This is a genomic window from Micromonospora sp. DT47 (assembly GCF_049844475.1).
Lineage (GTDB): Bacteria > Actinomycetota > Actinomycetes > Mycobacteriales > Micromonosporaceae > Micromonospora.
This window is the reverse complement of the sequence record NZ_JBNCLC010000014.1, coordinates 1-56,744: the sequence shown is the minus strand read 5'-3', so window position 1 is coordinate 56,744 and position 56,744 is coordinate 1. Positions and strand designations below refer to the sequence as shown.

The window sequence follows — 56,744 nt, the reverse complement described above, 5'->3', positions numbered from 1 at the left end:
CCATCGGTTCGGGGGCGAGCGTCTCACCCTCGTAGTACCACTGCTCCTCGCGGACGAGCAGCGCCTCCTCCCCGCCGAAGCCGGTGCCCACGATGGCGAACCTGCGGGGAGGCGGAGCACCGGGTGCGGTCGCCGGTGTGGTCGTGCCGGCGCAGGTGCTCAGCACGTGGCGCACGTCGTCGAGCGCCCGTGGGCCCCACCCGGCCGCGTACCGGTGCAGGTGTTCGTAGACGTACCCGGCCGAGCCGTTGGCGTACCCGGTGAAGTCGAGGTCGGCCTGCCGCCGCAGCGACGGGTAGTCGGTGGTGCGGTAGGCCGCGCACAGGTCGGCCCAGCGCCAGGTGTCGCCGGAGAACGGCTCGCTCGGCATCTGCTTCCGCCATGGACCGGGCCCGAGATCCGCCGGCCGGAGCATGAGGGTGCTCAGGTCCGCCACGCCGGGGTCGGGCCTGCCGCTGCCGTTCGGGCTCGGCGGGGCGCTCGTTGCCGGGGTCGTCGGGCTCGGCGCCGCGCTCGGCGACCCGGTGCCGCTCGGCGCCACGGTCGTCCGGCTGGCGCCGGGGGTCGGCGAGTGGTCGCCCGGCCCGAGGTTCGCGGCCCAGCCGGCCCCTGCCCCCGCGACGGCGACGACGGCCAGGCCGGCGACCAGCGCCTGGCGCTGCGAGCGGTGCCGCCCGCGGCGGCGGACCGCTTCGGGGAATGCGAACGGCGCCGGCGGCTGCTGTCCCCGCAGCGGCGCGAACGTGCTCTCGAATCCGTCAGACATTGTGCGCCTCCGAAGATGTCACCTCGAGCAGGTTGGCGAGCGCTCGCCGCCCCCGGGACAGGCGGGCCTTCACGGTGCCCTCGGGCACGCCGGTCTCCCGCGCCACCTCCGCCACCGGCAGGCCGATCAGGTGGTGCAGCACCAGCGCGGTGCGCTGAGCTGGTGGCAACTGGGCGAGCGCGCCCACCAGCATCACGCTGTCCGGGTTGGGGCCGGGGACGTCCGGCGGCGGGCCGGCCCGACGGTAGGCATTCAGCGCCGAACGGGCTCGCCGCCAGCGACTCACCGCGACGCGGCGGGCGACCGTCCGTACCCAGGCCTCCGGATCGGCGTACTCGCCGACCGTCGACCACCGCTGCCAGGCCCGCGCGTACGCCTCGTGCACCGCGTCCTGCGCCTCGACGGCGTTGCCCGTGAGGGCGTACAGGCATTCGTAGAGCCGTTGCCTGCTACCTCGGTAGAACGCGTCGAAGGTCTCCGCGCCTGACATACGCCCCCTCCATCCCGCCCGGGCTTGTCGTACCCCTAGTCACGCCGCACCCCCGCCGGCGGTTGCCTGCCGGGGCGGGGTTTCGCTCCGATGCTGGCGGGGGGTTACGCAGTGTGCCGGAAGCGCGGCCACGGAGGTCGTCCGGGGGGGACTCGCCCACCCGAGATCCCACAGCTGGGCCGGCACCTCACGGGCGGGACCGACGCAGTTCATGCCGATGGTCTCCGGAGGCCATCGGTGGCAGTGATGATGAAACCGGCTTCCGGCCGACCTCCTGGCCGGGGCGTTACAGCGGCGACGGGGACGCGGCCGCCGGTGGGCGCGGCCCGCGACGTCGTGGCGACGCAGCTGAGCCCTGGCTCCCACCGGCATCTCTTCCCGAGGGTGCGTCACGTTGTCGCCGTCCCCTACGACGCCTTCCCGACTTGGGCGGAACCGACCCGGGGTAGCGGACACCACCACTAGCGTCGGGACCATGCCCGCCCGTCCGTCCCGCTGGTCGACGCCGCCCCGGGTACTGGAGGCACCGTCGTACCTGCAGGCGTTCGTGCTCTCCGGAGTGGTGACGGTGCTGGTCACCCGGGCCTTCCTCCAGGCGGCCGGCTACCCGCGGTTCGGCGGCGGTGGGCTCCACATCGCGCACGTGCTCTGGGGTGGCCTGCTGATGACCGCCGGTTTGGGTGTCGCGCTGGTCTTCCTCGGCAGCGCGGCGCGCGTCCTCGGCGCGGTCCTGGGCGGGATCGGGTTCGGGCTCTTCATCGACGAGGTAGGCAAGTTCGTCACCGCCGGGACCGACTACTTCTACGCCCCGGCCGCCGGCATCATCTACGGCGCCTTCGCGCTGCTGGTCGTGATCACCCAGGCAATACGGGGCCGGATCCGGCTCTCCGGCCCGGAGCGGACGGCGAACGCGCTGTACGCGGTGGTCGGTGGGCTCCGCACCGGCCTGACCGATGATCGCCGCGCGGCCGCGGCCCGGCTGGTCCGCGGTTGCGGGCCGGGCGTGGAGGAGGCGGTGGCCCGGCTGCTCGACGCCGTGCCCCGACGCGAGACACCCGGCCCCCGGTTCTGGCAGCCCTGGCTCAGCCGGGCCCGCCGGGCCGTGATCTGGGTGACCACCCACCGGTGGGTGGTCACGCTGGTGGTGCTCTACCTGGTCGGCGAGCCGTTCATCGTCGTGTTGAGCGTCGTGCAGGACACGGTTGCCGGCCAGCTGCACGACCAGCGGGAGTGGCGTGCGGTGCTCGGGGTCTCGGTCTCCGCGCTGATCACCGCGGTGCTCAGCATCCGCGGGGCGTCGCTGCTGCCTCGCGACCGGACGCGGGCCTTCCGGCTGTTCAAACTCGCGCTCCTGGTGGACCTGCTGTTCGGGCAGATCTTCAGCTTCACCGTCGACCAGTTCGGGGCGCTCTCCGCGCTCGGCGTGGACCTCTTCCTGCTCGGCGTGGTGACCGCCGAGTACCGCCGGCTCTGCCGGCAGGCTCCGGCGTCCGGTCGCTGAACTCCGCCGACCACGACGCCGGCCAGTCCCGCGCGTGAAGCCGTTCGCCCCAATCCCTCACCCCATCGATCGCATAACGCCTCAGGCACTCTGAAGTGTCGCTCGCACCGTGGGGTTGGGGTCGCTCAGTCGGTCGCCGACCGCACCTGCGCCGGTACCTGCAGCAGGTCCAGGCAGTTACGCCACAGCGCTTCGAGTTGGGCCGGATCATTGAGCAGCTTCGCGAGCAGTGCGCGTCCCTCGATCTGGGCGACGATGGACCGTGCGCTGTCGCGTGCGTCGACCGACCCGCCGGCCTGGCCGCGGTCCTTCGCCTCGACGACCACCTGCTCGATCAGGTCGATCTGGGCCTCGAAGATCTGCTGTAGCCGGCTACGGACCTTGTTGTCCTGGTTGCTGAGCTCGACGGCGAGGTTGCCGAACAGGCAACCGACGACCAGACCGGCCTTCTGCTGCCCGGCGCGCTGCACTTCCTCTGTGGCCTCGAACAGGTCTCGCAGGCGCCGCAACGGATCGTGATCACTGCTGAGCAGCTCGACCCACTGCCGTCGCTGGGCTGCCCAATGGTCGTCGATGACAGTAAGCGCGAGAGCCTGCTTGGACTCGAAGAAGTAGTAGAAGCTGCCCTTCGGCACGCCTGCCGTCGAGCAGATCTCGGCCACGCCCAGCGCCGAGTACCCGCGCTGCTCGATCAGCGTCGCGGCCGCGTCGAGGATCTTGCTCCGCGCGTCACTCGTCCGTCCCATGGTGTAGACGATACACGACCGGTCGGCTACCTTCCTAGTCGACCAGTCGCCTAGTGGTCATCCAGGCCTCGGCCAACCAAGGAGAAGTTCGTCATGGGCACCAATCAGGGACAGAAGGTCGTGGTGATCACCGGTGCGTCTCAGGGCATCGGAGCCGGCCTGGTCGACGCGTACCGCAAACTCGGCTACGGCGTCGTGGCGACCTCACGCTCGATCGCCGCTGCCGAGGACCCGGAGATCGTCACCGTTCGGGGCGACATCGCGGACGCCGACACCGCAGATCGGGTGATCAGGGGGGCGCTGGACCGCTTCGGCCGCATCGACACCCTGGTGAACAACGCCGGCGTCTTCATCGCCAAGCCGTTCACCGACTACACCGATGACGAATTCAGCCTGCTCATCGGGGTCAACCTCGCCGGGTTCTTCCAGCTCACCCGGCGCGTGCTGCCGCACATGCTCGCCGTCGGCGGGGGTCACATCGTCAACATCACGACGAGCTTCGTGGACCAGCCCAATTCGAACGTGCCGTCCGTGCTCGCGTCGCTGACCAAGGGCGGCCTCAGCTCCGCCACGAAGTCTCTGGCCATCGAGTACGCGACCCGAGGAGTACGGGTAAACGCCGTCTCCCCGGGCATCATCAAGACCCCGATGCACCCGGTCGAGTTCCACGAGACGTTCGCCGGTCTGCACCCGGTGGGCCGGATGGGTGAGACGAGCGACATCGTCGACGCCGTCGTCTATCTCGAGTCCGCCCCGTTCGTCACCGGCGAGATCCTGCACGTCGACGGCGGCCAGAACGCCGGTCACTGACAAAACCGCTACCCGTAGTAGGGACCAGAAGATGCCAATCGTCACGATCCAGATCACCCGCGTGGGAACCACCCCCGGTGAGTCCGCAGCGACCGCAGAGGAGAAGGCGGCGCTCATCCAGGGCGTGAGCAAAGTGCTGCTCGACGTCCTCCACAAGCCGATGGATTCCACCTACGTCGTCATCGACGAAGTCGAAACCGAGAACTGGGGCCGAGGCGGCCTTCCCCTGGAACAGTTCCGGAAGCAGCAGCGCTCGCACTCCCCGGAATAGCGGCGCCCGGGTACTCAGGCGACGTGATCCCGACGCGCTCAACAAGTGGGGATCACGTCGCCCTGAACCTGGAACGGAGCGGGGGCGCACCGAGCGCCGTTCAGAGCAACCCGCTGCGCCCAGCCCGCTCCCCCATTCACCGGCCGAGCCGCCCCTCCACGGAGCTCGAAGGTCCCGAAATCTCCTACAGCTCTCGCCTCTCGCCCGGCGCAGAGCTTCCGTTGGCTACCCCCTCCGGGCTTGTTGCTGTCGCGGTTGCTGTCGACAGCCATCGCGAACTCTGTGTCGTACTTGCGTGGGAGCATGACTTCATGGCGACATCGAAGCAGCCGGTGACGGTCCCGACCGACGCCAGAGTCGACGACTTCCTGGCCGCAGTCCCCGACGAACGCCGGCGCGCCGACGCGGAGCGCCTCTGCGCGATCCTGCGCGAGGTGACCGGCGAGTCCGCGGTGATGTGGGGCCCGAGCATCGTCGGCTTCGGCAGCTACCGCTACACCTACGGGAGCGGGCGCACGGGCGACTGGCCGCTGGCGGGCTTCTCGCCGCGCAAGCAGCAGCTCGTCGTCTACCTGGTCGGTGGGTTCGAGGAGCGGCACGCATCGGTGCTCGCCCGGCTCGGTCCACACAAGACCGGAAAGGGATGCCTCTACCTGAAACGGCTCGACGACGTCGACGAGAGCGCGCTGCGCGAGCTCATCGACCGCACGGTGCGGGTGCACAAGGGCGTCGACCGGGCCAGCAGGAGCCGACGGTAGCGGGGTAGCGGGAGGCGCCTACCTGCGGAGGCCGTCGTTGCTGCCACCGTTGCTGTCGATCCTCGCCACAACGGCCCGAGCGCGCCTTCACCGTTACTCCCCAGCCACGACAACGACGACAGACGCCGCCATCTTCATGGCGGCGTCTGTCGTCTCTTGAGTATCAGCGGCGGTTGTAGCGGTACATCGTCAGCGCGCCGAAGACCACCACGAGCCCGACGCTCCACAGCAGCGTCCACATCATGCTCGACGGGTCGGACGCCCCCGACATCACCGCGCGCACCGACGCTACCAGCTGCGTCACCGGGTTGACCTTGACGAACGCCTGGAGCCAACCCGGCATCGTGCCCGGCTCGACGAACACATTGCTCAGGAACGTCAGCGGGAACAGCACCATCATGCTGACACCCATCACGGACTTCTCGCTGCGCAGGACCAGACCGAAGAACGTCCAGACCCAGGAGAACGCGAACGAGAAGACCACCAGCAGGCCGATCCCGGCCAGCACGCCCAGCAGCCCGCCGCCGGGCCGGAATCCCAGCGCCAGCCCGACGCCGAGGATGACCAGGGCCGCGAGGATGTAGCGCAGCAGGTCTCCGATGATCATGCCGACCAGGGCCGCCGGCCGCCAGACGGGCAGCGTCCGAAAGCGGTCGAAGACGCCCTTCTCGATGTCGGTGTTGAGCCCGACGCCGGTGTACATGGTGATCATCACGACGCTGGTCACCATGATGCCTGGCAGGAAGAACTGCAGGTAGTCCCGCGGGCTGTCGGCCAGGGCGCCGCCGAACAGGTAGGTGAACATCAGCACCATGATGATCGGGAACGCCGTCACGTCGAACAGCTGCTCCGGCACGTGCTTGATCTTCAACATGGCGCGCCAGCCGAACGTGAGCGACGCCGACAGCGCACTCGGCCTGGGCGGTCGCGCCCCCGGCGCGAGCACAGTCCCCAGGGCCTCTGCGGACGGCACGTAGACGGACGGGGCGAGCCCGGTCGTGGTAGCGGCGTTGCTCATCGGGCTGCCTCCAGCTCGTCATCCCGCTCGTCGGTGGGAACCGCGGGGTGGTCGGTCAGGGCTAGGAAGACCTCGTCCAGGCTCGGCTGGCCGAGGGAGAAGTTGTCGACTGCGATGCCGGCGCGGGCCAGGTCGGACAGCGCACGGGCGGCCTGCTCGCTGGCGTCGAGGTCCGTGCCGTCTCCGCCGACACGGGCCGTCATCGCGACCGGATCGGGCTCGAGCTGCACCGGAACGCCGAGCGCCGCCTGCAGCACCTTCTCGGCCTCGGGCCGCTGCCCCGGGTCGCGCAGCCGCAGGTGAACGGTGCCGGAGCCGACCGACGACTTCAGCTCGCCCGGCGTGCCCTCCGCGATCACCCTGCCGTGGTCGACGACCGCGATGCGGCCGGCGAGCTGGTCGGCCTCGTCCAGGTACTGCGTGGTCAGCAACACCGTCGTGCCGTGGGCCACGACGGCCCGGACGATCTCCCACACCTGGTTGCGGCTGCGCGGGTCGAGACCGGTCGTCGGCTCGTCCAGGAACAGCAGGTCGGGGGTGTTGAGGATGCTCGCCGCGATGTCGATGCGCCGCCGCATGCCACCCGAGTACTTCTTGACCTGGCGGTCGCTCGCCTCGGTCAGGCCGAACGCCGCGAGCAGGGCTTCCGCACGCTCGCGGGCGGCCGGCTTCCTCAGCCCGAGCAGGCGACCGAGGAGCACCAGGTTCTCCGTCCCGGTCAGGTCCTCGTCCACCGAGGCGTATTGGCCGGTCAGGCTGACCCGGGCGCGAACAGCGTCGGCCTCGGAGACCACGTCGTGACCGAAGACCCGAGCCCGGCCGCCGTCGGGACGCAGCAGCGTCGCCAGCACCCGTACCGCCGTGGTCTTGCCTGCCCCGTTCGGACCGAGCAGGCCGTAGACGGTGCCGGCGGGGACCTGGAGGTCGATGCCGGCCAACGCGCGGGTGTCCCCGAACGATCGGGTGATGCCTTCGGCCTCGATGGCCAGGCCGGTGGTGCGTCTGCTCATGAGCTTTACCTTCCTCGCGCGCATTCAGAAGACGTAAGGGCGCGTTGCGCGGCCGTCGCGCAGCGCCAGGCCCGACCAGCAGAGCTGGTCGAGCAGGACGCTGGCCTCCTGGCACAGTTGGTCCGCGCCCAGTGGCGTCGGCTCGCCGCAGAGCAGGTCGACGCCGACGATGCGTCGCGCACCGTCACGGCGTGCAGCGCGGTGAAGACCGTACGGAGCTGGTCGACCGCGTGCATGCCTATTGAACAGCAGCCGTACGACACGAAGCCGACCCGCTTGGCCTGCCACTCGTCGTCCGCGTAGTCGATCGCCTGTTTCCGCACACCGCGCGGGTCGGGGTGCGTCTCATGGTCCACCCGTCACCGCCGTCGGGCGACATCACGGGCTGGGATGCCTGCGCCGAGGCGACGCTGTGGTCACCGGGTGAGGATTCGGGCTTCCGGACGTTGCGCGCTGACGACCTGCCAGCCTGCTGCTCCCAATCTGCTCCCCCGTGCCGGCACATCTACGCGCTTGGCGTTCGGGGATCACCGCTGTCTGGGTGCTCAAGTCAGGGCAGATCGGGGTCCCGGTGCTCCGTCACGAATCGCGTGGCCGTTTCGTCGTCGACGAGCGAGTTGTCGGCGAGCCATTCAACTGCCCGACGCTGGGCGCGGACATCGCGGAAGGTGTGCCACACCGGCAGCAGGTGCGGATACTCCTCGTGCAGCTCGTCCTTGAACCGGCGGAAGGCGCCCTTGCCCCGGATGGCTCGCGCCAGCCTCCGCCCGACTGCCTCGTCGCTGATCCTCTCGGCGAAGTCGGCCATGTCCTGGTACCAGACGTAGGACGGCAGCGGCTCGATACACACCAGATCCAGATCGTCGAGGTCGACCGGCGTCCGCCCATCGACTCCACCGTCCGCCGTCCAGAACACGATCTCGCCCGTCTGCGGGTTGATCAGCCATCGGTGCTCGTAGTCGGTCTGGTCCGCCAGCGCGGTGGCGATCTCCTCCAGACCCGCTCGTGATCGGGGGCCCGAGCATCGTCCGCGTACTCCCGGCAGCGCATCGCGGGCGAAGTGACACGACCGTGTCGAAAATTGCGAACAGCCCCTTACCGCCGCTCCGGCGTCTTCACGATGAGAAGAAGGTTGGGGTCGAGAGTCAGAGGGATGGTGCGGTATGAGGCGTCGACGTAGCAGGAGAGTGCCGCTGATGCAGGCGGCGGCGATGTCCCTGGCAGCGGTGGTGGCGGCGGCGGCCGTCGTACGAGCCAGCCGTCGCCGCTCGATGGGTGACACGACGGCTAGTGATCTTCCTGCTCGGCGGGCGTTCGCCGATGCGGGCCTGGACGCGTCGCAGCTCACCGGCGCCCCGGCCGTCCGGAACAAGGAAACGGCGTCATCGGCAGGCGCAGCGCCGTGAGGACGGCGAGCGCCGCCGCGCAAGCGTTCAGGCACGGCGCCGGCTCGGCGTGACGAGGCAGCGCCCGCTGGGCGGCATCCGGTTACCGCGCCCCGGCGCGGCCTGGTGCGAGGTGCTGAATCTGTCTTTGGAGGTGACGACCCATGGGTGACCCGCCCAGCCGAGACCGGGCGGCCGATGGGCTACAAGAGGAAGCCCTTCGCGGCAGCGTCACAAACAGTTCAGTGGCCCAGAGGGGGGGCCAGCCACTGGCCGTGCACGCCGCGGCCGGCTGGTCGGGATTCGATCGACAGCGCGCCGCCGCCCCGTCCTGATCGTCGCCGCCGCTGCCACCGTTGGCGCCGCCGTCGCCATGCGTCAGCACAACCTGGGCCAGCGCCTTGCCGCTCGCCGTCGATCCTGACGCAGGCCCGCTGTTCACCTCGCTTGTCCTGGAGGACCCCCTATCGACGACATCGATAGGCCGACAACGCCGGAACGCGCGGAGCGGTGACCATGAGCGATGCAACCCTCAATACCGAACGTCATGGCGGCAGTGAGTACGCGGACCTGTCCCGCCTGATCCGCCGAGCGGGCCTCCTGGATCGGCGACGCGGCTACTACGCGCTGCGCATCACTGCCCTCGGCGGGTGCTACGTCGGGGCGTGGACGCTGTTCGGGTGGCTCGGTGAGTCGTGGTGGCAGCTGGGCGTCGCGGCGGCCCTCGCGGTGGTCTTCGCGCAGGCCGGGTTCATTGGTCACGATGCCGGTCACCGCCAGATCTTCCGATCCCGTCGCGCCAACGACGTGGTCGGCCTTGCCCACGGCAATCTCCTGATCGGCCTCAGTTACGGCTGGTGGGTGGACAAGCACAACCGGCATCATGCGCACCCGAACACCGAGGGCCGGGACCCGGACATCGTCGTCAGACCGCTGTCGTTCACCCCCGGCCAGGCGCGAGAGCGACGTGGGTTCGGCGCGCTGGTGGTCCGGTACCAGGCGTACCTGTTCTTCCCGCTGCTGTTGTTGGAAGGTCTGCACCTGCACGCCAACAGCGTCAGGGCTGTCGTCGGCCGGAGCAGGATCAAAAGACGCCCCGCAGAGGCCGCGCTGCTTGCGCTACACGCCACCGGATACCTCGGTGCCGTGGTCCTTGTCCTGAGCCCGATGCAGGCCGTCGCATTCATCCTCGTCAACCAAGGCCTACTCGGCCTCTACCTCGGCTGTGCCTTCGCCCCCAACCACAAGGGGATGCCAATCCTCGCCACCGACGAGCGCCTCGACTACCTCCGACGCCAGGTTCTCACCTCACGCAACGTACACGGCGGCTGGTTCATCGACACCCTGCTCGGCGGTCTCAACTATCAGATCGAACATCACCTCTTCCCCAGCATGGCGCGACCCAACCTCCGCCGCGCTCGACCGCTGGTCCGCCGGTTCTGCGCCGAACACGGCATCACCTACCACGAAACCACCCTGATGCGTTCATGGGCCCAAGCGCTGAACCACCTACACGAGGTCGGGCCAGGTCAGCCAGCCGACGACGCCGGCGCAAGCTGAGGCATGGCCTGGTCCCCGGTTCTCGCTCCGCGACACGCTGCCGACGACGGACGGCGCCGCCGACGATGCGGGTCGCCGCTGCGTTTACCGAACTCGCCCAAGCGATCTGGCCGGGGACCCGGCGCAGGGTTCAACGTCCGTCGGTTCCACACGCAACGGCGTCTTGGTGACGCGTCCGGGATCTTGAGCCGGCACCGTCAAATCGACCGCTCGGCATCTGATTGGTCGGATTGCCACCTGACACCGAGGCTGCCCCGGTCCGAGCAGACGAGTGCCACCCACGTCGCCCCGCGTGTTCTCGCGTGGCCCGGTGCCGTTGCTGGCAAGTGCCTCAGCGTCGTAGATCGTCTCGGCTCTCGCGTGCCTGACCCTGGACGTGCTGGGCGGCGGCCGTGCCCTGGTGCCGTAGTGCGGATGCGCTCTCGCCCGCTCTCGACATCACCGATTGCGCGGCTTGTTGTGCTGGCTGGCGGAGGTTGTCCTGTACCTGGTGGGCCATCTGGCCTGCCTGCTGCTTTATCTGACCGGAGTGCTGCATCGCCTTGTGTTTCGCCTGCTGGGCCACTTGCTGTTCACCTTGGCTCGGTGGGATGAGTGACGAGGCGAGCAACCCGACGCCGAAGGCGATCAAGCCGACGCCGAGTGGGCTGCCCTCGGTCCGCTCCCGCGCCATCTGCGGCACCGCCTGAGCCTGATGGGCGACGGACGAGGCGGCATGGGATGTCCGGTCCGCGGCACCGGAGACAGCGCCGGAGGCCTGATGGGCGGTGTCGGACAGGCGGTGACGGGCCTCTGCGGCCGGGTGGCCGCCGTCGTGGCCGGCCTTCGTGGCCGTGCCCATCACCTTGTCCTTGATTTGGCCGAAGCGGCCGCGGGCGCGGTCCATCCGTTCGGTCGCGATCCGTCGCGGGTTGGCCTTGTAGGTCAGCGCGTCCACGTCGGTGCTCAGCTCGACCCTGGTGGTTTCGATCTCCTGGCGAATCTGTTCGGGATCGTTCGACATCACGTCTCCTCTCCTGCGGTTCAGCGGCCGCGAAGGGCGTTCGGTATCTCCCGAGCGGTCTGTTGCGTCCGTGGTAGCGGCCCCAACTGCCGCATCTGCTTGCGCGCTCGCGCGACGAGAACGGCTCCGATCACCGCCCATATCGCGCCGACGATCAGGGCGGCCCAGCCCTGGTCCATGACGTTGGACAGGCCCCACCACAGCGCGCACGACAGGAAGAACAGGGTCAGCAGGCCGGCGATCGCCGCCGCACCGAACATCCCGGCGACCTTGCCGGCCGTCTTCGCCTCCTGGCGAACTTCGGCCTTCGCCAGTTGCACCTCCTGTCGCACCAGCGTGGAGAAGTCCCGGGTGACCTCGCCGAGCAGGTCTCCGATCGAGGCCTGGGACCGCTCGGCGGTGGCGCTGGCACTGTGCGGCCTCGAATCGCTCACGGGGCCACCTCCCTGCGCTGTACGTGGGCCGTCCCCGCTGCTTCGCTGATGATCTGCCCAGAATCCGGCGATGCCTCGGACGGCATGCCAGTTCGCTGAGAGCCCTGACCGGTTCGTTGGCCGTCCCCTTGGCCGCCCTCCTCGTGGCCGCTAGCGGCGACGTTGCGGGTCAGCCGACCCACCAGCAGGCCGGCCACGACTGCGCCGGCGAGGAATGTGCCAGGATGCCGGCGTGCGTAGTCGCGCACCTCGTTGACAAGTTCGCCCGGTTCACGCCCCTCAAGCCATCCGGCAGCCTGCTCGGCGGTGCCCGAGGCGCGTCGCACCATATCGCTGGCCACACCGTCCTGCTCGCTCCTGCTGGCCATCGACTGCAGTTCCGCGCCGAGCGAACGCAGGCCGTCAGCAGCGCGTTTCTGCTGTGCTTCCGCCTGCTGCCGCAACTGTTCGGACGCCTCCCCGACCAGGTTCCGCGCCTGCCGGCCGGTCTCGGTCGCGACCTGCTTGCCCTGCCCGGCGGCCTGCCGCGCCACCTGACCGCCAGCCTGTGCCGCCTCATGACCAACCTTCGTGGCCTGTTCCTGAGCCTGTTGTGGCTTGCCACCCGCACCGGGCGATCCGGAGCCACTTTGCGTCGTCATCCGATCTCCCCTCTGGAACTCCCCGGCCTAGAAGGACGGGCACCCCGCTTACCCGGCCCTAGGGAGGGCATGCACCGGGACAGTCGAACCGGGCCGCGACGTCGACGATCAGCTGATCCGGCCACCGGTCGGCCGGCGATGACCCAAACTGGAGACGACCGAAGGCGGCATGCACGCCGCCGGTGAGCAGTGGGAGACGTGATGTCATCGGTTACCCAACGCATCAAGGGACTTCTCAACGCCCCACAGACGCGCAAGCTGATGCAAAGCGGGCGACGCCAGGCGGCGAAGCCGAGCACCCAGCAGAAGCTGCGGCAGATCGCGGAGCGAATGACCGGCCGGTCATCCCCCCGCCGCTGACTCCAGCAGCATCTGCAACCTGCACCCAAGACAACTCGCCGCCAGCACCTACTACAAGGCCAGAGCGATGCCGCTGTCAGCGCGGACTGTCCGCCGGCGAGGTCCTGGCGGAGATCCGGCGGTCCGCAACGGCCTGCGCTGAGCCGACCCCGACGGCCCCGGGAAGCAGGCATCCGGCTGCGGATCGGTGTTACCTCCTCGGGGCTTCGGGTAGACGCAGGGCGCCCCCGCCATCAACACGAACCGTGCCGTGGCCGAGAGCGGCAGCGGGGCGAGGGAGTGCAGGGAACGACTCATCGCACCCGAGGAGGAAAGATGAGCACGCAGGCTGCATCCACCAGGCAGATGAATCGGCCGCAGGAGGCGCCCAACCGGGCGGCGATGCAGGAAGCACCCACCGGCCCGATGCCGATGATGGACGGACAGCGACTGCCGGTGCAGGCGCCCGGAACGGAGACCAAGCCGTCGCTGCGGACCACCGAGTTCTGGGTGTACATCGCGGCCGTGATCGCCGTGCTGGCCGCTTCGCAGTTGGCCGGCAAGAACTCCGTCGGCGTGGACATTTTCCGCGCCAACCAGGCCTGGTTCTTCATCACACTGCTGACCCTCGGGTACCTGGGCAGCCGCGGTCTGGCCAAGGCCGGAAGCAACTGGCGCAGCGCCGAGGAGCGCAAGGCTCGGCACTGAGTGAGCGACACCTGAGAGCGACGGTGGCCGCCGGGAAGACTTCCGGCGGCCACCGTCGTGCCTACTCGAAGTCGCCGCCGAAATCGCCGAAGTCGCCATATTGGGGCCGCAGATCAGAAAGCACGGGCCCGCTTCGGTCTTCACTGGGAGGTCAAGCACGTCAGCTCGCCACATCGTTGCTGCTCAGCGCCCCGCCCCGGGCGAGGCCAGTTGAGCGCTTCGCTAGTGATGACCACTTCGGTGGCGTGCACTCAATCTGCTCCCAGCGCAAGGCCCAGCCCGCCGACTGAGGCGTTACCGCTCTGACCTGCGCACACTCCCTCACCAGGCGAGATAGAGCGCAGTTGAAGTCCGTTCAGCGCCGTTGAGCACTGCTGTGTGAAACCGGACGCCGCACCACCTCTGAGCAGGGAAAATGTGGGGCCGCAGGTTGCGACGGGTGCCGTTGGGTGCAGTTGAGCGCTGTTTCCCGCAGCGGGGATCAGGCCGGGCTCGGTCAGGATCCGCCGGATCCAGGCCTCGGCATACTCGGCGTCGTCCATCTCGGTCCAGGCAGATGGCGGTGGCTCGGCGAACCTTTCACTCCCGCCCGCATCCTGTCAACGGCATGAGCGTGCATCGGGCAGGCCCAGTCGTGGTTGGGCAGCGGCAGCCCGCCGACGTCGCTGGCGCCGCCCCCGTACGGGAGGGCCTTGCGCACTAACTCTATCTAGGTAGATAGTAGCGTCATGGCACGCGCACGACGTCCCTCCCCGCAGACCGCGGCCGTGCTCACCGCCCTCGCCGAGAAGGGCGCGGGCTGGAGCCACGGCTACGACCTGTGCCGCGCCCTCGGCCTGAAGGCAGGCACGGTATACCCGATCCTCATCCGCCTCACCGAGCGCGGGCAGGTGGAGACCTCCTGGGAGGCCGACCCGCCGCGCGGGCGGCCGGCCCGGCATCTGTACCGGCTCACCACCGCGGGCGCCGAGCTCGCGCGCACCGTTGCCGCGTCGGCGCGTGCCGGCGAAGGCGCACCCGCCCCACGCGCGGCCCGGCTCGCGCCCACGACCACCTGACCGCGACCGCTCGACCCGGCCGCCCTGCCGTTCGGAGGCCCTCGATGCCGGAATTCCTCCTCTTCCTGGTGGTGCTCGCACCGGCGCCCCTGCTCGCGATCGTGGTGCTCGCGGTCCGACTGCCTGACGCCCGGGGCGGTGCGGGCACGCTCGCCGCCCGCGCCCGCGCCGCGTGGCGGGATGGCACCGGACGCCCCGTGTGGCCGGGACTGATCGCTGTCGCCGCCGGGGCCGCGGTGCTCACCGTCGGCCTGGAGCGCTCGTACCTCGCCACCGTCACGAACGGCCCGCGCTGGGGCTTCGACATGGTGCTGCTAGCCATCGTGCTCGGACTGCTCGCGTCGGTCGTGTGCGCCGTGCTCGCCGGCCTGGCCGCGGCCGCCGTCTCCCGTGCCCGCGGATTCGGGGCCGGAACCGTCGCCGGGCTGCTGGCTCTCGTCGCCGTCGCCGCCGGCACCGTGTCCGCGCACCTGCCGCTGCGCGCCACCTACCTGGCGGAGCCCGAAAGGTTCCCCGTCGTCATGAACCTCGCCGACGGCGACCTGCTGGCACCATTCGAGGTCTTCCTCGCCGCGCTGATCTGGGCCCTGCCGTGGCCCGTCCTAGGAGCCGCGCTCGGCGCCCGCACCGAGACCGCGGGCCGTCGGCACGCGGTACGCGACGTCTGGCAGCTCCTGCTCGACCTGGCCACCACCGACCTGCCCGAGAACCGGTCCGCGTGGGGTGCCGCGCTGCAGGCCGAGCTCGCGGCGATCGAGCCGCCGGCCGAGCGGCGCAGGTTCGCCCTCGGCGGAGCGTGGGCCGTACTGCGGTCCGGGCCGCCGCACGGCGCGTGGGTGCTGGCCGCCGGGGTGGCAGTCGCCGTGGCGGGTGGGTCGTTCGCCGCCTCGCGCTGGTCACTGGCGCACGACCAGGGCGGTGTGCTCGGCTTCTGGATGGCCGTCCCGAGCGTCCTGTTGCTCGCCGTCGCGCTCGCCACGGCCTGGCGCACCCGATCCTTCGGCTCAGGGCTGCGCGCCGGAGCCCTGGCCGGGCTCGCCGCCCTGGTGGCGGTGCTCGCCGTCGGCATTCCCGAGGCCGCGGTCTGGGCGCACCAACAGGCCGGCTACCTGAGCACCGGCGACGCCGTGCCGCCGACGTGGCAGTCGGCGGTCCGCGACGTGCTGCGTCCGGAGTTCCTCGTCGGCATGATCGTCTTCTGGACTACGGGTGCGGCCGGCGGCGCGGCCCTCGGCGCGGCTTTCGGACGCCTGCGCAGCGGCGCCCCCGACGACCCCGCCACCGCCGCCGCAAGCTGACGCCGAGGCGCTGTTGGGTTGTGGGATCGACGGACACGTTGAACCGGGCGTCGGGTCCGAGGTCGGATCGCCAGGGCGAGGTCGGCGAACGCCCCAGACACCCGCGTCGCCGGCGGGACGTCGACGGCGAGTTCGTAGTGTCCGCGGCGCAGGTTCTGCATGAACACGTGCCCGGCGATGATCACCTGTGCTGTCTTGTCCGTTCGTAGGCCGCGCATCGCGGCCGCGTCGGTGACGACCTCGCTGGGTGTCACCTTCAACGTCGACAGCGCTCGTCGGAAGAACCTGTTGGGCTCGAGAATTGGGCTAAATCCGCTGACCTGCGGTTCGGCACATGCTCGCCGCCGGCGTGGCCGACACGATGGAGGCCATGACCGCGTCCCTTCTGTACCTGCTGCTTCGCCAGGTCCTGCAGATGTTGACCCAGATCGCCCGCGATGGCGGGGCCAAGGATGTCGAGATACTTGTCCTCCGCCACCAGGTGGCGGTGCTACGCCGACAGGTGCATCGCCCCGATCTCGAACCGGCCGACCGGGTGGTCCTGGCCGCCTTGTCGCGGCTGCTGCCCCGCCCGCGCTGGGCGGCGTTCTTCGTCACCCCAGCGACCCTGCCCCGCTGGCACCGACAGCTGATCGCCCGGCACTGGACCTACCCGCACGCCCGGCCCGGCCGACCAGCAACTGCCGGACCTGGTGCTGCGACTCGCCGCGGAAAACCCGACCTGGGGACACCGCCGGATTCAGGGTGAGCTGGTCGGCTTGGGCTACCGGGTGGCGGCCAGCACCGTATGGAAAATCCTCAACCGGGCCGGTATCGACCCCGCGCCGCGGCGTGGCGGGCCGACCTGGAGACAGTTTCTGACCGCCCAGGCGCACACGATCCTGTCCTGCGATTTCTTCACCGCCGATACCGTGTTCCTCCAGCGGATCTACGTGCTGTTCTTCGTGGAGATCGCCACCCGCCAGGTCCACGTCGTCGGGGCGACGGCGCATCCAACCGGCGCCTGGGTGGCCAAGCAGGCGCGGAACCTGCTGACGGACCTCGCCCAGCGGGTGACCAGCTTGCGGTTCCTGCTTCGCGACCGCGACACGAAATTCACCGCGGCCTTCGACGCGGTGTTCGCCGACGCCGGCATCCAGGTGATCAAGACCCCGCCGCGGGCGCCCCGGGCGAACGCGTTCGCGGAACGCTGGGTGGGCACCGTACGCCGGGAGTGCACGGACAGGATGCTTATCGTCGGCGAGCGTCATCTGGCGGCGGTCCTCAACAAGTACACGTCGCACTACAACGGCCACCGTCCACATCGTTCGCTCGGCCAGCAGCCACCGAATCCTGCGCCGCACGTTGTTGACCTGAACGCCCCCCGGGTTCAACGGCGACCGATCCTGGGCGGCCTGATCAACGAGTATTCGCAGGCAGGTAGCCGAACCGGCTTTACGAGCCCCACAGGCTCCCCTCGCGAACCGAGCTCGCGCATCGACTTGCCGCTTCGTCCGGAGCATGACACGGGATTTCCCCGATGCCGCCTCATGAAGGGGCGCCCTACCGTCCCAGGTATACAGGCGACCGGCGTCGTGGCCGCGAGGAGGAACCCATGAGACGGCTAGGCATCAGAACAATTTTCACCTGCGCGCTTGTGCTGATCTTGACCACGGCGTGCGGTTCAGATCCGGTACCTGACCCCGACCCAACCGTGTCGCCGACCCCTTATCCTGTCTATTCTCACAACGACGCCGACCTCTCCCCCACTCCCAACTCTCCGCCCGTCGAACCCCCCGGGTCAAGCATCCCTCAGCAGCTCGTAGGCTTCTGGTACACAGAAAACTTCCTGGCTGCAGGCATGAAGGGCACCCGCTCCTACACCTTCTACGCCTCCGCAGAATACCTATTCGAACAATCTCTGTGCGTCCAGAACAGCTGCGAAATAACGCAGCGCGAGAGCGGACTGGCATCCGTCGAGCAGGATGTTCTGGCGTTCCATCCGATCGGTGGCGACGTCCGCCAGACGCGTTTTTCCGTACAGCGCGAATACGCGACAGATGCCATTCAACTGTGGCTGCACGACGCACTCGGCCCCGGTGCGGCCGACATCTACTACCTGCGGAGTTAGCCGCTCCCCGGCTGAGCGCAGCAACCGTCAAGGAGCCGCCTGTCTGTCGCGTGGCCGACACCGTGCGTGAGGCTCGGAGGCAAAGCTGTATAGCAGGTCATCGCCGACGTCATGACCGTCATCACACCCCACCTACCCGCTCAGCCCTCCTAAGGCTTCCTCGATCGCCCGTCCGCGGCCGTTGGGGCCGCAGGTGAAAGGGGGCATTCATGTGCGCTGCGATCCCCCGCCCGGCCAGCAGTCATCCCGGCCTGGTGCGACCCCGTCTGCTCGATGAGCTGGCCGGGATCACAAAGGCACGGTTGGGGCTGGTGGTGGCGCCCGCGGGCGCGGGGAAGACGACCCTGCTCGCGCAGTACGCGGCCACCTGGTCCGGTCCGGTCCGCTGGTGGCAGATCGAACGCGCGAGCACTGCGGCGAACCCGCTGGTCGATGCCTTCGTGAGTTGTATCCCGGGGCCACGGTTGCGGGGGCCGCTGCCGGACACCGATGCACTCCTGGATACCTTCCGGTCGGTGCGTACAGCGGCCGCCACCCTGCTGGTGATCGACGACATCCACCTGCTGTCCGGGAGGGATGCGTGGGCAGTGCTGGAGAAGGTGGTGTCCGGCGCTCCGGCGTGGCTCCATGTGCTCTGCGCGGGCCGGCGGATGCCGGACGTCAATCTGTCGCGATTCGAACTGGCGGACACCTGTCTGGTCGACGCCGAGCAGTTGCGGTTCCGTTCGTGGGAGGTAGAGGATCTTCTTCGCGACGTCTACCGCGAGCCGCTGCCGCCTGATGATGCCGCCGCGCTCACCCGACGGATCAGAGGATGGGCCGCGGGCCTGCATCTGTTTCACCTCTCTACCAGGGGGCAGCCCTTGGCGGAGCGAAGGCAGACCGTTGCCGCCCTAGATGGTCGATCTGCGCTGACCCGTGCTTACCTGGCCCGCACCGTCCTTGCCGAACTGCCGGTCGAACTGCGGCAGTTCCTGGTGCGGACCTGCGTCTTCGAAGTGTTGACGCCACATCGGTGCGAGGGTCTGCTCGGTAACCCGGGCACCAGCCGGCTGCATCTCGAGGAGCTGGAGCGCCGGCGAGCGTTCACGTGCAGCCCGGACGGCGGCCGCACGTACCGTTACCACGAGGTGCTGCGGGCACATCTGACGGTGACGCTGGCCGAGGAGATCGGCGATGACGGGGCCCGGGCGTGGCATGCGCGGGCCGCCGCGCTGTTGGCCGCCGAAGGGGCCGAGCTGGAGGCAGCTCGGGCGTACGCGCGTGCTGAGGACTGGACGGCGGTGCGCGGCCTGCTGGCGAAATTGGGTACCCGGGCCGCCGACGAGGGCGTGGAACCGTGGCGAGACGTGCTGCCCGACTGGCTGGTGGCGGAGGACCCGTGGTTGATGCTCGCGGAGGGGCGTCACCTGCTAGGGCGGGGCCAACTGCTCGCGGCGGTACGGCATTTGCGGGCCGCCGAGGACAGCTTCTCCGATGAGCGGGCCCGCAGCCGCTGCAGATTCACCCGCCGGCTCGCGGCGACCTGGTTGCCGGGGCGGGTCGCCGTCACCGGGCACTACTCGGCGTCACTGCGGGAGGCCACGCGCCACCATCCCACCCTGGTCGCGGCGGGCACCGCTGGGGAGCCGCTGGTGCAGGCGGTGGGCTATCTCCTGGCGGGCAACGTCGCGGAGGCGTACCGCTCGCTGCCACTCGAGGCCGCCGAGGACGCGGAGGCCGCCGGGCTCGGCGTACGACTGCTGCAGGCCTGCTGGGGCCTGGCCGCCGGTTCGCACGATGGACGCCAGCAGCTGGGCGAGGTGATGGCGGCCGCCGAACGGGCCGGGCTGCCGTGGTTGACCCGGATGGCACGGGCGGCGGCCGCCCTCGACGGCAGCGCACGGGGATCGGCTGAGGCGCGTGCGGTGGTGCGGGAATGCGACCGCGAGGGTGACCGGTGGGGTGCGGCGCTGGCCCGTGCGGTGTTGTGTCTGGTCCATTCCGCGGGGCGGACCGTCGAGACGGCCGACGTGACGGAGGCCGGCGAGCTGCTCGGGCACTGCCGTGACCTTGATGCCGGAGTGTTGGAGGTGTGGGCTCAGGCGCTCGTCGCGCTCACCTCGGCGGCTGCGGGACTGCCCGACGCCGAACTGGAGGTGCGCCGGACCGAGGGCATGGCCCGGTCGGCAGGGGTGCCGGGTGCCCGGGTGGCGGCTGCTGCGGCGGCGGTGCGCTGCGGGTTGGCCGACACCGACCCCCGGCCGTTGGCGGCGCAGTTTGGGATGCCACTGGGCCTGGTCGCCGGGTGGGCGGGCATCGACGGCGGGAAACGGGCGCGGGTGACGGAGCCGGTGCCGGTGCCGGTGGAGGTGCACTGCTTCGGCGGCTTCCGGATGCGGTTGCGGGATCGGGTGCTGGACCTCTCAGCGGTCAAGCCGCGCACCCGCACGGCGCTGCGGCTGCTGGCGATGTACGCGGGCCGGCCGGTGCACCGGGAGACAATGATCGAGGCGCTCTGGGGTGACCTGAATCCGACCGCTGCCACACACAACCTGCACGTGACACTCTCGAGCCTGCGGGGCTTCCTGGAGCCCGGCGGTCGGCGGGGCGAGTCCGGCCTGGTGACGCGTAGCGGGGACGCATACCGACTGGCGCTCCCCGACGGCGGCTACAGCGACATCGCGGACTTCGCCTCGGCGCTGACTGAAGCACGGCGGGCCCGGTTGGGGGACGACGTGACGGCGGCGCTCGATCCACTGCGCCGGGCAGTGCTCGCCTACGCCGGTGACCTGCTGCCCGAAGACGGACCGGCGGAGTGGGTGGTGCACGAGCGGGAAGCCCTGCGCCTTCAGGCGGCGGAGGCAGCCGTCGGGCTCGCCACCATGGCCCTGGCCTGCGGCAGGGTGGAGGAGGCCGTGACGGCCGCCGAGCGCTGCGTACAGATCGACCGCTACTGCGATCCCGGCTGGCGGCTGTTGGCGGACGCTTTCGATATGCTCGGCAATCCGGCCACAGCGGCACGTGCCCGCCGGGACTACGCTGACGTGCTCGCCTCGCTGGACCGGCTCGCCCCGCGGCCGGAACTTCCACGTCCACGCTCACCGGCACCGGTGGCGCACCGGGCGACGCGATCATCCGCCTGAGGCCGGGCCGTTCGCGCTGCTCACCACCTCCACGGTCAGTCGCACGTGAGCCGGCACGATCTCCACGATCGCTTCGCGCAAACGCCGTTGATCGAGCCGCTCGATGTTGTCGACCCGGACCCGCACGACCACTTGCGGCGGGCCGTCCCCCGGCATCGGTCCACCGGCCCGGTCCGACCAGGCGCACAGCCCGCTGTCGGCTATGTCGACCTCGCCGCCGGTCAGCAGGCGTACGTGCTCAACGAGCCCACGTTTCGTGCCTCGCCAACGGTGCAGCTCCACCGCGTGCGCGACGAGTTCGCGGGTCTGCTCGGTGGTCCATCTCTCGTCAACCGCGAAGGCCACCCAGTCGGCCAGCCAGGTCAGGAAGTCCTCGGGCGCAAGTCGCGGGTCGACGTAGTCGGCGAAACAGTCGAGCGTGAGGATTATCGGCGCCAGCACGTCGTCGAGGGCACCCGTGAGGCGGGTGGTGAAATCGTCGTCGAGGTAGACGGCCGGTAGCCGCTCCCGGATCGGCACCGGGGTGGGCAGGCCGGGTACGCCACTTCGCATGGCTCACCCCCGGGAAACCCTGATCTGGTGACCGTAGGAGAGGATCAGCGCGTTGCGCGGCAGGTCGAGACGCTGCAGCGGGCTCTTGCGGTCTTCTCCGAACAGACGGACGTCGTCGACGAGTTCCACGCCCGGGAGGCGCTGCAGGACGGCGAATATCTCGCCCGCCTGCACGGGGCGGCCGAAGGGCCAGCCGTTGCCGTCCGGGCCTCCGCGCAGTGGATCGAGGTACGCGTACAGCGCGCGGACAGCCCGCTCGCGTAGAGCCTCCGCCGAGGCGCGGCCCCGGGCCTGCACCTGCGCGACCACCGTCACCCGCTGGTAGAAGGGGGGCTCGACGGAGATGCGGGCGCCGAGGCAGCGCCGCTCCTCGAGGTAGCGGGCGATCCGGCTGAGTGTCTCGGGTTTCGGCTTCAGGTCGCTCGGTGCCAGTTCGACGGTCTCCGGGCAGGCCGGCACGATCAGCACCCGGACGCCCTCGGATGTTTCGTCGACCGGGACGCACCGGACCCGCGCCACCTCCGGTGCGGCTTCGCGCGCCAGCTGCTCGTAATCCTCGACGGTGACGGCCCGCTCTCGGGTGCGAAGCATGAGTGGACCTCGGATGGCCGCGTCGCGCACCGACTCCCCGTCCACTCCGCCACTGATAGGGCGCCGGTTGGCGACCGTGCTGACGAACGCCACCGGATTGCGGAGGACCTCCAGCACGTTACGGGCCACATTGCCGCGCAGGCCGCCGCCCGTGCGGTACTCAGGCACCCGGATCGGTGCGCCCTTGGGCGGGACGCCGCCGTAGTACCCGAGGGTGCCGTCGGGCCGGCGGATCGCGGGGCCGAACACCACCTCTCCCGCAACCCGGTCCAGGACCACGTGCCGGTCGTGCTCGCCGGAGTGGGCGAAGGTGGTCACTTCCCGCCACTCCTGCCAGCCGTCGCCGCCGGCCACCTCCACGATGAGCGGGCCGTCGCTGGCCACCACCGGGCGGCGGGCCAGCGGGAATCGCTGCCCGGGTACGCCCTCGGAGATGCCCAGCACCTCATCGAGGACGACCTCGGCGTGGACGACCGTGACGGTGCCACCGATCGTCGCGGCGGCCGCCGTCGAGATGTGCGGTGACGCCCGGTAGAACGGCTGGCCGGATGTCGGAGGTACCACCCGGCAGCGCAGCCAACCGGCACGCTGTCGTCCGACGAGCGAGGCGGAGTGGGCCTCCGGTACGTGCAGCAGGACGTCCCCGGCCCGGTTGAATCCGCCGGTGGTATCCCGCTCGACCTCGCATTGCGCCCAGCCGTCGCTCTGCCAGACCTCCCAGAGCCAGGGCGGGTTGCGCGGATCCACACCCTCCCCCCTGGTAGCGCAGTCGAGGCGAAGCAGCAGGGCACAGGAGGGAACCGGGCTCGACAGACCGAAGTAGATCGCGTCGCCGACCCGCGGCGTCGCGGCGAAGCAGTCGAGGCCTGCGCCGGCGAGCAGCTCGTCCGTGCGGTCCATCGGGTGGCCCTCCGGTCCGGCGGTCATCACCCGCGACAACTCACACGGCACGATCGACAGGGTCCGTTCGGTCGTGAAGACAACGGGTTCCTGGGCCACCGTACGGACGCTGGCGACCTGCGCCCCCGCTGGCACCGTCACCTCGTTCTCCCTGGCCGCCGAGAGCCAGAAGGTGACCTCGCCGCGGGCTGCGGTCGGCGGGAAGAGGCGCACCCCGATCAGCTCCAGGAAACGCAGATAGTGCAGGTCGGGGACGCGGTTGAGTCGGTACACCAGCTGCTCGACCATCGAGGCGAACGTCTCGATGAGGGTGACTCCCGGGTCGGAGACGTTGTGGTCGGTCCACTCGGGGCAGCGTTGCTGGACCCGGCGTTTCGCCTCGTCGACGAGTTCCTGGAAGCTGCGGTCGTCCAGGTTGGGCGCGGGTAGCGGCATCAGCCCTCCACCTCCTCGTGCGACGGGATGACGTAGAAGGGAAAGACCAGGTTGCGTGGGTCGTTGCTGCCCCGCAGGGTGTACCGCACGTCGATGAACAGCTTGCCGGCGTCGCCGGCGTCGAACTGCACGATCACGTCGGCCAGTTCGATGCGGGGTTCCCATCGCTCAAGCGCCAGGCGCACCTCGTACGCGATCCGCCCGGCGGTCGCGGCGTCGGCGGGGGCGAACACCAGGTCGTGGATGGCGCACCCGAACTCGGGCCGCATCGGCCGTTCACCGGGTGCCGTTGCCAGGATCAACCGGATGCTCTCGATGATTTCCCGCTCGCCGCGCACCAGGGCGATGGAACCGGTGGGGTCGGTCCGCAGCGGAAAGGCCCACCCTGCGCCGATGAACTCGCTGCTCACGGTCATCCTCCGATCCAGACGGTTGGGCAGCCGGGCGGCAGGATCGGGGCGCCGCAGGTGGCCAGGTCACCGGCCCGCGCCGCGGGCTGGCCACCGATCAGCACCGTGGGGCAACCGGGCGGCAGGATCGGGCCGGGCGGGTGCGGCGGTGAGGAGGGGAAGGAACAGGTGTGCAGGTCGCCGACCCGGACGGCGGGTGCGCCGCCGATGAGGACCGTGGGGCAGCCTGGGCCGGTCACCACACCGGGGTGGCCGGTCGGATCGCCCGCGCGTGCGGCTTGCGGCATGGCCCCTCCTCAGTTCAGCCTGATCAGGGCGCCGCGCACGGTGACCTGGCCGTTGGCGGTGAGTTCGGCCTCCGACAGGGCGGTGATGCCAACTTTCTGCCCCTTGAGTTGCAGTGGGCCGGTGCCGGCGTCGATGGTCACTCCGCTGCTGCCCTTGACCTCGACCACGCCGTTCTTCTTGTCTAGGCGGATGGTGAGCCTGCCGTCGCCGGTGGCCAGGACGATGCCGTCGTTCTCGATCAGCTCGATCCGGTGACCGGTGCGGGAGACGAAACCGCGTGCGGTGATCTCGCCGCTGGCCGCGTCGATCGGGTCGGTGGTCAAGGCCGGGACGGCGTCGGTGCCGTTGTGGAGTCCGCCGAGCACGTACGGTTCGTCCATATCGCCGCCGGCGAAGCCGACCAGCACCTCGTCCCCCACCTCGGGGAGCACGAGACTTCCGCGCCCCTTGCCCGCGCCCGTCTGCACCGTGCGTGCCCATCCGCTGCTGAAATCCTTGCCGAGCCACGGGAAGGTCAGCTTCACCCGACCCTGCTTCAGCGGATCTCGTACGTCACTGACGATCGCCGGCGCCAGGCGACCGCCCAGGCCCGGGCCATCGGCGGTGCCTCCGCCGGTGACGAGGCCGTGCAGTGAGCGCTCCTGCCGGCCGGACACCGTGAACGCGGTGGTGTAGCCGGCCTGTTCGCTGAAGAGGTGCCGGGTGCTGGTGAGGGTGTATTTCCCGGCGAAAGGTTCACCCACGTTGACCAGCGCCACGGCCGCCCCGGCCCGGAGCTTGACGTTGCCCTTGGCCACTCCCTCGAGCTCGGCGCAGGCCCCGCCGAGCTGCCCTGCGATGGCCTCCGCGACCGCCTTGACGGTGCCGGGCGTATGCCAGGAGGCGTCCGCGGCCAGGTACGGCGGGGCGTCGAAGGCCTTGGCGAGGGTGACCGGATCCGCACCCGGCACTTCCGCCCCGGCGGTACGCGGTGTCGCGCTGGCGGTGACCTCCTGCTTGTGTTCGAAGTCCCAGCCCCGCGCCTCCACACGGGGCACCTGTTCGGCGGCGCTGACGCACGCGCGCAGGGCCACCAGGTTGCGGTGGGCCTCGAGGACGAGTGGGTCGGTGGTCGCCTTCGCGGTGGTGTCCGGCGCGCCGGCCGGCTGGGCCGGCAGCAGGAAGTCCAGGGTCCCGTCGATGACGGTGAGCTGAGCGCCGACGAGATCGGCCAGGCGGGTGAGGAACTGCCAGTCGCTGATGTTGTCCTGGCTGAGCTGGGTGTCGCGCTGTCCGCCCACGCCGGGGAGGGCGCTGATTTTCCCGGGCTTGAGTCCGGCGCGCTCGGCCACGGTTCGTACGACGTCGGAGACGGTCATGTTGGGGTACGCCGCGACGCGTCGTCCGCGGAACAGGCGGTGCGCCATGTCGAGTCCGCGTACCTCGACGACGGTGCCGCTGCGGTCGAGGTCCAGTTCAACGGCGGTGACCTCCCCTGACGTCAGCGGCTGGGGGCCGCCAGGATCGGCCGTCTGCACCTTGAGGGCCACCTTCGCCCCGATGGTGAGCCGGGCTTTGGCGAGGACGATGTGCTGCGGGTCGCGGAAACGCAGCACGAACATGTCGGGCAGGTTGCGGCTGTCCTCGACGTACGCGTAGGTCATCAGGGCGGCCAGGTCGGCTGGCAGGGGGTTGCTCTCGACTTCGACCAGCAACGTGTTAGCGAAGCTCTCATTGACCATGTGGACCACCCGGCTCGTCGGGCGCGGGAATCAGCAGCCGGGTGCCAGGGCGCAGTCGCATCGGGTCGTCGATGTTGCTGGCCTGTGCGATCCGTCGCCACAGCGCCGGGTCGCCGTAGGCGCGGAAGGCGACGGAAGCCAGCGTGTCACCGGCGACGACGACGTGGATGTCGCGGGCGGCGACCGAGCCGGAAGTGGGATTCTGTCCGCTCTGCTCCCCGGATATCTCCTCGAGTGTCACGGTGCAGAGCGCCCGCACCGGGGTTCCGCTCGGCGTGAACAGGGTGTATTTGGCGGTGACGCTGCTGACGTACGCCGGGAAGCTGGTGAGCCCGCCCCACCGGAAGACGACCCACGGGGGCGAGCCCTTCTTGTCCTGCCGGCTCTTCTCGGTAGGGACGCAGCAGGAGAAGAGCTTCTCGACGGCCTTGACCACCTTCTCGTCCATGCTGTCGGTGGCGTCGAAGAACATCTCCAGGCTGAGCTTGCTGGGGTCGGAGCCGGTGAACTCCGGCGGGCCGCTCTTGCGGGCGTTGCGCTGCGCCTCCCGCTTCCACTTGGCGTTCTTGGTGAGGCTGAGCTCCTTCGGGTTGAACTGGAACTCGATGATGTCCAGGACGGCTCTGCCGGGCTGGCCCGTGCCGCCCCCCGCCGGAGGTTCGAGCAGCTCCAGCACAGCGTGCTGCAGGCTGGCGGGGGCGCCGGCGCTGGGCGGTGCGGTGCCGGCGGCGGTGAACGTGACGGGCGAACTCATCTCAGCCCCCAGCCGGTGCCAGGAAGCCGTGGTGCGCGAGCTCGATGGTCTCGGTGGCGACTTTGGCGGTGTCCGGGTTCAGCTGCGGCCCGCTCCACCTCACGGGCACCACGTCCATGAGGCTCCACCGGGCCACGATCGCGCCCTCGAGGGTCCGCGCCTCGATCGTGGCGGTCTTGCGTCTGACACCGGCTGCCATGCCGGCGAACCATTGCGCGATCTTCGCGCTGTCCTTGGTGACGGGGCGGGAGAGCTTGACGTTCGAGTACTTGATTCGGGTGGGCAACTGCCACACCCAGCCGTTGTTGCCGCCCTCTTCACGTTGCTCCATGACGAACTCGCAGCCCAGGCCCTCGCAACTGTTGAAGGCGCCGAGGTTCTCGTCATCGATCTTGACAACGAAGCACACCGCGACGGCTTCGACGATGTCGGTCATGGCCGCTCCCCTCGATCAGTGTGGTAGGTCCGTCAGCCAGCCGCGGCGGTCCCGGTCGATCCGAAGTTCCGCCTTGAGCCGGCGCAACATCGGGTCGAACAGCTTCGCCAACAGCTCCTCCGGCTCCGCCCCGATTGCCGCCTGGGACGCCACGGCGCCCATCGCTTGCGGCACCGCGCCGGCTGCCGCCGCCACCGCTTCATCGACGGCCGAGGGAGTCGTGGGAGGTGCGAGCTCTGCAGGCGGAGCGATCTCGGGCACGGCCGCGACGGCGGGCATGTCCTGCCGCTGCACCGGCACGGGGGATGGACCGGGAGGGCTGATCGGAGGAGGCAAAGGCTGGCCGGTCCGGCCAGTCGCCGGGGCCACGATCGCCGGGGGCGGCGCGGAGTCCGTGGTCGCGAGCGGATGCGGACGCGCCAAGGACGCTGCGCTGGCGTCGATACCCTCATCCACCAGGCGGAAGACCGGCGTCCGCGGTGCGGCACGGTCCGGGCCGGAGTACGACGGGCCGGCCGGCCGCCCCAAGCCGCTGGTCACCGCTGGTCGCTCCCCGATCAGCCGGACGACGGCGAGTGGCTGCCGATACGGTTCGGACCGCGCCAGCCGCACCATCGGTAGGTCTGTGACACCCGAGGCGGCCGGCGGGGCCTCGACCAGGGACCGTTCCGGCACCTGCGTCGGTTCGACATTCCGCTGCACCGGCAGGATGTACGGCTGCACCGGCAGGCTCTGACCGCCAGCCGAAGCGGCGGGGGCGGGGGCGCCGAGCGAGGGCACCCCTGGATCTCCGGCGTCCGCGGGGCGCCCCCGGGCCGGTCCGGGCGCCGATGGCGGGTCGGCCACGGTGCCGGGCCGGTCGAGGTCGGGAGTGATCGGCGCGCCCAGTCCGAGGCGCCTCGGTGCCGAAACCAACGGCGCGGTCGCGGCGACAGGATGCCGTTGGACGCCGGTCGCAGGCGGGCCGCCAAGATCCGGCCCACCGCCCGTACTGGTCATCGGCTGCGGCGCCATCGTCTCCGTATCGGCCCGACGCGGGACGTCTACTCGCGGCAGATGACTAGGGTGGCTGCCCTGATCCCGCATCGAGGGCTGCGGGACCTCCCTGCCTGCATACCGCTGAACGCCTGTGGCGGAGGCGCGCTGGGTGTCGGCTCCGAGGGCGGTGGTTGTGGTCAGCGGCGGGTGGGCTGCCGTGCGGACCTGGCGCTGGACCCCGACCGCAGACGAGTCGCCGACGTTCGTCGCTTGCTCCACGGCCGTGATTGGGTGCGGCGCGCCGGGGGTCGACGGAAGCGACGCCGGCGGACCGGCGGCCGGTGCCGACGCGTCGTGGTGCTCGTGGGCCGACCCGAGGGTGGGTGCTGAACCGGCCGACGTCGGCTCGGGCGACAAGGCTTGCTCCTCCCCCGGCGATCCGTCCGCGGTCTCGACGAGATCCGGCGGGTCGGCCGACGGCGATACCGACGACGCGGCACCGGGTGCGTCCGGGTCGGACAACCGCTGCACCGAGGCAGGGACGGCCGGTGCCGCCACCGGCAACCCGTCGAGCGCGCGAGCGGGTCCGGGCCCGGACGTGGACGACGCGGCGGGGGCGGACGGAGTCTCCGCATCGCGGCCGTCAGCCGAGACGGGTGCCGTCACGGGAAGGGACGCCCGCGCGGGCGGCGCTGGGGGCCCGACGAGTCGCTGGACGGCGCTCGACAGCCACTGCGCGGGCGAGGCCGTCGGCCGGGGCCTGGCCGGCTGTCGCAGCGCCTCCGCCAACGGCAGGTAGGTGGCCTCGGCCCGGGCGTACGTGGATGGCCCACCGGTCAACCCGATCACTCCCGACGGCTCGTCCGGGGCGATCACGTGCTCGAGAGGAGCGAGGAAGCGCGGATCCTGCCAGGCCGCCAGCGCGGCGCTGAACCGCTGGACGGGGTTGACGAGCGGGGTGTCGGCGAGCGTCCGCTGGATCGGTGCGACGGCACTCCACTCCTGGTGGGTGGGAGTCCATGCCGGGGCCGCTGGCTCCTGTGCCAACCGGCGGCGCCGCCACGGCCACATCGCAGCTCACCTCCCCTGGCTGATGCGGGTGTTGATTCGGGCGATCTCGTCGACGTACCGGCGTCGGTCCGGGTGCTCCAGGTCCAGGATCTCGTCAAGGCTCCAGTGGAAGTGGTAGGCGACGTACGCGACCTCCTCGTGCAGCCGGTCGACCACGTACGTCACGATTCCCCCAGGCGCCCGCCGGCGAGGTCGACGGCGAACTGGTGCCGGCACTCCGGGCACGCCACGGCGGCCCGGGTGTGTCCCTCGCTGTTGATGCGCCGGTACATGTCCTGCAGGAATGCCAGGTCGGCGGCGAAGAGATTCTCCATGATGCCCACGTGCACGTCGGTCACCGTGCCGATACGGATCACCACCCGGGCCAGGAGAACGACCGTCAGGTACGCGGGGTTCTCTCGGACCCGGTCGTCGCGCAGCGGGACGAGCTCGTCGCGGGCCGTCGCGAGCCGCATGACGCCATCACGGTGGACCACCCCCGCATCGTCGACGTAGCCGCGAGGCAGTTCGAAGACGAACTCGGTGCGCAGCGGTTCGCGGGGCCGTTCGGGTGGGTGATCGGCGGCCGCCGGCCCGGCCAGGGAGAGGCTTCGGCGCATCGGACTACTCGACTTCCAACTGCTCGTACGTGATGACGAGCTTCTCGGTGAGCACGCTGGTGTCGCCCGCCTTCAACGCGCCGATCTCCAGGCTCTTCGGCCACGCGTTCATCAGCTTGTACCGCTTGAGCGGGTTCCCCTCGTAGTCGTAGACGATGATGGCGCCGCCCTTGCGCGCATCGGCCATTTTGCCGAACTGCGCGTCCTTCACCCACTTTTCGAAGCTGTTGTCGGCGGTCAGGCCGCGGGTCAACGTCACCTCCCCCGCCTTCGGCCGGCCGGGCAGCTTCTTGATGACGTACTTACCGTCCGGGGTGTTCTGCTTGAGCTCGATGGCCTCCTGCTCCATCTTCAGGCCGCTCACCTCGGAGATCTGCTTGATCACGATCCCGTCGATCTCCAGACCGAAGGAATGACCGACCGAGGTGTCCAGATCTGGCAGTGCCATGGCCCTACCGCCCTTCCTACTCGTTGACCAGGCTGGTGCCGCCGGAGATCTGCGCCAGCTGGAAGACGACGAACTCGGCCGGCTTCACCGGCGCGACCCCGATCTCACAGGTGACCTGTCCGGCATCGATGGCCTCCGCCGGGTTGGTCGCCCGGTCGCACCGGACGAAGAACGCCTCGTCGGGGGTGAGCCCGAACAGCGCCCCCTTGCGCCACTCCATGACGAGGAAGGCGCTGATGGTGCGTCGGATGCGCGCCCAGAGTGCGTCGTCGTTGGGCTCAAAGACGACCCACTGCGTGCCGGCGAGGATCGACTCCTCCAGGTAGTTGAAGAGCCGACGCACGTTCAGGTAACGCCATGCAGGATCGCTCGACAGCGTGCGCGCCCCCCACACCCGCACGCCACGGCCGGGGAACGTCCGGATGCAGTTCACCCCGATCGGGTTCAGCAGATCCTGCTCGTTCTTGGTGACCTGGGTGGCGAGGCTGATCGCACCGCGGACGACCTCGTTCGCGGGCGCCTTGTGCACCCCCCGGCTGGCGTCGTTGCGTGCCCAGATCCCGCCGATGTGGCCGCTAGGCGGCATGTACTCGTTGGTGCCGGTCGCCGGGTCGAAAACCCTGATCCAGGGGTAGTACAGGGCCGCATACTTGGAGTCGTAGCCGGCGAGGTCCGTCCGCCACTCCTTGACCTGCTGCGGCGACAGGCCCGGCGGGGCGTCCAGGATGGCCATCCGGTCGCCCATTAGCTCGCAGTGCGCGATCATCGCCAGCTGGACTGCCTTGACGGTCTCCAGGTCCACCCCATTGCGCCGGTACGCACTCATCAGGTCGGGCACCGCCACCATGGTGACCTCGTCGACGGCCTCCAGGCCGCCGAAACCGGTCCGCTCGGCGACATCGCCCACGTAGTCGTCGGCGACGACCTCCTGCGGAATCGGCGCCGGCGCCGCAGCCGGGCGCAGCGCTACCGTGCCCTTGGCCAGCCCGGTGCCGGTGGTCACCTCCTCGACGTTGATCAGCTTGGACTTCTCACGCACGACCGTGACCACGTTGTCCTTGCCGCGTTTGGTGGTCACCTCGTGGGTCTCGGCAGGCTTGCCGCCCTGCTTGACGACCACGGTGTAGCGGTCCTCGCCGGCACCGTCGCCGGTGGCCTCGCTGACCTCGACGCTGATGTCGCCGGTCTTCGCGCCGGCTGCGGGCAGCTCGCGTGCGACGAACCGGTAGCCGCCAAGGGTCGCTTGGGGCGCCGCCGCGACCGCCCGGTTGTCGCCGTTGCCACCGTCGGCATCCTCGGTACGCTCGCCACCCACGCGTACGACGTAGCAGGTACCGCCGCCGTTGAGGAAGAAGCCGTAGACGGCATGCGCGAGGTAGCAGTTCTCGGCGAACTCCCCGAAGATCTGCGTGTACTGGCCCCAGTTCGTCACCAGGGTCGGCCGGTGGAAAGGCCCCTGCGGCGCGAACCCGACGAAGGCGGCGACGGCGGTGCCCACTCCCTCGATCGGCCGCGAGCCGGCCGCGACCTCTTCGACGTACACCCCGGGCGAGAGATAGCTGGGCATCACGCCTCCTCGTCGACTGGCTGTAGACCGATGCTGTGGCCGCACGGGACGGCTGCGTAACGGCCACCGGGCTGTGCGGGCGGGAAGAACTGGGTGCCCGAACGGGCAGGCGAAGGTTGTTCTTCATGCTGCGGCGCCGCTGTCACCCCCGTGAGTTCGGCCGACAGGTTCACCGAATGCCCCTTCGGGCAACCGGGAGTGCCCCGGGGAGTGCCCGGGCGCCGGACGTCGAGCGGAGTCGCTTTGGCCACCCTCAAGTCATGACCGGCGCGCGTCGGACAGCGGAATCTGCGAGGGTCGAGGTCGGTGACACCCTCGCCAATGGCAGGCAAAGGGCCGGCGGCAACGGCCGAGGCGCCGCGGTTGGTCCGCATGCCGTTCTGGCGCTGCAGAGAAGCGCCGGCAACGCGGCAGTCAGCGCCCTCATGGCCGCGAGGCTGAGGTCGCCCGGCGAGCAGGCTGTCACCGACATCGACGCCGCTCTTCGAGAGTTCCGCCGCGACGAGCCGGTGATCGACACCGTCGGGAAGGGACTGAAGGCGGCAAAGGCGGCCGGCGTACCGGTCGACCTCGAGGGCCCGAAGCCGCCGGCCTCCGCGCTCGCGGTGACGGTGACGGGCTTCGGGCCGGCCGCGGTAGCCGCGAAGAAGCCCGTTCCGCCGCCCAAGCCCGTACCCGCGGTCAGCCCGCTCGGAAAGGCGGGCGCGAAGGCGCGCGGGAGGGCGGGCGGCAAGGCCCCCGCGAATGCCCACGGCGGCACAGCCCTGGCGGCCGCCCTCAGCGGAGTCGGGGCGACCGCGATGGCCCCTGCTCCGCTGTCCGCGGATCACCTGCTCCAGCCGCCCGTTTCACCCACGACGGTGCGGCCGGACGACGACCCGGCGTTCGCGGCGGTGAAGGGCAACGTGACGGGCTTCGCACGAGCCAAGAAGGCCCATCCATCGGCCGCGTCGAAGGCGAAAGAGGCGCAGGACGCGGCGCTCGCCCCGACCGACGACATCGCCGGGCAGGCCAAGGCGGCCAAGGTCGACACGATGGACGCCCAGCAGGCAGGCACGTTCGACAAGAGGGCCTTCATCGCGGCGGTGAAGGCGGCCATCGGGGCGAAGTCACCGAAGACGCTGAAGGAGGCCGACGACTACAAGTCCTCCGGCAAGGCGGGCGAGGTCAAGGGCGAGGTCAAGGGCCTGGTCACCCAGGGCACGCAGGGCCAGGCCAAGGACATCGAAACGGCCACTGACGCGGCCCCGGACCAATCCAAGGCGGTCGCGAAGCCGGTCGCGCCGATGAGCGAGGAGCAGCCGGGGCAGGCCGTGCCGATCCCGGCCGTAGGCGCCGTACCCAAGCCGGCGCCAGCCGAACAGACCAACCTGGAGGCCGGCAAGCACCAGGTCAACCAGGAAATGGCCGAGGCGGAGGTCACCGACGCGCAGCTCGCGCAGTCCGGCGAGCCCGCGTTCGAGTCGGCCCTCGCCGACAAAGAAGCCGCCGCCGCGCACGCCGACACCGCGCCCGCCGAGTTCCGCCAGCACGAGCAGGCGGTCATCCAGCACGGCAAGGCCGAGGCCGCCGCCGAGACCGCTTCGGGCGTCGCCAGCATGCAGGGCGCCAAGGGCGCGGCGCTCGCCAAGCTTGTCGCCGACAAGGGCAAGACCAAGTCGAAGGACGAGGCGAAGCGCGCCGAGGTCACCGCGAAGATCCAGAGCATCTTCGCCGCCACCGAGGCCGGCGTGAAGAAGATCCTCGACGGCATCGACCCCCAGGTGGAGTCGGTTTTCGAGCAGGGCGAAGCCACCGCCCGGGCGTCCTTCGAGTCGTACGTGGCCGCAAAGATGTCCGCGTACAAGAAGGACCGGTACGGCGGTTGGCTGGGCCGACTGCGCTGGGCCAAGGACAAGCTGCTCGGGATGCCGTCGAAGGTCAACGAGTTCTACGAGGCCGGTCGCGAGCTCTACCTCAAGCAGATGGACGGCGTGATCTCGCGGGTCGCCGACATCGTCGGCAACGACCTGACCGCCGCCAAGAAGCGGATCGCGGCCGGTCGGGCCGAGATCGCGGCGTACGTGAAGAGCCTCCCCGCGGATCTGAAGAAAGTCGGCGCGGAGGCGTCGAAGGAGATCGGCGACCGGTTCGCGCAACTGGAGCGCGACGTCGAGGAGAAGCAGGAAGCGACGGTCGATGCCCTCGCCACAAAGTACGTCGAGGCGCGCAAGGGGCTCGACGAGCGGATCGAGGCCCTGCAGGCCGAGAACAAGGGCCTGGTCGACAAGGCCGTCGGCGCGATCAAGGCCGTCATCAACACGATCCGTGAGCTCGTCGCAGTACTCAAGAACGTCCTCGCCCGCGCGGCCGGTGTCGTCGGCGAGATCATCAAGAACCCCGTCGGGTTCCTTGGCAACCTGATCGCAGGCGTGAAGGGCGGCATCCTCAAGTTCAAGGACAACATCCTCGACCACCTCCGCAAGGGCCTGATGAGCTGGCTCTTCGGGGCGCTCGCGGAGGGCGGCGTCGAGTTGCCCGCCACCTTCGACGTCAAGGGCATCATCAAGCTACTCGCGTCAATCTTCGGCCTGACCTGGGCCAACATCCGCAACCGCATTGTCCGGCAGATCGGCGAGCGGGCGATGACCGCCGCGGAGAAGGGCGTCGAGATCTTCCAGGTCCTCGCGAGCCAGGGCGTTGCGGGTCTGTGGCAGATGCTCATCGAGAAGCTCGGCGACATCAAGGAGATGATCCTCGAGCAGGTGAAGGACTTCGTGATCACGAAGATCATCACGGCCGGCATCACGTGGCTTATCGGGCTGCTGAACCCTGCGGCGGCGTTCATCAAGGCCTGCAAGCTGATCTACGACGTCGTGATGTTCTTCGTGAACAACGCCAGCCGGATCGCGAAGTTCGTCAACACCGTGCTCGACTCGGTCGCCGAGATCGCCCGCGGCAACATCAGCGGCGTGGTCGAGAAGATCAACAACGTGCTCGGCCAGATGGTGCCGATCCTCATCGGCTTCCTGGCCAGCGCGATCGGCCTCGGCGGCATCGGCCAGAAGATCCGCCAGATCGTGGAGACGCTGCAGAAGCCGGTCAACAAGGCTCTCGACTTCGTGATCAAGACCGGCCTCAAGCTCGCCGGCCCGATCATCCGCGGTATCGCGGGCATCAGCGGCAAGGTCAAGGCCAAGGTCGCCGCCGGCAAGGCGTGGGCCAAAGGGAAGATCAAGACTGGCGTCAGGAAAGTTGGTGAGACGCTCGGAATCGTTCGGAAGCCGTTCAGAGCAGGTGCTGAGTCGCACACATTGAGCGTGGATCCAAAGACGGGTCAGTTCCGCATGGCCTCAACGGAAGGCCCGTTGAGGGAGAAGATCCGGGCCCGGGTAGCCGCTCTTCAAGGACGATGGAGGAAGGAGGGGCGGGCCATCGACGTGGAGTCTCATGTAAACGCTGTCATGGCGCAAATCGACAGGGCTCAGAATACGATTACCTCAGCGCGCGCAAATGCCGGGCCTGCGGCGCAGGCCCAGCTCGACCGGCTCGCACCGCTCGTGGCCGACCTACTTATCAGAATCGGTGCGGCAGGCACGCAAACCAACCGCGATCGACCCAGCGGGCTCGGCAACATCGCACCTCATGGTTCGCAGCCTTCGCGACATTCCGGCGACGTGCCGGAGCGGATGCTGGAGTCCGAGCACATCATCCCCGTGAGACTCGTCTCCACACTGCTCGAACAGCTCGGCGAGACCGAAATCATCGAACGCGGCAGCAGTGAGGACAATCGTCAGCACACAATCCTAATCTACAAGTCGGCCGCGACTGCCAAGACTCGTGGGATTGAGGGGGCAGACTGGAACTTTATCCGTCAACTCAAGGCGATTGCGGCGCAGGGCACACCGACGATCGAAGGGCGAAACATCACCGCTAAGCGCATCAGGCAGGGTGGCGCCGAAAGACTCGCGGCCGCGCGTGCGAGCTTCGCGGCGAAGCGAAACCAGTTGAAGTCCACTCTTGTCCAGAAGCTGCCCGCGCTGTTCACTTCCCGGATCAAACTGACGGCCAACAAGGTCCAGTCCGACCACGCTGACAAGGCCAAACAGGATCTGCGCGGCCACATGGAGCCACTGCCGACCGAAGACAAAATCCGTACCGCCGCGGCACTTCAAGCACAGGACATCGTCGCCATCGTCACCGACCGCTTGCCGGACCAATGACATCGAGCGTGACCGGACATGGACAACACGGACCAGGTCCGGGTCCCACTGCTCCCTGCCCCGCACAGTCCCAACCTAACGCCCGCCGCCCACCCGGACGGCGCGAAGGCACGGTGGCCAGGGGTTGTCCACCCACCACCGGTAGTGAGTCGCTCGGCCACACCGCGAGGATCACAAGACCCAACCGGAAACCAGATGACATCCATCGCCACGGGCAACGCGCTGCCGAGAAGGGGGTCGGAGGCTAGCGGACCAGTTGGAAGTCGATGGTCTGGCTCGGTGGGACGGTGATGGACACCGCCAACTCACCGTCCATCGTTTGGAGATCTTCGCCGATCTCCGGCTCCCGCGAGCCCGGGCCGGAGTATTCAGCAAACACGCGGTATACGCCCTCCGGCAGGCGGTAGGAGTACGAGCCGTCCACCCCGCTCTTCGCCTGGTAGAAGGACCCGAAGCTTCTCGGCACGACATAGAAATAGACATCCACGCCGGCCAGAGGCCTTCCCTGCGGGTCATATGTATGGCCGTCCACCACGTTGTCTCCGAGTCCAGGGTTCTGGCCTTGTGGCCGTTCACCGCTTGGTTCGGTCGCCCCAGCGCCATCCGGCACCACCGTGACCACGCTCTCCGGCCGGGCCGGTTCGGACTCCCCGCCAGCGCACGCGGTCAGCATCAGCAGGAGCAGGGCTGCGGCGAGCGAGGCCCACCCCGCCCGTTGCCCGTATCCCTGACGCTCGCTCGGCAACAGACACTCACGCCTGCTCATCTTTCTCCTCTTCCTGGCGCTGGACATAGGTCTGCGCGGTCTTGTCCTCGTCCTCGGCCTCCTCTTGGCGCTGCACTGACGCGCCGCCGTCCGCGGAGCGCTGCACGGCCTGGGCGGGACCGGTGGAGACGACCGGAGCCGGGGCGGACAACAGCCGGTCCGCATTCGCCACCGCCTCGCGCTCGAACCGGTCGGACGGGTCGCTGACCTTCACTCCCGCGCCGGCCTCCGTGCCGTCGACCGGTCCGCTGCGCTGCTGCACCACGTGGGTCAGCTCGTGCGCGAGCATGTGCCGGCCGCCCTCAGAGGCGGGGTCGTACTTGTCGCGCTGGAAGACGATGTTGGAGCCGACGGTGTACGCGTGGGCGTTGACCGCCCGGGCCGACTCGTGCGCCGCACCGTCGATGTGGACCCGCACATCGCCGAAGTCGTGACCGAAGCGGGACTCCATGTCGGCACGGGTTTCCACGTCCAGCGGGCTCCCACCGCCGGAGTTGACCACATCGAGCACCGGCGAGCGCTCCTCATCGACGAGCGCGTTCACGCCCGCGTTGCCGATCGCGCGTTGCAGGCCGAGCAGCCCGGCCGGGCCGAGCACGTCGGTCCGCCCCGCCGCCGCGGCGCGATATGTCAGGTCACCGCCGTCGTCGCGCTCAATGCGGTCGCCCTTGGGACGAAGGCCGCTCTCCAGGTCGTGGTCGTGCCCGCGCATGGCAGTACCTCCGCTCGTTGCCCGTACCGCCTCAGCGTGCGGCCGTCCGCCAGCTGGACGCCAGGGGTGCCCGCGCGCACCAACGGGCAGATCCGCGCGCCCTTTAGGGGCAGATCCGCTCGCGTCGACGGGCGGGTCACCGGAGCCAGTACTCGGCTATGTAGTCCCGGCGGTTCGGCCGGGCGTTGTCTCGCCCGATGAAACAATGCTTGCTGTGCGCTTGGGCGACGATCAACGCGTTCCTCGCGTCCTGCTCGTTGTCCAGGATGAGCATCCGCGACGACCCGTCGGTCAGCAGCCAGCCGCTGTCACCCTCGTCGACGATCGTCAAGCCCGCCTTGCCGTACGGGATGCAGTCCGGCGACTCGATCGTCGTCGTCTGTCCGGACGCGCCCTTCCAGTACTGGACGAGGTAGTCAACGTGGTTGGGCCGGGTGTTTCCGCGCCCGATGAAGCAGAAGTTGGTGGACCGGCGGGCGACCGTCAGCGCCGCGGTGGCGTCGGCCTCGTTGTCCAGTATCAGCATCCCGTGCTCCTGCCCGTCGGCGAGGGTTTCCACCAACCGCCAGCCGATCGCTCCGGCGTCGTAAATCTTCAACTCTTCGGGGTCGTAGGGCAGGCAGTCGGCCGGCTCGATCTTGTCGAGCGGATCCGGGGCGGAGCTTGGCGGCTGGCTGCTCGGCGTGGCGGTAGGTGGGGGCGTCGAGGATTCCCCGGTCGATGGCGTAGCGGGCGGCGAAGGTGTTGGCGACGGGCCAGTCGTCGGCGGCGGGCCGGTCGTCACCGCTGGCGGCGTCGACGTCGGCGACTGGGCCGCCGGGCCAGGGGTCCTGTCATCGCCGCTGGCGAGGGCGAACGCGGCACCGCCGCCGCCGAGCAGCAGCGCCGTGACCAGGGCGGCGGCCGGCACCCAGGGCGGAAACACCGGTACGACGTGCCGGGTGCCGTCGGCACGCAGCGGAGCACTGGCGCCCTCCACGGCGACGGTGGCGTGGATCGGCACGGCGCGGGGTCGGCCGAACCAGCGCCGCGGCACTCGTACGGTCAGCGGGACGCTTGCGCGACCGGGCGGCAGCTCGACGGCGGTCCGGCCGAGCACCATCCGGAAGGCCCCCTCGTCGTCGGCCGCGCTGAGCCCGGCGCGCTCGACGATGTTGCCGCGGTTGTCCACCACCACCTGGTGCTTCGTGGCGCCCCGCCCGGACGAGCTGGGCGGAACCAGCTCGGCCGCGACGTCGTGGTACGCGGCGACGGCGGCAACGCCGTTCGCCGTGACGGTGAGCTGTCGGTGGACGGTCGAGTCGAGTCGCACCACGTACCAGGCGTGGCCGGCGGGACAGGACGAGGCCCGCGGCGGCGAGAAACGCAAGGTCACCGTGCCGGTCTGCTCGGGATAGATGGACAACTCCGCCGGCTCAACGACCGTCCAGGCCGCGGCCGGCCCGGTCACCGTGATCTGGAGCCCCTCGACCTTCGTGCCGGCGTTGTAGACCGACAGCGTGGTCGAGGCACTGGAGCCGGGCGTCACCTCGACGACGTTGTCGGCCAGCGTCGCACGCACCCCCACGCGCTGGTCCCGACCGTCGTTCGGTCCACCGCCTTCCGCCGGGAGTCGGCCGAACTGGGCGGTCGCACCGAGCGGGACGGTACCGCGGGCGGGGTGCGGAGGAGGCGGCTGCCCCTGGCTCGGCCGATCACCCGCCCACCCCAGATACTCGCCGCAGTCCGGGTTCGCGCAGAACTGAGCACCGTCCGCGTTGGCCCGACCGCAAGCTCGACATGTCACGCTCATCGCTGCCCGCCTCCTCTTCTCCTCGCCGTCGGCGTCGCCCCGCGGCCGTCAGGTCGCCAACGCCAGGTACTGGCCGAACTCGCGGTCGAGGCACAGTCGGCCGAGTTTTCGGTACTCCCGGGCGACAGCGCCGACCACGTCGGCCATGCCGACCGGCCGTCTCGCCTCGGCCGCGAGATACGCCGCGGTCACCGCCGCCGAGCGGATGTGACCGCCCGCCAGCTCGAACGCCGTGGCCAGAAAGTTCAGGTCAACGTCCGACGAACGGGGCAACCTGGCGCCCAAGCACCGGTCCCACAACGTCAGACGCAGCTCCTCGTCGGGCAGCGGGAAGTCCACGACGACGTCTAGCCGTCGGGTGAACGCCTCATCGAGGTTGGCGCGCAGGTTCGTGGCGAGGATGGCAATGCCGTCGAAGGTTTCCATGCGCTGCAGCAGGTACGCGCTCTCGATGTTGGCGTACCGATCGTGGGCGTCACGCACCTCGGAACGCTTGCCGAAGATCGCGTCCGCCTCGTCGAAGAGCAGGACTCCGTTGACACCGGCCGCTTCCGAGAAGATCAATTCGAGGTTCTTCTCGGTCTCCCCCACATACTTGTCCACCACCGTGGCGAGGTTGACGGTGTAGAGGTCGAGACCGAGCGAGGCGGAGACAACCTCCGCGGACATCGTCTTGCCGGTGCCCGAGTCGCCGGCAAAGAGGCCCGTCACTCCACGGCCGCGACCGCCGCCGGGGCGCATCCGCCACTGGTCGAGCACCTGGTCGCGGTAGCGCGCGCGGGCCGCCAGCTCGCGGAGCTGGCCGAGCACCGCCGTGGGCAGCACGAGGTCCGACCAGTCGACTGCGGGCTCGACGCGACGGGCGAGCCGTTCCAGGCCGGCGGCGTTCTGGCTGCGCGCGCCCTGCCGCAGCAGGTCGGCGGTGACGGTGCCGTCCGCGGCGCGGGCGGACAGCACGGCGTCTTGAGCGGCCCGCCGGATCTGCAGCGGCCCGAGCGTGAAGTGCGCGGTCACCGCGGCCGGGTCGACGCCGGAGGCGAGCCGTCCGTCCAGCGCGTCCCGCCACGCGGCGACCCGTACGGCCGGCGGGATCGGGACGGCGTCCACGCGGAGCGGCGAGCACCGGCTCTGGCGAGGGTCCCAGCCCACCACGCCGTACAGCAGTAGCGGTACCTGCGTGCGGGAGAACGCCTCCACGGCAGCGCTCACGTCAACTCGGTCGAGCGGGCCGAGTACCACGCCGGCTCCGCTGAGCAACGCTTCGCAGACCAGGGGCCGGGCGAGCTGCGGCGAGTCCGCCAGGCGGGCCGCGTCGACCGCAAGCGCCCTCATGCCGGACCGGGCGAGCGCGCTCACGCCCAGGGCGAGGCCGCTACCACCCTGGCGCTCCCGCAGGTACGCCAGGCGAACCCCGTCGCCGAGAGCGCGAGCCAGCAGGTCGGCGTCGGTCAGATCGGGCACCGGCCGCACCGCGTCGTCGAGCAGCGGGTGCAGGTCCGGGTCCGTCCGGTCGTCGCCGAGAAGGTGACCAACCACCCGGTCGGTGAGTCGCAGCGCACGCGACAGGAACGGCCGCTCCGGCTCCTCGACGGCGAGCAGGCCGGTGACGATCAACGGCGCGTCGGCGGCGAGGCGGGCCCGTCCCGCCGCTGCCGCCTCCGGTACGCCGCAGAGTCGCAGGGCGAGCCCCACGGTCGCCCGGCGGCGGGTGACATCGTCGTTGAGGTAGCCGTAGAACTGCTCGAAGCGGCTGTCGACGTCGGGCGCCAATGCCACGAGCAACAGTTCGGTGTCCAACGCGCTGAGACCAGCCGCCGCCGGCAGCAGCGCCAGACCCGGCGGCGGCGCCGGGTCGGGCAACCGGGGCGCCTGGAGCAGCCCGTCGATCGCCTGATCGGACAAATACAAGCCCAGGAACGGGTCGTCCGGGCTAGGATCGGTGGCACGCCGGGCGGCGACCGAGTCCCGCACCCGCCGCTCCAGCGCGGCCAAGCGGGCGAGCAGCTCGGCGGGAGGGGCCATCTACTGCCCCCGTACCCGACTCATGGCCGGTCGCGGCGCGGGCACCGTCGGGCTGTGGTGCTCGACGTCCCGGCGATCGCCCACGCGCCCGTCCCCGTCGACGTCCAGACGCATACCGTCGGTGGCCACCTGGGCGGCCGGGTAGCGACGTCCAGCGTCGATCGGCACGCTGACCACCACATCGAGTGATGGCTTGAGCTCGCCGCCCAGTGCCGTCCACACGTCGGCGAACGCCCGGTCCTCCGGTGGGGGCAGCGCCACGGTCATCGGCACCGGCAGACCGAGCGCCGCGAGGGAACCGGTGAGCACCGCAGGCGGGAGGGCCTCGTACCCGAGCAGGGTGAGCAGCAGCGACGACAGCAGCCGATGCTCGTCCTCTGGGCGCTGGGTCCAGGCAGTGATGAGGTACGACATCTTGACGTACCTGGGCGGCAGGTGTCGGGCGGAGACCCGGCCGTCCGGGCCGTACTCGTTGAGCAGGCCCCGCTGGCGACGGCGCAGGTCTTCCCGGATGTCGTACAGGTACATGTTGACCGTCGGCGCGTTGCGTCGGGCGGCCCACTCCTTGGTGGGCGCGTCGAGGGCGATCTCGACGTCGTTGCCGGTAAGCGCCTCGGCGCGCAACACCCGGCGCAGCGCGTCGTCCACCTCGTGGATCATTAGTGCCTCCGATGGCCGAGCGACGGTTAAATGAGCCCGTGGCGCAGGGCGTACGCGACGGCGTGCGAGCGGTTGCGCAGGTGGAGGCGGCTGGTGACGTCGTGCAGCACGTTCTTCACGGTGCGTTGGGAGTACGAAAGCTTCAGGGCGATCTCGGCGGTGTCGAACCCGTCGGCGACGAGCCGCAACACCTCGATCTCACGTTCGGTCAGGCCCGAGAAGGTCCACCCACGCGGTCCGAGCACCTGCCGTTGCAGGCGCCCCACCTGATTGAGCAGCCGGCCGAGCAGGTCCGGCGGCACGCTGCCCTCGCCCTGCGCGGCACTGGTGATCACAGCCACCAGTCGGTCCGGCGTCGCCTCGACGCGGCGGATCACGCCAGTGACACCGACCTCGATGACGGCGGCCAGATCAGCTTCGTCGAGTTGGGTGGCGACCACGACCAACTGGGGTACGCCCCCACACCGCAGTTCACGCAGCACCCGCAGCGCCTCGTCGTCGATCGAGTCAGCCACCACCAGCCCGACGCCAGCCTCCCCGACCTCCTCGGGAGCGAGCACCCGAACCTCGGGCCGAGGTCGCAGTTGACCGGCTACACCGACGTACGAGATCGGGTCATTAGCGTGCAGGTAGACCGGAATCCTCCTGGTTGCCATGCGAACCGCCTCCTGGTGCCCTCCCAGTCGCCTTTCAGTAGCGTGCGACAAGGCAGCAATCACCCAGTCAACGTGGACTCAACGGGGCGAGGATTTCCTCCCCCGGGCGACGTCATGTGCGACCTCGGTCCGGGGCAGATCCCGGACGTCCCCCTCCGCACCTACCGACGTGGTGAGCGTGCGGCTTCGCATGCAAGCACAACCCGCCGCCCGTTTTGCCTCCTTCAGACTGAGTCCCTGTCCACCCTCCGACAGATCGATATCCGACGCATTCCCCTCCGCCCTACGCTGTCGCCAAACTCACGTGGCTCCTAAGGGCCCGTGGCGGGCGGTCCAGGGAGTACGTCGTGGACGGGTCGGAGGGCAACCACGCAACCAGCGGCGAGCCGGACAACGATGTCGGGGCTCCGGTACACGTCGAGGTGGTGCCCGATCCAAGGTTCCTCGGGCACCTCGGGCCGGCCGATCTTGTGGAGCGATTCAGCGATCGCGCTGCGGAGTTGGGGGCCGCGATCGGTGCCGTGGGCGAACAACTGCGTCGCGCCCTGGAACTGCGGATGGCTCAGGCGCCGCAAGGGGCGTGGGAGCTGTCGCAGATCAGTGTCGAATTGGCACTCAACCTGGAGGCGGAGTCCGGCGTCATCATCGCCAAGGCGAAGAGCGCGGCGGCATTCCAGGCATCGTTGACGTGGACCCGGCGGTCGCCCGCCCGGGCACCGGCATCCGGCGAGGAAGCGGGCGGGCCGTCCGGCGCTGCCGATGCGGAGCAGAAGACATGAGCCCCCGTGCGGTCGGACGCCTACGCGGCCCGGACGGAAGTTGGCTCGGCACCGCCTTCGCGGTCGCCCACGACCGGCTGATCACCTGCTGGCACTGCCTCGCCGCGCGCAGCGACCTGGACCGACTGCGGTACCCGGACGTCGACGTCGTCCTCAGCAGCGACGTCAGCCTGCTCGCCCACTACCTCGACCATGACCCGCGCCTCGACGTGGCCCTGCTCGCCGTCGACCCGGCCACCCCGATTCCGGCCGGCTGGTCGATCGTCGGCCTGGACACCGGCCTGTCGCCCGCTCGCTTCACCACGGTTGACGTCATCGGCTGGCCCACCGATAATCCCTCTCTGCTCGACCCCCAGGTGATATCGGCGGAAATCCGCGTGTCGAGCACAACCATCGGCACCGGGCAGCCGGTGATGCGGCTCTACTCACCGGAAGTCGCTGCGCGCCTAAGGCCGCACGGGTTCAGCGGCGGACCCGTGCTGGCAGCGTTCCCCGGCTCACATCCCGCAATCGGTGTGTTGCGGTGGATGCAGTCGGAAAGGAACGACCCAGGCATCGCCGTCGGCGGTGCCATCTACGCGGTGCCGGCAGGAGAAGTGCTGCGCCGCTGGCCCGAATTGGGCTCGGAGCCGGCCGCCGACGCCGTCGCCCGGCTCACCGGCGATCCGGGCGCACCCGGCTGGTCGGTAGTGGCCAACTTCCTCGACAGCCATCTGTACGGATTGGCTGGGCCGCTGCCCTTCGCCGGCCGCGACGCGGAACTAGCCGCCTTGCAAGAGTGGCTGAGCGAACCGCAAGCCCCTCAGTACCACCTGATCTCCGGCGGGGCCGGAGCCGGCAAGAGCACACTGCTGGCCCGGTGGGTTGCGGCGCTGGCCGAGCAGCCGGTATCCGGTCTGCACGTCATATTCGTGCCGATCAGCGGACGGTACGAAGCAACGAGCGCGCAGGACGTCTTTCGCTCGCTGCTACACCGCGTGGCCCGGTTGCACGGAGTGCCGTACGACCGGATGGCGAGCGCGGCGGCGTGCCGCGACCACTTGAACGCCCTGCTCGCGGCATCCGCGCCCGACGGATCGACACTGCTGGTGGTGATCGACGCGCTGGACGAGGCCGGCGACTGGGAGCCTGGCCCCCAGCACCTCCCACGCCGTCTGGGCGAGCGGGTCCGGGTCGTCCTCTCCGCCCGTCACACCAGGCAGCGGCCCACCGCCCGGCACTGGATGGACCTGCTCGACCTGGACATCGGCCGGTGCACCTCGACGGTGCTGGGACCGCTGCGCCCCGAGGCGACCGCCGTCCTGATCGACCAGGTGCGAGGCACCGCTGATGGCAACGCGGAGCTGGCCGCACGGCTCCATCGACTGACCGACGGGGAGCCAGTGACCACCGCCCTGTACCTGCGCGACCTGGCCGAGCAGCCGGCGGCTCTGCCGGCGCGATGGCCGGAGGAGTCCGGGACGGTACGGGTCGGCATCGCCGGGTATCTGGCGCGTTGGCTGACCGAGCAACGCCGACAGTGGGACCGTCGTGATGCCAAGCGGATCAAGAGCGCGCTACGGCTGCTCAACCTTCTCGCGCTCGCCGAGGGACCACTACCGAGAGCTCAACTGCGGCCTCTGCTCGCCCGTGTGGGCAGCGACGTGGACGCCGAACGTTTGCACCATGCGCTGAACCTGCTGGACCGGTTCCTTCTTTCCGGGCCGGAGCGAGATTCGGTGGTCCTGGCACACCCGCTGATTGCCGAGGCACGCCGCGAGTGGCTGCGTGAGAATGACGAGTACGAGAGCTACGCCGGGGCCTATGTCGAGTGGGCCGAACGGGTGCTCGACGAGGTTGTCGGCGGCCGACTGCTCCCCAGCATCGTGCCGACCTATCTGGTTCGCCACGCGTCGGCGCACCTGCTGCCCACAAGTGCGGTAGACGGAGTCGCCACGGCGCTGCCGATGGCGAGTGCCTACCGACTGGTGCATCCGAAGTGGCGGCAGGTGCAGGACCAGAACGACGACGGCGTCGACGGCTATCGGAGGGACGCTTCGCGGGTCCTGGCGTACGCGCGCGCGGTCAACGCAGCGGCGGTCGATGCCGGCCGCGCGCCGCCCTATCTGCCGGAGCAGATCTGCGGCGCGGCGTCGCTCGCCGGTGAACAGTCTGCGCTGCAGGGTGGGATCAGCCCCCGACTCGTCGGAGAGCTGGTGCGGTACGGGCTGTGGCGGCCCAGCCGGGCGCTGGCCTACGTGGCCGGCCTAGTCAGTGACGGTGGTCGCGCCGAGGGGGTGGTCGCGCTGGCCGCCCACTTGGACTACCGGGAGCTGAGCGCGCTGCGTCAGATCCTCGAGTCACTAAAGGCGGCCTACTCGGAGGACCTGGCCTGGGCCAGCGGGGCGTGGGCTCGCCGGCTGCTCGACCTCGGATTACCGGACGAGGCTGTCGAAGCGGCGGGTTGGCTGCCGCAGGACCATCGCTGCCGCGACATGGTTCGGGTGTGGGTGCTGGCCGAGCTGATACCGGCTCTGCCCGCGCCTATGGCGCGCCAAGCGTTGGCAGCGGCGCTGGAGCTGATCAATCCCCATGGGCAGGGCTTGGTGTACGCCGCGTCGCACCTGACCCGCCGAGTGCCTCGGCAGCTCGCAGAGGAGTTGTGGCACCGGGGTGAAACCCGGACCGGGGACATGCCCACGCAACGGTTGATCCACGCGCTGCAAGGCGAGATCACGCGCCGAGCGCCGTTCCTGGACGAGTGGCACGGGGGTGGGATGCTGCACAGCCGGTCCCTCGTCGCCGCCGCGCCCTGGCTGCACGATGACCTGCTGGATTACGTGCTCGCCTGGGTGTTCGCCGACCGGGAAGCATCGCGTCGGTGGGGTGATCTCTCCGGCAGGGCCGTGTACGATCTGGGCCCGGGCCTGCATTACTCGGGGCTGATGAGCATCGTCCCGGCCAGGCTGGCACCGCTTGCCGCGGACTGGGTACGCGAGAAGCTTGACGGCAGCGAGCGAGCCGTGTGCCTCCTGCAGTTGCTACCCGTCCTGGCCACCGAGGATCGCGACCGAGCCGCGGCCGAGGCGTTCGCGGATCCGCGGGTGCTGTCCGATCTAGACTTGAACTGCGTGGAAACGGTGGCGCCTGCCCTGGCCGAAGCCGGGTTCGCCGATCGCCTGCTGGAGGCGATGGCGGATCGGCGCTTCACGGACAGCGAGCGGTGGCTGAAAGTCCTCGGCCCCGGTCTGAGCCGGGGGCAGACAGAGCATGCCTTGGCAATGTCCGACCGCGGCAACAAGGTGACCTCTGGTCCCGGCTACAGCCCCGCGGCGCTGGCCCGGCTCGCTGCGTTCGATCGAGACGCCGCTGCCCGGGCGCTGGACCTGGTTTACGAGAGCGCCGACGAGCGACTGCCGTCCCAGCTGCGCTCGTTGCTACCGGCTCTGCTCACGGACTTCACACCGAGCAGCCACGACGAGCCCGACCGGTACCCAGGTCCCGGAACCACCAACTACGGGGCGCCGTGGTGGGAGGATGGTATCTACCGCGGTGTCCCGTGGCAGCGGTACAGCAACCTCCGCGCGTACCGACGTCGGCCCGCCGACCGCGGGTCGTTGTGGGCGCTCATCGCCGCAATGCTGGCCGACGACGACCAGCGCGAGCCGATTGAGCAGTTGCTGATGCAGTCCCCGGCGCTGCGCGCGGAGGTGACCGGCGAGAGGCCAGCTGACGACCACGGCGCCACAGACGAACCCGGCCTCTCCCCTCGCGATACCGCGCGGCTGACTCGTACCGTTGTCGCCCTGGCCTTCGAGGCGGCAGGCGGCCTCGACCCGGGCGACCTGCCTGCACTACGGGCACTGGCCGCTACCCAGTCCGACCCGTGGGCGGCGCTCACTCTACTCGCCGCCGGCACACACATACCCCAGCCACAGGCCCACGCGGACATCGTCGCCGAGATCGCCGACGGGCTCCGGTCACTGCGGGACGCCTCGGCGGGGCGCGCCCGCGAGATGGAGTTGGAGGGGTTACCCCGGGAGTGTCCATGGCTGATGCGGATGGATGGCGACTGGTTGCCATTCTTCATGCGCATGCTCTCCCCATGCGCCTGGCCGAGCCTCAAGCCGCTGCTGTTCGAGGACGGCTACCTCGACGGCGTGCTACGCCGGCACTCCTGGTACATCGAGCCCGACGGCCACGAACGGCTCGATGACTGGGCACACAACGTCCTCGCGTACACCCCCGTGCTGGACACTGATGAGCTGCACCGCATCTCGGCCATCGGACGGCAGGTGCGTTCGGCCACGACCCGCGGCTGGTTCTATGCGGGTGTCATCACCGGATTCGCCATGCGCGGCGAGATGACCAAGGCGTACGAGGCGATGCAGTACATCGATGGGGAGCAATATATTGGCGCTCGGGAGGCCGCACTCACCGAGGTCGGCGCGCTGACCCCGGCGGCCCTCCTGCCGAACTGGCTCGACTACGTGCACAGCCGGCTCAACGACCCTGCCGACCGGGGGGCACTGTGGGGACGCGTGCTGCAAAACCGGTGGCCCGAGCTGTCTGCGGCCCAGTGCTGGAACGTGCTCGACCGCTGGCTGGCCGGGCCCCTGCGCAGCCGAGCCGATGTTTTGGCCGACGTACTTGCGTACGCCAACGCGGTACATCGACTGGCCGGCAGCGGCGAGGTCCGGCGGATCCTCGCGCTGAGTCGACTATGAACACGCCTGAGCCACTTCGCTAGCCATGTGCAGCAGTCAGGTGCCCACCCGCGGGGTCCCGGGCGTCGGGGATCTGCCTAGCTTCCACGTCTGGATGTCCGTAGCCCGCGAGTCAGTCGGCCGATTGTGATGGAACAGTCGACTGCGCAGATCGACTCGATCGGCTGAGCCAGCCGCGTTCGGCGGCTAGGCCGGCTAGTTGGCTCCGTGTCCGGACGCCAAGCTTGCGGTAGATATGCATGAGGTGGAACTCGATGGTCTTTGGCGATAGGAAAAGCTCAGCTGCTGCCTCACGGTTGGTTGCGCCGTTTGCGACCGCAAGTGCCACCTGTAGTTCCTGGGCCGTCAGGCTTTCTCCGACGCGGTCACGTCGACGTCGCGGCGCCGCACCCGTGGCATGCAGCTCGCTTTCGGCACGCCGAAGCCAGGGGTGAGCCCCCAGTTGCGCGAAGCCCTCGATTGCCTGCCGTAGCGCGTGCCGTGCTTCGGTCCGGCGGCCCTCGCGTCGCAGGCGCTCGCCATGGCACAGATGGGTGCGGGCGACCTCGAAGGGCGCGGGAAGGTCACCGAGATGCTCAAGCGCCACAGCGAAGGCTGCTTCGGCTTCGGCCTCCTCGGCGAGCAGGGCCCGGCAGCGGGCAGCGGTGCCAAGGGCCCAACGGCTACCGGCCTGGTCGGCCTGGTTTGCAAACTCGTCTATCGCGGTTCGTGCATCGGCGTGGCGGCCAGCTCGCACGAGTGCCTCGATGTGATCTGCGTGCCACGGAACAACGCCCGGCTCACCTAGCCCGTGCAGCTCGGAAAGGGCGCGCGCGGTGTCAAGGTGCTGGATCGCTGGCTCGATGTGGCCAAGGCCGAGTTCCAACAGTCCAAGGGAAGAATGGATGTATGTGCGACCCGGCTCGATGTGGCATCGCCCTATCAAGGTGAGCGCGCGGGCGGCGTTCGTACGGGCGCGGTGTTCGTGTCCGGCCACGGCGTCGAGTCGGGTGAGGCAGTCAAGAGCGAACGAGGAGATGACGTCCTGGCCCAACTCGTTGCTCAGCAACAATGCCTCTTCGGCCTCCGCGGCAGCCACCGCCCACCGACCAAGCCGGAAATCGAGCTCTGCCCTGCAGGTGAGCGGCCACGGCAGGGTGGCTGGGGCGCTGGCGCGGCGCGCCGAGGAGATCAGCCGATCTAACAGTGCCGCGGAGATGTCGTACCGTTCGAGCCAGGAGAAGCAGTGGGCGGCGTGAGTAATGAGCTCCGCAGCCTCGGTCAACGGATCGGCGCCGCCCAGCACGGCCAGCGAGGCGGTCAGCAGTTCCTGGGCCTGCGGGCGTTTGCCGTTGAGGATCAGGGCGGTCGCCAACATGGCGTCCGCGACGGCCTTGACCGCGGGTGCGCCGAGCGGGGCGACCGCGCTCGCCTTGCGCGCCGTCTCGAGCGCGTCGCGAATGTCACCGACCGAGAGACGGTCAAGGGAGGCCTGGGACAGCATCGCCGCGCACCGTGCTGGATCTACCTCACGGACCAGCTCCGCCTCCTTGGCCAGCATCCGATCCGCCACGTCCGCGTGGCCTCGCATGACCAGGATCCGGCCCCGCAGATGCTGAATGTCCGCGCGTGCTATCACGCTCTGGCAGTCGCTGAATGCCTCGTCGAGCATCTGCATTGCCTCGTTTGGCTGACCGGCGGTGTAATAGGCGCGCGCCGCCTCGGTAAGGCGGGCGACGCGCCGCTGTAAGTGTGGAGACAGCCGGGCCGCCCGTTCGAGCGCCGACGCAGCCGCGGCCGGTGCCCCGCGGCGCCGCGCATCCATACCGATCTGCTCCACCTGTCGGGCAACCGCCTCATCCTCGCCGACCGTGGCCTGGGCCAGGTGCCACACGCCCAGTTCCCCGGGCACAACCCGTCCGAGCGCTGTGTGCGCGGCGCGCCGTTCCGGACCCAGGGCGCTGTGATATATCGCCGAGCGCAGCAGAGGATGACGGAAGCTAAATGTTCCGCCGCTGACTGAGATCAGGTTCGCTCGCTCGGCGGCATCGAGAGCGCTCGGTGGCAACCCAAGGTCGCGGAGTGCGTCGATCACGGGCTGCAGCCGCCTTGCGCCGCTCGCCGCTGCCACCAGGAGCCCCTTACGCGTAGACTCTGCCAGCCCGGACACTCGCAGCAGAAATGCGTGTTCCAGCGTCGGTCCCACAGGCAGCGGCCCTTCGATGGGTCGCCGGCCGGCCAACTGGTCGCCGCTCAACAGGCGCGGGATCTCGAGCAGGGCCAGTGGATTGCCCTCAGTGCTCTCCGTTATCAGCTTGGCCACCCGTGGCGACACATTGCCGTGGGCGGCCCGCAGCAGTGCAAACGCAGCGGATTCCGGGAGGCCTGAGAGCTCGAGCCGATCGATACCGGCCCGGCGGGCCTGATCGAACTGCGACCCGGGCAGAGTGGCTACGAGAAAGGCCACTGCTTCTCTTCGAAGGCGGCGTGCGGCAAAGAGCAGCGCCTCCGTGGAGGCCGCGTCGACCCATTGCGCGTCGTCAACGACCACGAGCAACGGAGCTCGCTCAGCTACGACCGCCAGCAGGCTCATCACCGCCGCACCGATCGCCAACCGATGTCCCTGCGGCGCCGCACGCCGTGCGAGTGCCGCCTTCAACGCCACTGCCTGCGGTTCGGGTAACGCGTCCAGATGATCGAGCTCGGTCGCGAAGAGCTCAACGAGCCCCGCAAAGGGAAGGTTCGCCTCGGCCTCGACGCCACTTATCGAGAGCACTGGCAGACCGGCCGTCTCCGCGTCAGCCAACGCCCAGTTGCAGATCGCACTCTTGCCGATCCCCGCTTCGCCTGACAGCACCAACATGCTGCCGCGGCTGCGGTGCGCGGCATGCATAAGCCGAGCTATCTGTCCACACTCAGCCTCACGACCGGCGAGGAACAGCCTTCTCGAGTCCCACACACCGGCCGTTGGCGACTGGTGTCTGCTGGGGTCGGACGACAAGGTGACCTTCCCAAGGTTGACCTTGCGCGGATTCTACCGACCACCCGACCACCGAACTATCGCCTTCCAGTCAGGCTGAGTGGGATGCGCCGCCGCCCGGCGGGACGCAACCCCACCTGGTCGCGCTGGTCCGCGCCCGGCGCGTTCATCGACGCGCACAAGGAGCTGTTCGGCGGGGTCGAGCCGATCTGCCGTGTCCTGACCGGTCACGGCATGAAGATCGCCGCCAGCACCTGCTACAAGGCCAAAGTCATGCCACCGTCGGCGCGGGCGGTGCGTGACAGCGAGATCCTCGCCGAGATCCGGCGGGTGCATCAGGCCAATTACGGCGTCTACGGGGCCCGCAAGGTGTGGGCGCAGCTGCGCCGTGACGGCAATCCGGTGGCCCGCTGCACGGTCGAGCGGCTCATGCGGCAGGCGGGCCTGGCCGGCGTGGTGCGGGCCAAGAAGATCCGCACCACCATCGCCGACGCCGGGCATGAGCGAGCGCAGGATCTGGTGCAGCGGGACTTCACCGCCATTGCCCCGAACCGATGCTGGGTCGCGGACTTCACCCACGTGAGCACGTTCGCCGGCGTGGTCTACGTGGCGTTCGTCGTCGATGTCTACTCGAGGGCGATCATGGGCTGGTCCGCGGCCACCACCAAACACACCACCCTCGTCCTGGACGCACTCGACATGGGCCTGTGGCGCCGTGACCGCGCCAGAAGGCACGCGCAAATGGCGGTGACACCTTCGAAGCCGCCGAAGAGGTCACCGCGCACGAAGCCCTGGTCAACGCGCCGACAGCGGGGTCGCAGTCTCAGCCAACGGGGCCCGCTTCGGCGCCCCGGACGGCGAGCTACAGAGACGGACAGACACCGATCAATCTGCTCCCGGCCGTGCCGGCTAGGCGGCCGTCGGCACCGTCAACGCGAGTCGGGACTGCCCCGGGTTTGGTTGACTCGCGGGGTTGATCCGGCCGGAGTACACGTCCTTGATCGCGCAGACGTAGAGCTTGCCCTCGCCGGTGGGGTGTTCGGTGATGTCGGTCAGCCACACGGCGTTTGGAGCATCGGCGGTAAAGACCTTTTTGACTAGCGGTGACCACTTCGGTGGCGTGCACCCAATCTGCTCCCAGCACAGGGCCCAGCCCGCCTACCAGTTCGTTACCGCCCTGACCCGTGCACCCTTCCCTACCAGGCGAGATAGAGCGCCGTTGAAGTCCGTTCAGCGCCGTTGAGTACTGCGTGTGAAGCGGGACGCTGCACTCACCCCGACCTGCGGAAATGTGGAGCCGCAGGTGGGTGCGGGTGCCGTTGAGTGTGGTTCAGTGCCGTTGAATGCAGTTCAGCGCCGTTCAGCGCACCTCGTTGCTCCCAACGTGCTCCCCCACCATCGGTGCTTTGCGAACCTCGAACGCGTCGTTACCCGCCGTGCTGGGGCGCTCCGTCCGGCGCCGCTTCGACTCGGGAATCGGACCCCGGGAAGAAGAGACCCTCGTGTCCGTCGAGCCAGCGCACGACGTACGGCGGAGTGCCGTCCTCATGCCGTATCGCGATGATCTCGCCGACCCGCCGCGTCTGACCCACCCGGGTGCCCTCCACGATGAGCCGGTCGCCGACGTTGGCCTTCATGGTGCCCTCCCTCGCGGTCCGTCGTCGCCGGTCTGCCGGTGGCTCGGCCTTCCTGCGACCTTCCCGAGGCCGCCGGACACCGCGCGCTCCGCTTCACCCAGGCTGGCCGCTTCGGACGCGCCCGTCAACGTCGAACTCGTACGAGCGGGTGGTGGCCGGCTGCGTTCGCTGGCCACCACCCTCGGGATGACACGGTCAGTGGTGGTGTCCTAGTTGGGACCTGATCTCGCCGCCCGGATACTTGGTGCTGTGGACGTTGACGTAGGTGCTGCCGGCGCGGATCGCGGTGATGAGTTCGGCGAACTCTTCCGTCGCGATGCCCTGCCCGACGGGACCGATGACGTCGGCGGGCCGGAGGGTCCCCGAGATCGTGGCCGGCGCGGGTGGGCAGGCCTGGGTGCCCGCCGGGCCGTTGCCGAGGTTCGAGCAGAGGAAGACGCTGATCCCACCGGACTGCGACGGACTGCCCACATGGATGTGCGCCTGGGTCACGGTGCCCTCGAGACCCGTGTAGCTCAGCTCGTACGAAATCTGCTGTCGCCCCTCGTCGATCTGTACCCGGAATTGACCGTCGCCGCTCGTCGACAGCGCGAGCGGCGTCTCGTTGTAGCCGGTGAGTTGCTCGTGCAGGGTGTTCCCGGTTGTGCCGTCCGGATCGGCGAGGGCCGCGCTCCCCGTGGCGGTGCCCGCCACCACGACGCTGACCGCGGCCGCGATCGCGAATCTCCGTGCCCGTCCTGTCATGACATTGTGCCCCCTTCTGTAGACACGCGGTCTCCCTTCGGGTACACGCGTCAGCGGCGGCCCGGGTTCAACCCGCGAGGATGCCGTTTAGATATGTCCACGACGCGGTGCTGTCCTCGGTGGGGCCGTGCGGCCGGCGAAACTCGTCGATGAAGCAGGCGATGTCGGCGAGGTTCCACCACAGCCGGTAGAGGGCCAGACCGGCGGCATTGACCGGCCGGCCGGTGGCCCGGGCGTAGCAGTACCTCGTCGGTGTCGCCGGCGACCATCCACAGGTCCCGTTCCGGTGGCGCGATCTGCACGGTGTCCCGGTCGATGAGCCGCAGACCGACGGTGCTCCGGATCAGGTTTCCGGGGTGCGGTTAGCCGTGGGTGACGACCCAGTCCCTTGTTATGCGGCGCACCCCGCCGACGAGCCGGTCGAAGTCGCCCAGCATCCGCTCGACGTAATCGGCACGGGCCGCCAGCAACCGCCGGGCCGGCTCGGCGAACGGCCCGGCGACCCTGTGCCTGCCGAGAATGCCATCCGCCCTGCTCAGGGCGAACTCGTCGGTACCTGGCGACCGATCACGGCTGGTTCGGCTTGTCACCTGACCGATCGGTGTCGGTGACTACGGGATGATGCCGCCTCGTGCTGCTGCGACTGGCCTACCTCGGTGTGGCCAACGTGTTCGCGCTGCTGCGGCTGCTGCCCGCAGCGATCACGACAAGGACACCGAGGTCCTCATCCTGCGCCACCAGATCGCCGTGCTGCAGCGCCAACTCGGCGACCAACGCGTCCGATTCCAGCCCGCCGACAGGGCCCTGCTGGCCGCCTTGCTGCGCCCACTCCCCCGGGCCGCGCTGCGGCAGCTTCGGCTGCGGCTCTGTTGCGTTGAGCGTCGGCAAGATCGAGGCAGACTTGAGCTGTGTGAAGGCGTCGACTCGTTCTCGCTCGTGGCAGCCGCCGAAGTCGGCGTTCGCCGGCTTTCGCTTCCCGTCCGAGGTGATCGTCGTCGCGGTCCGCTGCTGGCGCCGTTGCGTTTGTGGAACCGGTGGACGGATGAACCCGCGCAGGGTCCGCGGTCAGATTGCTTGGGCGAGTTCGGTGAACGCAGCGGCGACCCGCGTTGTCGGCGGGGCGTCGACCGCGAGTTCGTAGTGGCCGCGCCGAAGGTTCTGCATGAAGGCATGTCCGGCGATGATCACCTGTGCTGTCTCCCCCGTTCGCAGCCCACGCATCGGTCTCAGCCGGTGTTTGAGCTGGCTGTGATCAGCCTCGGTCGGATTATTGGCGTACTGCTCGACGTGGTGCCGTGCCGACGGGATCAGCTCGTCGAGGACAGCGGGGTAGACCGCGGCGGCGTCGGTGACCACCTCGCTGGGTGTCACCTTCAACGCCGATAGCGCCCGGCGGAAGAACCTCCGCGCCGCGCCGGCGTCCCGACGCGCCGAGACCAGCACATCGATGACCTGCCCGTACTGGTCGACCGCCCGGTACGCGTACCGCCAGACTCCGTTGACCTTACGTAGGTCTCCCCCGCACCGCGACGACGATCACCTCGATTGGGAACCGGAAGCCAGCGAACGCCGACTTCGGTGGCAGCCGCGAGCGAGGACGAACCAACGACTTCACCGATCAAGTCTGCCTCGATCACGCCAACGCTCAACGCAACAGAGCAGTTGAGTGCTGTTCGGTGCAGTTCGGCGCCGTTCAGTGCACCCGCTGCTCCCAATCCGCTCCCCATCATCGGCCGGTACAGGGGTGCAGCAACGCCAGCTGGTCCGGCAACTCGGGTGCGGTGAGCAATGGGAGGCCCATGCCGGCACGGCAGCGCGGCGAGCCGGCTGTCGAAGGCTACCGACGCGATCGGGCATGGTTGTCACCGTTTCCGTTGGCGGGCATGGCGGCCGTTGGCTGCGACGAGGCCGGCGTCGGGTACGTCGGCCGGTTCGGGTTCTCGAACCGGTTGTCCGCTGCGACCCACGCTGTGCAGGTGGTGCAGCGCTTGCCGGTAGGAGTCGAGGAGGGTGGTCTCGACGTAGGGCAGGCCGTGCTCGAGGCAGTAGGCGCGGACGATGGGCCGGGCGTGGCGTAGTGAAGCGCGGGGCATGCTGGGGAACAGGTGGTGTTCGATCTGGTGGTTCAGGCCGCCGAGCAGGAAGTCGATCAGCCAGCTGCCACGGACGTTGCGGGAGGTGAGGACCTGGCGGCGAAGAAAGTCCGTGTCGTCGTCTTCCGCGAGGATCGGCATGCCCTTGTGGTTGGGAGCGAAGGCACATCCCAGGTACGCCCCGAAAAGGCCCTGCTGAACGACGACGAAGACCAACGCCCGCAGCGGGGATAACACCGCAACGACCGCGGTGAGGTACGCGGCGGCGTGCAGCCCGAGCAACAGCGCCTCCCTGCCACGCTCACGATACGTGGACCGCGACAGCGCCCGGACGCTGGCCACGTGGAGGGAGACGGCCTCGAGCAGCAGCATCGGAAAGAACAGGAGGCCCTGGTAGCGGGCGAGCAGCCGTCCAGCACCGCGCCGCGCACGGGCCTGTGTGCCTGTGAACACGATGGTTTCGCCCGAGATATCGGGGTCGAGGCCCTCCTGGTTGGGGTGGGCGTGGTGGCGGTGGTGTTTGTCGACCCACCAGCCGAAGGCCAGCCCGATCGCCAGGTTGCCGTGCAACAGCCCGACCAGCTGGTTGGCGCGTCGGGATCGGAAGATCTGCCGGTGGCCGGCGTCGTGGCCGAGGAACCCGGTCTGGGTGAAGACCACGGCCAGGAACGCCGCGGTGACCAGTTGCCACCACGAGTCCCCCAGCAGCACGAAGACCGTCCAGCCGGCGACAACCAACGCGGCGTTGATTGCGATCTTGATCGTGTAGTAGGTCGGGCGCAGGTCGAGCAGGCCTGCCTGCCGCACCCGGGTCAACAGCTCGGCATAATCGCTGCCGCGACGGCGCTGCGACCCTGGCCGCGCCTGCGCGATGGTCGAATCGATGCTGCTCACGAATCCTCCCGGTAATCGACGCTCAGCACGCCGCCGGGGTCTGGAGCAAACGCTTCCCTCAGCCTACTCCGCCACCCGTCGCAGATCTGAACGACGCGACCAAACGCCCGGCCGGACGGCGAGTATGCGGACGAGGGCTCCGGGGCTCGGCCTGGCGTGGTCATCTGGCAGAGGTCGGCTGGCGGGCGCGTTCCTGTGAGCGTCTGATCTCCGCCTCGGCTTCCGTCCGATCGGCCCAGATCCCGCGTTCGACGTCGACGCTTCTGCCCGGCTCCAGGTCCTTGTACACCTGGAAGAAGTGTTGGATCTCCAGCTTGTGGAAGTGTTCCAGATCCGTGATG

Annotated in this window: 50 protein-coding genes and 3 pseudogenes (1 of these 53 running past the window's edge); 16 read left to right on the top strand and 37 right to left on the bottom strand. The window is 69.6% G+C overall.

The window, feature by feature from the left end:
- Both ACLQ2U_RS20950 and ACLQ2U_RS20945 read right to left on the bottom strand, forming a co-directional pair.
- Positions 1-766, bottom strand: the 5' portion of a protein-coding gene (locus tag ACLQ2U_RS20950) for a hypothetical protein (RefSeq protein WP_425752408.1). The gene continues 125 nt to the left of window position 1, outside the view; only the first 766 of its 891 coding nucleotides appear in the window; it begins with the start codon at positions 764-766; its stop codon lies beyond the left edge, outside the window.
- On the bottom strand, positions 759-1,256 hold the full coding sequence (locus ACLQ2U_RS20945) for a SigE family RNA polymerase sigma factor (protein ID WP_425752407.1): 498 nt from the start codon (positions 1,254-1,256) through the stop codon (positions 759-761). Before ACLQ2U_RS20945 ends, ACLQ2U_RS20950 begins: the two co-directional genes overlap by 8 nt.
- 475 nt (positions 1,257-1,731) lie before the next feature.
- Here ACLQ2U_RS20945 and ACLQ2U_RS20940 point away from each other — a divergent pair, with 475 nt between their 5' ends.
- On the top strand, positions 1,732-2,757 hold the full coding sequence (locus ACLQ2U_RS20940; protein ID WP_425752406.1) for a hypothetical protein: 1,026 nt from the start codon (positions 1,732-1,734) through the stop codon (positions 2,755-2,757).
- Between the two features lie 125 nt (positions 2,758-2,882).
- Here the strand turns inward: ACLQ2U_RS20940 and ACLQ2U_RS20935 are convergent, their stop codons facing one another.
- The gene (locus tag ACLQ2U_RS20935; protein ID WP_425752405.1) at positions 2,883-3,503 is read right to left on the bottom strand and encodes a TetR family transcriptional regulator C-terminal domain-containing protein; all 621 of its coding nucleotides are present in this window, start codon (positions 3,501-3,503) and stop codon (positions 2,883-2,885) included.
- A gap of 93 nt (positions 3,504-3,596) precedes the next feature.
- On the opposite strand from ACLQ2U_RS20935, the gene ACLQ2U_RS20930 reads away from it, so the two are divergent.
- The 3 genes from ACLQ2U_RS20930 to ACLQ2U_RS20920 all read left to right on the top strand — a co-directional run bounded on the left by ACLQ2U_RS20930 (position 3,597) and on the right by ACLQ2U_RS20920 (position 5,342).
- Positions 3,597-4,313: an SDR family NAD(P)-dependent oxidoreductase gene (locus ACLQ2U_RS20930; protein ID WP_425752404.1), complete on the top strand. Its 717-nt coding sequence runs from the start codon at positions 3,597-3,599 to the stop codon at positions 4,311-4,313.
- A 31-nt stretch (positions 4,314-4,344) separates the two neighbouring features.
- Positions 4,345-4,584 (top strand): tautomerase family protein, encoded by a 240-nt coding sequence (locus tag ACLQ2U_RS20925; RefSeq protein WP_425752403.1) that lies wholly within the window; start codon positions 4,345-4,347, stop codon positions 4,582-4,584.
- 311 nt (positions 4,585-4,895) lie between these two features.
- Positions 4,896-5,342 carry a DUF1801 domain-containing protein gene (locus tag ACLQ2U_RS20920; protein WP_425752402.1) on the top strand — a complete coding sequence of 149 codons (447 nt, stop codon included), beginning with the start codon at positions 4,896-4,898 and terminating at the stop codon, positions 5,340-5,342.
- 163 nt (positions 5,343-5,505) lie between these two features.
- Here ACLQ2U_RS20920 and ACLQ2U_RS20915 read toward each other — a convergent pair whose 3' ends face one another.
- The 4 genes from ACLQ2U_RS20915 to ACLQ2U_RS20900 all read right to left on the bottom strand — a co-directional run bounded on the left by ACLQ2U_RS20915 (position 5,506) and on the right by ACLQ2U_RS20900 (position 8,652).
- A complete protein-coding gene (locus ACLQ2U_RS20915; protein ID WP_425752401.1) occupies positions 5,506-6,360 on the bottom strand; it encodes an ABC transporter permease in 855 nt (284 codons plus the stop codon).
- Entirely contained in the window at positions 6,357-7,370 is a 1,014-nt protein-coding gene (locus tag ACLQ2U_RS20910) for an ATP-binding cassette domain-containing protein (RefSeq protein ID WP_425752400.1), read from the bottom strand. The genes ACLQ2U_RS20915 and ACLQ2U_RS20910 overlap by 4 nt, the downstream gene beginning before the upstream one ends.
- Before the next feature lie 5 nt (positions 7,371-7,375).
- A complete protein-coding gene (locus ACLQ2U_RS20905) occupies positions 7,376-7,693 on the bottom strand; it encodes an NADPH-dependent FMN reductase (RefSeq protein ID WP_425752494.1) in 318 nt (105 codons plus the stop codon).
- Positions 7,694-7,920: 227 nt separating this feature from the next.
- A complete protein-coding gene (locus ACLQ2U_RS20900; RefSeq protein ID WP_425752399.1) occupies positions 7,921-8,652 on the bottom strand; it encodes a UPF0158 family protein in 732 nt (243 codons plus the stop codon).
- Between the two features lie 619 nt (positions 8,653-9,271).
- Between ACLQ2U_RS20900 and ACLQ2U_RS20895 the strand changes: the two genes are divergently transcribed.
- Complete coding sequence (locus tag ACLQ2U_RS20895) at positions 9,272-10,315, top strand: fatty acid desaturase family protein (RefSeq protein ID WP_425752398.1); 1,044 nt, start codon at positions 9,272-9,274, stop codon at positions 10,313-10,315.
- A gap of 331 nt (positions 10,316-10,646) precedes the next feature.
- Here ACLQ2U_RS20895 and ACLQ2U_RS20890 read toward each other — a convergent pair whose 3' ends face one another.
- From ACLQ2U_RS20890 to ACLQ2U_RS20880, 3 genes are read right to left on the bottom strand one after another with little or no spacing between them, the layout of a single operon-like run.
- Positions 10,647-11,318 carry a DUF3618 domain-containing protein gene (locus ACLQ2U_RS20890; RefSeq protein ID WP_425752397.1) on the bottom strand — a complete coding sequence of 224 codons (672 nt, stop codon included), beginning with the start codon at positions 11,316-11,318 and terminating at the stop codon, positions 10,647-10,649.
- 20 nt (positions 11,319-11,338) lie between these two features.
- Positions 11,339-11,752 (bottom strand): phage holin family protein, encoded by a 414-nt coding sequence (locus ACLQ2U_RS20885; protein ID WP_425752396.1) that lies wholly within the window; start codon positions 11,750-11,752, stop codon positions 11,339-11,341.
- Positions 11,749-12,393 carry a hypothetical protein gene (locus ACLQ2U_RS20880; protein ID WP_425752395.1) on the bottom strand — a complete coding sequence of 215 codons (645 nt, stop codon included), beginning with the start codon at positions 12,391-12,393 and terminating at the stop codon, positions 11,749-11,751. The genes ACLQ2U_RS20885 and ACLQ2U_RS20880 overlap by 4 nt, the downstream gene beginning before the upstream one ends.
- A gap of 675 nt (positions 12,394-13,068) precedes the next feature.
- Here ACLQ2U_RS20880 and ACLQ2U_RS20875 point away from each other — a divergent pair.
- The 7 genes from ACLQ2U_RS20875 to ACLQ2U_RS20845 all read left to right on the top strand — a co-directional run bounded on the left by ACLQ2U_RS20875 (position 13,069) and on the right by ACLQ2U_RS20845 (position 21,031).
- Positions 13,069-13,440 (top strand): hypothetical protein, encoded by a 372-nt coding sequence (locus ACLQ2U_RS20875; RefSeq protein ID WP_425752394.1) that lies wholly within the window; start codon positions 13,069-13,071, stop codon positions 13,438-13,440.
- A 728-nt stretch (positions 13,441-14,168) separates the two neighbouring features.
- Entirely contained in the window at positions 14,169-14,498 is a 330-nt protein-coding gene (locus tag ACLQ2U_RS20870; RefSeq protein WP_425752393.1) for a PadR family transcriptional regulator, read from the top strand.
- 44 nt (positions 14,499-14,542) lie between these two features.
- Positions 14,543-15,796, top strand: a complete 1,254-nt coding sequence (locus ACLQ2U_RS20865; RefSeq protein ID WP_425752392.1) for a hypothetical protein — start codon at positions 14,543-14,545, stop codon at positions 15,794-15,796.
- Between the two features lie 370 nt (positions 15,797-16,166).
- The gene (locus tag ACLQ2U_RS20860) at positions 16,167-16,544 is read left to right on the top strand and encodes a hypothetical protein (protein ID WP_425752391.1); all 378 of its coding nucleotides are present in this window, start codon (positions 16,167-16,169) and stop codon (positions 16,542-16,544) included.
- Positions 16,545-16,554: 10 nt separating this feature from the next.
- Positions 16,555-17,394, top strand: a complete 840-nt coding sequence (locus ACLQ2U_RS20855; protein WP_425752390.1) for an integrase core domain-containing protein — start codon at positions 16,555-16,557, stop codon at positions 17,392-17,394.
- Entirely contained in the window at positions 17,391-17,906 is a 516-nt protein-coding gene (locus ACLQ2U_RS20850; RefSeq protein ID WP_425752389.1) for a hypothetical protein, read from the top strand. Before ACLQ2U_RS20855 ends, ACLQ2U_RS20850 begins: the two co-directional genes overlap by 4 nt.
- A 254-nt stretch (positions 17,907-18,160) precedes the next feature.
- Positions 18,161-21,031: a BTAD domain-containing putative transcriptional regulator gene (locus ACLQ2U_RS20845; protein WP_425752388.1), complete on the top strand. Its 2,871-nt coding sequence runs from the start codon at positions 18,161-18,163 to the stop codon at positions 21,029-21,031.
- Here ACLQ2U_RS20845 and ACLQ2U_RS20840 read toward each other — a convergent pair.
- The 12 genes from ACLQ2U_RS20840 to ACLQ2U_RS20785 are packed head-to-tail and all read right to left on the bottom strand — an operon-like array spanning position 21,020 to position 31,781.
- Positions 21,020-21,583: a phage tail protein gene (locus tag ACLQ2U_RS20840; RefSeq protein WP_425752387.1), complete on the bottom strand. Its 564-nt coding sequence runs from the start codon at positions 21,581-21,583 to the stop codon at positions 21,020-21,022. The genes ACLQ2U_RS20845 and ACLQ2U_RS20840 overlap by 12 nt on opposite strands.
- 3 nt (positions 21,584-21,586) lie before the next feature.
- Positions 21,587-23,509, bottom strand: coding sequence for a putative baseplate assembly protein (locus ACLQ2U_RS20835; RefSeq protein WP_425752385.1), 1,923 nt, complete (start codon positions 23,507-23,509; stop codon positions 21,587-21,589).
- Positions 23,509-23,925: a GPW/gp25 family protein gene (locus ACLQ2U_RS20830; RefSeq protein ID WP_425752384.1), complete on the bottom strand. Its 417-nt coding sequence runs from the start codon at positions 23,923-23,925 to the stop codon at positions 23,509-23,511. Before ACLQ2U_RS20830 ends, ACLQ2U_RS20835 begins: the two co-directional genes overlap by 1 nt.
- Positions 23,922-24,206, bottom strand: coding sequence for a PAAR domain-containing protein (locus ACLQ2U_RS20825; protein ID WP_425752383.1), 285 nt, complete (start codon positions 24,204-24,206; stop codon positions 23,922-23,924). Before ACLQ2U_RS20825 ends, ACLQ2U_RS20830 begins: the two co-directional genes overlap by 4 nt.
- Positions 24,207-24,215: 9 nt before the next feature.
- A complete protein-coding gene (locus ACLQ2U_RS20820) occupies positions 24,216-25,928 on the bottom strand; it encodes a VgrG-related protein (protein WP_425752382.1) in 1,713 nt (570 codons plus the stop codon).
- Positions 25,918-26,682, bottom strand: coding sequence for a LysM peptidoglycan-binding domain-containing protein (locus ACLQ2U_RS20815; RefSeq protein ID WP_425752381.1), 765 nt, complete (start codon positions 26,680-26,682; stop codon positions 25,918-25,920). Before ACLQ2U_RS20815 ends, ACLQ2U_RS20820 begins: the two co-directional genes overlap by 11 nt.
- A 1-nt stretch (position 26,683) precedes the next feature.
- Positions 26,684-27,118 carry a phage tail protein gene (locus ACLQ2U_RS20810; protein ID WP_425752380.1) on the bottom strand — a complete coding sequence of 145 codons (435 nt, stop codon included), beginning with the start codon at positions 27,116-27,118 and terminating at the stop codon, positions 26,684-26,686.
- A 15-nt stretch (positions 27,119-27,133) separates the two neighbouring features.
- Positions 27,134-29,167 (bottom strand): hypothetical protein, encoded by a 2,034-nt coding sequence (locus ACLQ2U_RS20805; RefSeq protein WP_425752379.1) that lies wholly within the window; start codon positions 29,165-29,167, stop codon positions 27,134-27,136.
- Positions 29,168-29,173: 6 nt separating this feature from the next.
- Positions 29,174-29,332 (bottom strand): DUF6760 family protein, encoded by a 159-nt coding sequence (locus ACLQ2U_RS20800; protein ID WP_425752378.1) that lies wholly within the window; start codon positions 29,330-29,332, stop codon positions 29,174-29,176.
- Entirely contained in the window at positions 29,329-29,766 is a 438-nt protein-coding gene (locus ACLQ2U_RS20795) for a hypothetical protein (RefSeq protein ID WP_425752377.1), read from the bottom strand. The genes ACLQ2U_RS20800 and ACLQ2U_RS20795 overlap by 4 nt, the downstream gene beginning before the upstream one ends.
- A gap of 4 nt (positions 29,767-29,770) precedes the next feature.
- On the bottom strand, positions 29,771-30,214 hold the full coding sequence (locus ACLQ2U_RS20790) for a phage tail protein (protein ID WP_425752376.1): 444 nt from the start codon (positions 30,212-30,214) through the stop codon (positions 29,771-29,773).
- 16 nt (positions 30,215-30,230) lie between these two features.
- Positions 30,231-31,781 carry a phage tail sheath family protein gene (locus tag ACLQ2U_RS20785; protein ID WP_425752375.1) on the bottom strand — a complete coding sequence of 517 codons (1,551 nt, stop codon included), beginning with the start codon at positions 31,779-31,781 and terminating at the stop codon, positions 30,231-30,233.
- A gap of 260 nt (positions 31,782-32,041) precedes the next feature.
- On the opposite strand from ACLQ2U_RS20785, the gene ACLQ2U_RS20780 reads away from it, so the two are divergent.
- A complete protein-coding gene (locus ACLQ2U_RS20780; protein ID WP_425752374.1) occupies positions 32,042-35,983 on the top strand; it encodes a phage tail protein in 3,942 nt (1,313 codons plus the stop codon).
- Positions 35,984-36,227: 244 nt separating this feature from the next.
- Here the strand turns inward: ACLQ2U_RS20780 and ACLQ2U_RS20775 are convergent, their stop codons facing one another.
- The 6 genes from ACLQ2U_RS20775 to ACLQ2U_RS20750 form a co-directional block, all read right to left on the bottom strand.
- On the bottom strand, positions 36,228-36,749 hold the full coding sequence (locus tag ACLQ2U_RS20775) for a hypothetical protein (protein WP_425752373.1): 522 nt from the start codon (positions 36,747-36,749) through the stop codon (positions 36,228-36,230).
- Positions 36,736-37,461, bottom strand: a complete 726-nt coding sequence (locus ACLQ2U_RS20770; protein ID WP_425752372.1) for a DUF4157 domain-containing protein — start codon at positions 37,459-37,461, stop codon at positions 36,736-36,738. Before ACLQ2U_RS20770 ends, ACLQ2U_RS20775 begins: the two co-directional genes overlap by 14 nt.
- Before the next feature lie 136 nt (positions 37,462-37,597).
- Positions 37,598-39,028 (bottom strand): hypothetical protein, encoded by a 1,431-nt coding sequence (locus ACLQ2U_RS20765; protein ID WP_425752371.1) that lies wholly within the window; start codon positions 39,026-39,028, stop codon positions 37,598-37,600.
- Positions 39,029-39,301: 273 nt separating this feature from the next.
- On the bottom strand, positions 39,302-41,275 hold the full coding sequence (locus tag ACLQ2U_RS20760) for an ATP-binding protein (RefSeq protein WP_425752370.1): 1,974 nt from the start codon (positions 41,273-41,275) through the stop codon (positions 39,302-39,304).
- Positions 41,276-41,935, bottom strand: coding sequence for a DUF4255 domain-containing protein (locus ACLQ2U_RS20755; RefSeq protein ID WP_425752369.1), 660 nt, complete (start codon positions 41,933-41,935; stop codon positions 41,276-41,278).
- Positions 41,936-41,961: 26 nt separating this feature from the next.
- A complete protein-coding gene (locus ACLQ2U_RS20750) occupies positions 41,962-42,495 on the bottom strand; it encodes a helix-turn-helix transcriptional regulator (protein WP_425752368.1) in 534 nt (177 codons plus the stop codon).
- Positions 42,496-42,938: 443 nt separating this feature from the next.
- Here ACLQ2U_RS20750 and ACLQ2U_RS20745 point away from each other — a divergent pair, with 443 nt between their 5' ends.
- On the top strand, positions 42,939-43,370 hold the full coding sequence (locus ACLQ2U_RS20745) for a CU044_2847 family protein (RefSeq protein ID WP_425752367.1): 432 nt from the start codon (positions 42,939-42,941) through the stop codon (positions 43,368-43,370).
- The gene (locus ACLQ2U_RS20740; protein ID WP_425752366.1) at positions 43,367-48,076 is read left to right on the top strand and encodes an AAA family ATPase; all 4,710 of its coding nucleotides are present in this window, start codon (positions 43,367-43,369) and stop codon (positions 48,074-48,076) included. Before ACLQ2U_RS20745 ends, ACLQ2U_RS20740 begins: the two co-directional genes overlap by 4 nt.
- A gap of 112 nt (positions 48,077-48,188) precedes the next feature.
- Here the strand turns inward: ACLQ2U_RS20740 and ACLQ2U_RS20735 are convergent, their stop codons facing one another.
- On the bottom strand, positions 48,189-51,014 hold the full coding sequence (locus ACLQ2U_RS20735; protein WP_425752365.1) for an ATP-binding protein: 2,826 nt from the start codon (positions 51,012-51,014) through the stop codon (positions 48,189-48,191).
- Here ACLQ2U_RS20735 and ACLQ2U_RS20730 point away from each other — a divergent pair.
- Positions 50,943-51,749, top strand: a pseudogene (locus tag ACLQ2U_RS20730) (IS3 family transposase); the annotation flags it as partial. The gene ACLQ2U_RS20735 and the pseudogene ACLQ2U_RS20730 sit on opposite strands and share 72 nt — an antisense overlap.
- Positions 51,750-52,010: 261 nt before the next feature.
- On the opposite strand, the pseudogene ACLQ2U_RS20725 reads toward ACLQ2U_RS20730, so the two are convergent.
- From ACLQ2U_RS20725 to ACLQ2U_RS20690, 8 genes and pseudogenes are all read right to left on the bottom strand, one after another.
- Positions 52,011-52,136: pseudogene (locus ACLQ2U_RS20725) on the bottom strand (IS3 family transposase); the annotation flags it as partial.
- A gap of 326 nt (positions 52,137-52,462) precedes the next feature.
- A complete protein-coding gene (locus ACLQ2U_RS20720) occupies positions 52,463-52,672 on the bottom strand; it encodes a DUF1918 domain-containing protein (RefSeq protein ID WP_425752364.1) in 210 nt (69 codons plus the stop codon).
- 195 nt (positions 52,673-52,867) lie between these two features.
- Positions 52,868-53,365, bottom strand: coding sequence for a CHRD domain-containing protein (locus tag ACLQ2U_RS20715; RefSeq protein ID WP_425752363.1), 498 nt, complete (start codon positions 53,363-53,365; stop codon positions 52,868-52,870).
- 413 nt (positions 53,366-53,778) lie between these two features.
- Positions 53,779-54,006, bottom strand: a complete 228-nt coding sequence (locus ACLQ2U_RS20710; protein ID WP_425752362.1) for a hypothetical protein — start codon at positions 54,004-54,006, stop codon at positions 53,779-53,781.
- Between the two features lie 58 nt (positions 54,007-54,064).
- Positions 54,065-54,304, bottom strand: a complete 240-nt coding sequence (locus ACLQ2U_RS20705) for a hypothetical protein (RefSeq protein ID WP_425752361.1) — start codon at positions 54,302-54,304, stop codon at positions 54,065-54,067.
- A gap of 177 nt (positions 54,305-54,481) precedes the next feature.
- A pseudogene (locus tag ACLQ2U_RS20700) lies at positions 54,482-54,972 on the bottom strand (IS6 family transposase); the annotation flags it as partial.
- A 306-nt stretch (positions 54,973-55,278) separates the two neighbouring features.
- Positions 55,279-56,403 (bottom strand): fatty acid desaturase family protein, encoded by a 1,125-nt coding sequence (locus tag ACLQ2U_RS20695; protein WP_425752360.1) that lies wholly within the window; start codon positions 56,401-56,403, stop codon positions 55,279-55,281.
- A gap of 160 nt (positions 56,404-56,563) precedes the next feature.
- Positions 56,564-56,744: inorganic diphosphatase (locus ACLQ2U_RS20690; RefSeq protein ID WP_425752359.1), on the bottom strand; the 181-nt coding region annotated here is incomplete at its 5' end.

Bases quoted from the DNA above. Each gene is read 5' to 3' on its own strand.
- ACLQ2U_RS20925 (WP_425752403.1), top strand. From the start codon at position 4,345: ATGCCAATCGTCACGATCCAGATCACCCGCGTGGGAACCACCCCCGGT.
- ACLQ2U_RS20720 (WP_425752364.1), bottom strand. From the start codon at position 52,672: ATGAAGGCCAACGTCGGCGACCGGCTCATCGTGGAGGGCACCCGGGTG.
- ACLQ2U_RS20945 (WP_425752407.1), bottom strand. From the start codon at position 1,256: ATGTCAGGCGCGGAGACCTTCGACGCGTTCTACCGAGGTAGCAGGCAA.
- ACLQ2U_RS20790 (WP_425752376.1), bottom strand. From the start codon at position 30,214: ATGGCACTGCCAGATCTGGACACCTCGGTCGGTCATTCCTTCGGTCTG.
- ACLQ2U_RS20780 (WP_425752374.1), top strand. From the start codon at position 32,042: ATGACCGGCGCGCGTCGGACAGCGGAATCTGCGAGGGTCGAGGTCGGT.
- ACLQ2U_RS20880 (WP_425752395.1), bottom strand. From the start codon at position 12,393: ATGACGACGCAAAGTGGCTCCGGATCGCCCGGTGCGGGTGGCAAGCCA.
- ACLQ2U_RS20850 (WP_425752389.1), top strand. From the start codon at position 17,391: ATGAGACGGCTAGGCATCAGAACAATTTTCACCTGCGCGCTTGTGCTG.
- ACLQ2U_RS20870 (WP_425752393.1), top strand. From the start codon at position 14,169: ATGGCACGCGCACGACGTCCCTCCCCGCAGACCGCGGCCGTGCTCACC.
- ACLQ2U_RS20760 (WP_425752370.1), bottom strand. From the start codon at position 41,275: ATGGCCCCTCCCGCCGAGCTGCTCGCCCGCTTGGCCGCGCTGGAGCGG.
- ACLQ2U_RS20860 (WP_425752391.1), top strand. From the start codon at position 16,167: ATGACCGCGTCCCTTCTGTACCTGCTGCTTCGCCAGGTCCTGCAGATG.
- ACLQ2U_RS20825 (WP_425752383.1), bottom strand. From the start codon at position 24,206: ATGCCGCAAGCCGCACGCGCGGGCGATCCGACCGGCCACCCCGGTGTG.
- ACLQ2U_RS20810 (WP_425752380.1), bottom strand. From the start codon at position 27,118: ATGACCGACATCGTCGAAGCCGTCGCGGTGTGCTTCGTTGTCAAGATC.
- ACLQ2U_RS20895 (WP_425752398.1), top strand. From the start codon at position 9,272: ATGAGCGATGCAACCCTCAATACCGAACGTCATGGCGGCAGTGAGTAC.
- ACLQ2U_RS20890 (WP_425752397.1), bottom strand. From the start codon at position 11,318: ATGTCGAACGATCCCGAACAGATTCGCCAGGAGATCGAAACCACCAGG.
- ACLQ2U_RS20865 (WP_425752392.1), top strand. From the start codon at position 14,543: ATGCCGGAATTCCTCCTCTTCCTGGTGGTGCTCGCACCGGCGCCCCTG.
- ACLQ2U_RS20785 (WP_425752375.1), bottom strand. From the start codon at position 31,781: ATGCCCAGCTATCTCTCGCCCGGGGTGTACGTCGAAGAGGTCGCGGCC.
- ACLQ2U_RS20910 (WP_425752400.1), bottom strand. From the start codon at position 7,370: ATGAGCAGACGCACCACCGGCCTGGCCATCGAGGCCGAAGGCATCACC.
- ACLQ2U_RS20795 (WP_425752377.1), bottom strand. From the start codon at position 29,766: ATGCGCCGAAGCCTCTCCCTGGCCGGGCCGGCGGCCGCCGATCACCCA.
- ACLQ2U_RS20775 (WP_425752373.1), bottom strand. From the start codon at position 36,749: ATGAGCAGGCGTGAGTGTCTGTTGCCGAGCGAGCGTCAGGGATACGGG.
- ACLQ2U_RS20805 (WP_425752379.1), bottom strand. From the start codon at position 29,167: ATGTGGCCGTGGCGGCGCCGCCGGTTGGCACAGGAGCCAGCGGCCCCG.
- ACLQ2U_RS20840 (WP_425752387.1), bottom strand. From the start codon at position 21,583: ATGCGAAGTGGCGTACCCGGCCTGCCCACCCCGGTGCCGATCCGGGAG.
- ACLQ2U_RS20755 (WP_425752369.1), bottom strand. From the start codon at position 41,935: ATGATCCACGAGGTGGACGACGCGCTGCGCCGGGTGTTGCGCGCCGAG.
- ACLQ2U_RS20915 (WP_425752401.1), bottom strand. From the start codon at position 6,360: ATGAGCAACGCCGCTACCACGACCGGGCTCGCCCCGTCCGTCTACGTG.
- ACLQ2U_RS20875 (WP_425752394.1), top strand. From the start codon at position 13,069: ATGAGCACGCAGGCTGCATCCACCAGGCAGATGAATCGGCCGCAGGAG.
- ACLQ2U_RS20930 (WP_425752404.1), top strand. From the start codon at position 3,597: ATGGGCACCAATCAGGGACAGAAGGTCGTGGTGATCACCGGTGCGTCT.
- ACLQ2U_RS20740 (WP_425752366.1), top strand. From the start codon at position 43,367: ATGAGCCCCCGTGCGGTCGGACGCCTACGCGGCCCGGACGGAAGTTGG.
- ACLQ2U_RS20830 (WP_425752384.1), bottom strand. From the start codon at position 23,925: ATGACCGTGAGCAGCGAGTTCATCGGCGCAGGGTGGGCCTTTCCGCTG.
- ACLQ2U_RS20835 (WP_425752385.1), bottom strand. From the start codon at position 23,509: ATGCCGCTACCCGCGCCCAACCTGGACGACCGCAGCTTCCAGGAACTC.
- ACLQ2U_RS20935 (WP_425752405.1), bottom strand. From the start codon at position 3,503: ATGGGACGGACGAGTGACGCGCGGAGCAAGATCCTCGACGCGGCCGCG.
- ACLQ2U_RS20770 (WP_425752372.1), bottom strand. From the start codon at position 37,461: ATGCGCGGGCACGACCACGACCTGGAGAGCGGCCTTCGTCCCAAGGGC.
- ACLQ2U_RS20820 (WP_425752382.1), bottom strand. From the start codon at position 25,928: ATGGTCAATGAGAGCTTCGCTAACACGTTGCTGGTCGAAGTCGAGAGC.
- ACLQ2U_RS20815 (WP_425752381.1), bottom strand. From the start codon at position 26,682: ATGAGTTCGCCCGTCACGTTCACCGCCGCCGGCACCGCACCGCCCAGC.
- ACLQ2U_RS20920 (WP_425752402.1), top strand. From the start codon at position 4,896: ATGGCGACATCGAAGCAGCCGGTGACGGTCCCGACCGACGCCAGAGTC.
- ACLQ2U_RS20940 (WP_425752406.1), top strand. From the start codon at position 1,732: ATGCCCGCCCGTCCGTCCCGCTGGTCGACGCCGCCCCGGGTACTGGAG.